General features: G+C 61.4%; 64 protein-coding genes and 1 tRNA gene (2 of these 65 only partly in view). 47 read left to right on the top strand and 18 right to left on the bottom strand.

The window, feature by feature from the left end; all coding sequences use genetic code 11:
* The 7 genes from IT775_RS06980 to IT775_RS06950 all read left to right on the top strand — a co-directional run.
* Positions 1-115, top strand: partial view of a hypothetical protein gene (locus IT775_RS06980; RefSeq protein ID WP_212700365.1) — the 3' portion only. The gene continues 239 nt to the left of window position 1, outside the view; the window shows 115 of its 354 coding nt (coding positions 240-354); the start codon falls outside the window, past its left edge; its stop codon occupies positions 113-115.
* A gap of 241 nt (positions 116-356) precedes the next feature.
* On the top strand, positions 357-1,199 hold the full coding sequence (rplB, locus tag IT775_RS06975) for a 50S ribosomal protein L2 (RefSeq protein WP_212700364.1): 843 nt from the start codon (positions 357-359) through the stop codon (positions 1,197-1,199).
* A 3-nt stretch (positions 1,200-1,202) separates the two neighbouring features.
* On the top strand, positions 1,203-1,481 hold the full coding sequence (gene rpsS, locus IT775_RS06970; RefSeq protein WP_212700363.1) for a 30S ribosomal protein S19: 279 nt from the start codon (positions 1,203-1,205) through the stop codon (positions 1,479-1,481).
* A gap of 3 nt (positions 1,482-1,484) precedes the next feature.
* Complete coding sequence (gene rplV / locus IT775_RS06965; protein ID WP_212700362.1) at positions 1,485-1,865, top strand: 50S ribosomal protein L22; 381 nt, start codon at positions 1,485-1,487, stop codon at positions 1,863-1,865.
* Positions 1,865-2,578, top strand: a complete 714-nt coding sequence (rpsC, locus tag IT775_RS06960; protein ID WP_212700361.1) for a 30S ribosomal protein S3 — start codon at positions 1,865-1,867, stop codon at positions 2,576-2,578. Before rplV ends, rpsC begins: the two co-directional genes overlap by 1 nt.
* A 13-nt stretch (positions 2,579-2,591) precedes the next feature.
* Positions 2,592-3,005: a 50S ribosomal protein L16 gene (gene rplP / locus IT775_RS06955; protein WP_212700360.1), complete on the top strand. Its 414-nt coding sequence runs from the start codon at positions 2,592-2,594 to the stop codon at positions 3,003-3,005.
* A 92-nt stretch (positions 3,006-3,097) separates the two neighbouring features.
* On the top strand, positions 3,098-3,652 hold the full coding sequence (locus IT775_RS06950; protein WP_212700359.1) for a hypothetical protein: 555 nt from the start codon (positions 3,098-3,100) through the stop codon (positions 3,650-3,652).
* 147 nt (positions 3,653-3,799) lie between these two features.
* Here the strand turns inward: IT775_RS06950 and IT775_RS06945 are convergent, their stop codons facing one another.
* Both IT775_RS06945 and IT775_RS06940 read right to left on the bottom strand, forming a co-directional pair.
* Positions 3,800-4,423, bottom strand: coding sequence for a 2OG-Fe(II) oxygenase family protein (locus IT775_RS06945; RefSeq protein ID WP_212700358.1), 624 nt, complete (start codon positions 4,421-4,423; stop codon positions 3,800-3,802).
* A 129-nt stretch (positions 4,424-4,552) separates the two neighbouring features.
* Positions 4,553-6,187 (bottom strand): methyl-accepting chemotaxis protein, encoded by a 1,635-nt coding sequence (locus tag IT775_RS06940; RefSeq protein WP_212700357.1) that lies wholly within the window; start codon positions 6,185-6,187, stop codon positions 4,553-4,555.
* A 716-nt stretch (positions 6,188-6,903) separates the two neighbouring features.
* On the opposite strand from IT775_RS06940, the gene rpmC reads away from it, so the two are divergent.
* The 11 genes from rpmC (at position 6,904) to rpmD (ending at position 11,188) form a co-directional block, all read left to right on the top strand.
* On the top strand, positions 6,904-7,104 hold the full coding sequence (gene rpmC / locus IT775_RS06935; protein ID WP_160975265.1) for a 50S ribosomal protein L29: 201 nt from the start codon (positions 6,904-6,906) through the stop codon (positions 7,102-7,104).
* A gap of 11 nt (positions 7,105-7,115) precedes the next feature.
* Entirely contained in the window at positions 7,116-7,346 is a 231-nt protein-coding gene (rpsQ, locus tag IT775_RS06930; protein WP_212700356.1) for a 30S ribosomal protein S17, read from the top strand.
* Between the two features lie 80 nt (positions 7,347-7,426).
* The gene (gene rplN, locus IT775_RS06925; RefSeq protein WP_009805806.1) at positions 7,427-7,795 is read left to right on the top strand and encodes a 50S ribosomal protein L14; all 369 of its coding nucleotides are present in this window, start codon (positions 7,427-7,429) and stop codon (positions 7,793-7,795) included.
* 1 nt (position 7,796) lies between these two features.
* Positions 7,797-8,108, top strand: a complete 312-nt coding sequence (gene rplX / locus IT775_RS06920; RefSeq protein WP_212700355.1) for a 50S ribosomal protein L24 — start codon at positions 7,797-7,799, stop codon at positions 8,106-8,108.
* On the top strand, positions 8,101-8,664 hold the full coding sequence (gene rplE, locus IT775_RS06915) for a 50S ribosomal protein L5 (RefSeq protein ID WP_212700354.1): 564 nt from the start codon (positions 8,101-8,103) through the stop codon (positions 8,662-8,664). The genes rplX and rplE overlap by 8 nt, the downstream gene beginning before the upstream one ends.
* A 17-nt stretch (positions 8,665-8,681) precedes the next feature.
* The gene (gene rpsN / locus IT775_RS06910) at positions 8,682-8,987 is read left to right on the top strand and encodes a 30S ribosomal protein S14 (RefSeq protein ID WP_212700353.1); all 306 of its coding nucleotides are present in this window, start codon (positions 8,682-8,684) and stop codon (positions 8,985-8,987) included.
* 13 nt (positions 8,988-9,000) lie between these two features.
* Entirely contained in the window at positions 9,001-9,393 is a 393-nt protein-coding gene (rpsH, locus tag IT775_RS06905) for a 30S ribosomal protein S8 (protein ID WP_212700352.1), read from the top strand.
* Positions 9,394-9,405: 12 nt separating this feature from the next.
* Positions 9,406-9,939: a 50S ribosomal protein L6 gene (gene rplF, locus IT775_RS06900; protein WP_212700351.1), complete on the top strand. Its 534-nt coding sequence runs from the start codon at positions 9,406-9,408 to the stop codon at positions 9,937-9,939.
* A gap of 11 nt (positions 9,940-9,950) precedes the next feature.
* Positions 9,951-10,310 carry a 50S ribosomal protein L18 gene (rplR, locus tag IT775_RS06895; protein ID WP_212700350.1) on the top strand — a complete coding sequence of 120 codons (360 nt, stop codon included), beginning with the start codon at positions 9,951-9,953 and terminating at the stop codon, positions 10,308-10,310.
* A 116-nt stretch (positions 10,311-10,426) separates the two neighbouring features.
* On the top strand, positions 10,427-10,987 hold the full coding sequence (gene rpsE, locus IT775_RS06890; protein WP_212700349.1) for a 30S ribosomal protein S5: 561 nt from the start codon (positions 10,427-10,429) through the stop codon (positions 10,985-10,987).
* A gap of 12 nt (positions 10,988-10,999) precedes the next feature.
* Entirely contained in the window at positions 11,000-11,188 is a 189-nt protein-coding gene (rpmD, locus tag IT775_RS06885) for a 50S ribosomal protein L30 (protein WP_212700348.1), read from the top strand.
* A gap of 132 nt (positions 11,189-11,320) precedes the next feature.
* Here rpmD and IT775_RS06880 read toward each other — a convergent pair whose 3' ends face one another.
* Positions 11,321-12,274 (bottom strand): glycosyl hydrolase, encoded by a 954-nt coding sequence (locus tag IT775_RS06880; protein ID WP_212700347.1) that lies wholly within the window; start codon positions 12,272-12,274, stop codon positions 11,321-11,323.
* 481 nt (positions 12,275-12,755) lie between these two features.
* Here IT775_RS06880 and IT775_RS06875 point away from each other — a divergent pair, with 481 nt between their 5' ends.
* The 18 genes from IT775_RS06875 to IT775_RS06790 all read left to right on the top strand — a co-directional run bounded on the left by IT775_RS06875 (position 12,756) and on the right by IT775_RS06790 (position 29,965).
* Complete coding sequence (locus tag IT775_RS06875) at positions 12,756-13,943, top strand: PAS domain-containing sensor histidine kinase (RefSeq protein WP_212700346.1); 1,188 nt, start codon at positions 12,756-12,758, stop codon at positions 13,941-13,943.
* Between the two features lie 180 nt (positions 13,944-14,123).
* Positions 14,124-14,582 carry a 50S ribosomal protein L15 gene (gene rplO, locus IT775_RS06870; protein WP_212700345.1) on the top strand — a complete coding sequence of 153 codons (459 nt, stop codon included), beginning with the start codon at positions 14,124-14,126 and terminating at the stop codon, positions 14,580-14,582.
* A gap of 122 nt (positions 14,583-14,704) precedes the next feature.
* Positions 14,705-16,066 (top strand): preprotein translocase subunit SecY, encoded by a 1,362-nt coding sequence (gene secY / locus IT775_RS06865; RefSeq protein WP_212700344.1) that lies wholly within the window; start codon positions 14,705-14,707, stop codon positions 16,064-16,066.
* Positions 16,063-16,707, top strand: a complete 645-nt coding sequence (locus IT775_RS06860) for an adenylate kinase (protein ID WP_212700343.1) — start codon at positions 16,063-16,065, stop codon at positions 16,705-16,707. The genes secY and IT775_RS06860 overlap by 4 nt, the downstream gene beginning before the upstream one ends.
* 299 nt (positions 16,708-17,006) lie before the next feature.
* On the top strand, positions 17,007-17,375 hold the full coding sequence (rpsM, locus tag IT775_RS06855; protein WP_212700342.1) for a 30S ribosomal protein S13: 369 nt from the start codon (positions 17,007-17,009) through the stop codon (positions 17,373-17,375).
* 15 nt (positions 17,376-17,390) lie between these two features.
* Positions 17,391-17,783: a 30S ribosomal protein S11 gene (gene rpsK / locus IT775_RS06850; RefSeq protein WP_136636924.1), complete on the top strand. Its 393-nt coding sequence runs from the start codon at positions 17,391-17,393 to the stop codon at positions 17,781-17,783.
* A 111-nt stretch (positions 17,784-17,894) separates the two neighbouring features.
* Complete coding sequence (locus tag IT775_RS06845; RefSeq protein ID WP_212700341.1) at positions 17,895-18,911, top strand: DNA-directed RNA polymerase subunit alpha; 1,017 nt, start codon at positions 17,895-17,897, stop codon at positions 18,909-18,911.
* A gap of 154 nt (positions 18,912-19,065) precedes the next feature.
* Entirely contained in the window at positions 19,066-19,488 is a 423-nt protein-coding gene (gene rplQ, locus IT775_RS06840) for a 50S ribosomal protein L17 (RefSeq protein ID WP_212700340.1), read from the top strand.
* Positions 19,489-19,642: 154 nt separating this feature from the next.
* Positions 19,643-21,022: a Do family serine endopeptidase gene (locus IT775_RS06835; RefSeq protein ID WP_212700339.1), complete on the top strand. Its 1,380-nt coding sequence runs from the start codon at positions 19,643-19,645 to the stop codon at positions 21,020-21,022.
* A 3-nt stretch (positions 21,023-21,025) separates the two neighbouring features.
* On the top strand, positions 21,026-22,339 hold the full coding sequence (locus IT775_RS06830) for a replication-associated recombination protein A (protein ID WP_212700338.1): 1,314 nt from the start codon (positions 21,026-21,028) through the stop codon (positions 22,337-22,339).
* Between the two features lie 80 nt (positions 22,340-22,419).
* Positions 22,420-22,797, top strand: a complete 378-nt coding sequence (gene crcB, locus IT775_RS06825; protein ID WP_212700337.1) for a fluoride efflux transporter CrcB — start codon at positions 22,420-22,422, stop codon at positions 22,795-22,797.
* On the top strand, positions 22,794-23,840 hold the full coding sequence (locus tag IT775_RS06820) for an RluA family pseudouridine synthase (protein ID WP_212700336.1): 1,047 nt from the start codon (positions 22,794-22,796) through the stop codon (positions 23,838-23,840). Before crcB ends, IT775_RS06820 begins: the two co-directional genes overlap by 4 nt.
* A complete protein-coding gene (locus IT775_RS06815; RefSeq protein ID WP_212700335.1) occupies positions 23,837-24,520 on the top strand; it encodes an HAD-IA family hydrolase in 684 nt (227 codons plus the stop codon). The genes IT775_RS06820 and IT775_RS06815 overlap by 4 nt, the downstream gene beginning before the upstream one ends.
* On the top strand, positions 24,517-25,233 hold the full coding sequence (locus IT775_RS06810) for an ATP12 family chaperone protein (protein WP_212700334.1): 717 nt from the start codon (positions 24,517-24,519) through the stop codon (positions 25,231-25,233). The genes IT775_RS06815 and IT775_RS06810 overlap by 4 nt, the downstream gene beginning before the upstream one ends.
* A 213-nt stretch (positions 25,234-25,446) precedes the next feature.
* On the top strand, positions 25,447-26,463 hold the full coding sequence (locus IT775_RS06805) for an amino acid ABC transporter substrate-binding protein (RefSeq protein ID WP_212700333.1): 1,017 nt from the start codon (positions 25,447-25,449) through the stop codon (positions 26,461-26,463).
* Between the two features lie 126 nt (positions 26,464-26,589).
* Positions 26,590-27,858, top strand: coding sequence for an amino acid ABC transporter permease (locus IT775_RS06800; protein ID WP_212700332.1), 1,269 nt, complete (start codon positions 26,590-26,592; stop codon positions 27,856-27,858).
* A gap of 1 nt (position 27,859) precedes the next feature.
* A complete protein-coding gene (locus IT775_RS06795) occupies positions 27,860-29,161 on the top strand; it encodes an amino acid ABC transporter permease (protein ID WP_212700331.1) in 1,302 nt (433 codons plus the stop codon).
* Between the two features lie 12 nt (positions 29,162-29,173).
* A complete protein-coding gene (locus IT775_RS06790; RefSeq protein WP_281414343.1) occupies positions 29,174-29,965 on the top strand; it encodes an amino acid ABC transporter ATP-binding protein in 792 nt (263 codons plus the stop codon).
* A gap of 77 nt (positions 29,966-30,042) precedes the next feature.
* On the opposite strand, the gene IT775_RS06785 is transcribed toward IT775_RS06790, so the two are convergent.
* A complete protein-coding gene (locus IT775_RS06785) occupies positions 30,043-30,537 on the bottom strand; it encodes a MarR family winged helix-turn-helix transcriptional regulator (RefSeq protein WP_212700330.1) in 495 nt (164 codons plus the stop codon).
* An 88-nt stretch (positions 30,538-30,625) separates the two neighbouring features.
* Between IT775_RS06785 and IT775_RS06780 the strand changes: the two genes are divergently transcribed.
* The gene (locus IT775_RS06780; RefSeq protein ID WP_212700329.1) at positions 30,626-31,513 is read left to right on the top strand and encodes a DMT family transporter; all 888 of its coding nucleotides are present in this window, start codon (positions 30,626-30,628) and stop codon (positions 31,511-31,513) included.
* Here the strand turns inward: IT775_RS06780 and IT775_RS06775 are convergent.
* Genes IT775_RS06775 through argB form a run of 4 tightly spaced genes read right to left on the bottom strand, consistent with a single transcriptional unit; the run spans position 31,488 to position 34,332 of the window.
* Positions 31,488-31,982 carry a SixA phosphatase family protein gene (locus tag IT775_RS06775; protein WP_212700328.1) on the bottom strand — a complete coding sequence of 165 codons (495 nt, stop codon included), beginning with the start codon at positions 31,980-31,982 and terminating at the stop codon, positions 31,488-31,490. The genes IT775_RS06780 and IT775_RS06775 overlap by 26 nt on opposite strands.
* Positions 31,979-32,617: a ferredoxin gene (locus IT775_RS06770; RefSeq protein ID WP_212700327.1), complete on the bottom strand. Its 639-nt coding sequence runs from the start codon at positions 32,615-32,617 to the stop codon at positions 31,979-31,981. Before IT775_RS06770 ends, IT775_RS06775 begins: the two co-directional genes overlap by 4 nt.
* A complete protein-coding gene (locus tag IT775_RS06765) occupies positions 32,614-33,408 on the bottom strand; it encodes a sterol desaturase family protein (protein WP_212700326.1) in 795 nt (264 codons plus the stop codon). The genes IT775_RS06770 and IT775_RS06765 overlap by 4 nt, the downstream gene beginning before the upstream one ends.
* Positions 33,409-33,468: 60 nt before the next feature.
* Positions 33,469-34,332, bottom strand: coding sequence for an acetylglutamate kinase (argB, locus tag IT775_RS06760; RefSeq protein ID WP_212700325.1), 864 nt, complete (start codon positions 34,330-34,332; stop codon positions 33,469-33,471).
* Between the two features lie 142 nt (positions 34,333-34,474).
* Here argB and IT775_RS06755 point away from each other — a divergent pair, with 142 nt between their 5' ends.
* Positions 34,475-35,209 carry an SDR family NAD(P)-dependent oxidoreductase gene (locus tag IT775_RS06755; RefSeq protein WP_212700324.1) on the top strand — a complete coding sequence of 245 codons (735 nt, stop codon included), beginning with the start codon at positions 34,475-34,477 and terminating at the stop codon, positions 35,207-35,209.
* 73 nt (positions 35,210-35,282) lie between these two features.
* Here IT775_RS06755 and yihA read toward each other — a convergent pair whose 3' ends face one another.
* The 5 genes from yihA to ttcA all read right to left on the bottom strand — a co-directional run bounded on the left by yihA (position 35,283) and on the right by ttcA (position 41,051).
* Positions 35,283-35,933: a ribosome biogenesis GTP-binding protein YihA/YsxC gene (yihA, locus tag IT775_RS06750; protein ID WP_212700323.1), complete on the bottom strand. Its 651-nt coding sequence runs from the start codon at positions 35,931-35,933 to the stop codon at positions 35,283-35,285.
* Positions 35,933-36,682: an MOSC domain-containing protein gene (locus IT775_RS06745; RefSeq protein ID WP_212700322.1), complete on the bottom strand. Its 750-nt coding sequence runs from the start codon at positions 36,680-36,682 to the stop codon at positions 35,933-35,935. Before IT775_RS06745 ends, yihA begins: the two co-directional genes overlap by 1 nt.
* The gene (gene yidC, locus IT775_RS06740) at positions 36,679-38,487 is read right to left on the bottom strand and encodes a membrane protein insertase YidC (RefSeq protein ID WP_212700321.1); all 1,809 of its coding nucleotides are present in this window, start codon (positions 38,485-38,487) and stop codon (positions 36,679-36,681) included. Before yidC ends, IT775_RS06745 begins: the two co-directional genes overlap by 4 nt.
* A 112-nt stretch (positions 38,488-38,599) precedes the next feature.
* Positions 38,600-40,120 carry a putative bifunctional diguanylate cyclase/phosphodiesterase gene (locus tag IT775_RS06735; RefSeq protein WP_212700320.1) on the bottom strand — a complete coding sequence of 507 codons (1,521 nt, stop codon included), beginning with the start codon at positions 40,118-40,120 and terminating at the stop codon, positions 38,600-38,602.
* Between the two features lie 61 nt (positions 40,121-40,181).
* Positions 40,182-41,051, bottom strand: a complete 870-nt coding sequence (gene ttcA, locus IT775_RS06730; protein ID WP_212700319.1) for a tRNA 2-thiocytidine(32) synthetase TtcA — start codon at positions 41,049-41,051, stop codon at positions 40,182-40,184.
* A 560-nt stretch (positions 41,052-41,611) separates the two neighbouring features.
* Between ttcA and IT775_RS06725 the strand changes: the two genes are divergently transcribed.
* Both IT775_RS06725 and IT775_RS06720 read left to right on the top strand, forming a co-directional pair.
* Entirely contained in the window at positions 41,612-42,229 is a 618-nt protein-coding gene (locus tag IT775_RS06725; protein WP_212700318.1) for a DUF2202 domain-containing protein, read from the top strand.
* A gap of 250 nt (positions 42,230-42,479) precedes the next feature.
* Positions 42,480-42,809, top strand: a complete 330-nt coding sequence (locus IT775_RS06720; protein WP_212700317.1) for a hypothetical protein — start codon at positions 42,480-42,482, stop codon at positions 42,807-42,809.
* A gap of 21 nt (positions 42,810-42,830) precedes the next feature.
* Here the strand turns inward: IT775_RS06720 and yidD are convergent, their stop codons facing one another.
* Genes yidD through rpmH form a run of 3 tightly spaced genes read right to left on the bottom strand, consistent with a single transcriptional unit; the run spans position 42,831 to position 43,667 of the window.
* Complete coding sequence (gene yidD / locus IT775_RS06715) at positions 42,831-43,094, bottom strand: membrane protein insertion efficiency factor YidD (RefSeq protein ID WP_212700316.1); 264 nt, start codon at positions 43,092-43,094, stop codon at positions 42,831-42,833.
* Positions 43,091-43,510, bottom strand: coding sequence for a ribonuclease P protein component (gene rnpA / locus IT775_RS06710; protein ID WP_212700315.1), 420 nt, complete (start codon positions 43,508-43,510; stop codon positions 43,091-43,093). Before rnpA ends, yidD begins: the two co-directional genes overlap by 4 nt.
* 22 nt (positions 43,511-43,532) lie before the next feature.
* Positions 43,533-43,667: a 50S ribosomal protein L34 gene (gene rpmH / locus IT775_RS06705; RefSeq protein WP_005980833.1), complete on the bottom strand. Its 135-nt coding sequence runs from the start codon at positions 43,665-43,667 to the stop codon at positions 43,533-43,535.
* Between the two features lie 289 nt (positions 43,668-43,956).
* On the opposite strand from rpmH, the gene IT775_RS06700 reads away from it, so the two are divergent.
* From IT775_RS06700 to IT775_RS06675, 6 genes are all read left to right on the top strand, one after another.
* Positions 43,957-44,691: a TVP38/TMEM64 family protein gene (locus IT775_RS06700; RefSeq protein WP_212700314.1), complete on the top strand. Its 735-nt coding sequence runs from the start codon at positions 43,957-43,959 to the stop codon at positions 44,689-44,691.
* Positions 44,691-46,106 (top strand): dihydrolipoyl dehydrogenase family protein, encoded by a 1,416-nt coding sequence (locus IT775_RS06695; RefSeq protein ID WP_212700313.1) that lies wholly within the window; start codon positions 44,691-44,693, stop codon positions 46,104-46,106. Before IT775_RS06700 ends, IT775_RS06695 begins: the two co-directional genes overlap by 1 nt.
* Positions 46,107-46,125: 19 nt before the next feature.
* A complete protein-coding gene (locus IT775_RS06690) occupies positions 46,126-47,562 on the top strand; it encodes a sensor histidine kinase (RefSeq protein WP_212700312.1) in 1,437 nt (478 codons plus the stop codon).
* Between the two features lie 94 nt (positions 47,563-47,656).
* Positions 47,657-47,733: transfer RNA gene (locus IT775_RS06685), tRNA-Arg, on the top strand.
* A 284-nt stretch (positions 47,734-48,017) separates the two neighbouring features.
* A complete protein-coding gene (locus tag IT775_RS06680) occupies positions 48,018-50,798 on the top strand; it encodes a PAS domain S-box protein (RefSeq protein ID WP_212700311.1) in 2,781 nt (926 codons plus the stop codon).
* A gap of 5 nt (positions 50,799-50,803) precedes the next feature.
* Complete coding sequence (locus tag IT775_RS06675; protein WP_212700310.1) at positions 50,804-51,181, top strand: response regulator; 378 nt, start codon at positions 50,804-50,806, stop codon at positions 51,179-51,181.
* Between the two features lie 10 nt (positions 51,182-51,191).
* On the opposite strand, the gene hemE is transcribed toward IT775_RS06675, so the two are convergent.
* On the bottom strand, positions 51,192-52,238 hold the full coding sequence (gene hemE, locus IT775_RS06670; RefSeq protein WP_212700309.1) for a uroporphyrinogen decarboxylase: 1,047 nt from the start codon (positions 52,236-52,238) through the stop codon (positions 51,192-51,194).
* 141 nt (positions 52,239-52,379) lie between these two features.
* Here hemE and hemC point away from each other — a divergent pair, with 141 nt between their 5' ends.
* Complete coding sequence (hemC, locus tag IT775_RS06665; RefSeq protein WP_212700308.1) at positions 52,380-53,336, top strand: hydroxymethylbilane synthase; 957 nt, start codon at positions 52,380-52,382, stop codon at positions 53,334-53,336.
* A gap of 137 nt (positions 53,337-53,473) precedes the next feature.
* Here hemC and IT775_RS06660 read toward each other — a convergent pair whose 3' ends face one another.
* Positions 53,474-53,971 carry the 3' portion of a LysR family transcriptional regulator gene (locus IT775_RS06660; protein WP_212700307.1) on the bottom strand. It continues 387 nt past the right edge of the window, so only the last 498 of its 885 coding nucleotides appear in the window; its start codon lies beyond the right edge, outside the window; it ends in the stop codon at positions 53,474-53,476.

Here is a 53,971-nt window from a genome sequence, read left to right as displayed (position 1 = left end):
ACTTGCTGAGATCGAGCTAAGTCGGGTGACGCTGGATCGCTATGAACGGTCTCTATCCAAGATTTCGCGGATCAAGTTGGCTGTTGCGCTGGACTTGGCGCGCGCCGGCTTCTGAGGGCGCAGTCGTTCCCCTTATTTCTTTGCCTTCGCTATAGACTCCCCCCAACAACCCTGCTACATCGCCCCAATCGCGTGGCCTCGGATTCGTTCCGGGGCCTGTTGATTTTGGAATCTGGGACCTTCGGGGCCCTCTTAAGTTGGCCACCCTAGTAGGGCGTTTCCTTCGGAAACAACCGGGCGGGGGGCTATAACCAGGGTAGGCGCAGGCTTGCCTCACAAAACGGAAGACAGAAAGCATGGCACTCAAGTCGTATAAACCGACGACGCCGGGCCAGCGTGGGCTGGTACTGATCGACCGTTCGGAGCTGTGGAAAGGGCGTCCGGTCAAATCCCTCACTGAGGGTCTGACCAAGAACGGCGGCCGTAACAACACCGGACGGATCACGATGCGCCGCAAGGGCGGCGGGGCAAAGCGCCTTTATCGTATCGTCGACTTCAAGCGTAAGAAATTCGATATCGCCGCCACCGTTGAGCGGATCGAATACGACCCCAACCGCACCGCGTTCATCGCGCTGATCAAATACGAAGACGGCGAGCAGGCCTATATCCTGGCCCCGCAGCGTCTGGCGATCGGCGACACCGTGATCGCGTCGGCAAAGGCCGACATCAAGCCGGGCAACACCATGCCGTTCTCGGGCATGCCGATCGGTACCATCGTTCACAACATCGAACTGAAGCCCGGCAAAGGCGGCCAGATCGCCCGCGCGGCAGGCACCTATGCCCAGTTCGTCGGTCGTGACGGCGGCTACGCCCAGATCCGCCTGAGCTCGGGCGAACTGCGCCTGGTGCGTCAGGAATGCCTGGCGACCGTCGGTGCCGTGTCGAACCCCGACAACAGCAACCAGAACTTCGGTAAAGCCGGCCGCATGCGCCACAAGGGCATCCGCCCGAGCGTCCGCGGTGTCGTCATGAACCCGATCGACCACCCCCATGGTGGTGGTGAGGGCCGGACTTCGGGTGGCCGTCACCCGGTTACCCCTTGGGGCAAGCCGACCAAGGGTAAGCGTACCCGTAACACCAACAAGGCGTCGCAGAAGCTGATCATCCGCTCGCGTCACGCCAAGAAGAAGGGCCGGTAAGACATGGCGCGTTCTGTATGGAAAGGCCCCTTCGTGGATGCTTACGTGCTTAAGAAAGCCGAAGCAGCCCGTGAATCGGGGCGCAATGAAGTCATCAAAATCTGGTCGCGTCGTTCGACGATCCTGCCCCAGTTCGTGGGTCTGACGTTCGCCGTCTACAACGGCCAGAAGCACATTCCGGTCAACGTGACCGAGGACATGATCGGCCAGAAGTTCGGTGAATATTCGCCGACCCGTACCTATTACGGGCATGCTGCCGACAAGAAAGCGAAAAGGAAGTAAGCCATGGGCAAGGCAAAGAACCCCCGCCGCGTGGCCGAAAACGAAGCAATGGCGAAAACGCGCATGCTTCGGACCAGCCCGCAGAAACTGAACCTGGTCGCCGCAATGATCCGCGGCAAGAAGGTTGACAAGGCTCTGAACGACCTGACCTTCTCGAAGAAGCGGATCGCGCAGGATGTCAAGAAGTGCCTGCAGTCGGCCATCGCCAACGCCGAGAACAACCATAACCTGGACGTCGACGAACTGGTCGTCGCCGAGGCTTATGTCGGTAAGAACCTGACCATGAAGCGCGGTCGCCCGCGGGCGCGTGGTCGTTTCGGCAAGATCATCAAGCCGTTCTCGGAGCTCACCATCAAGGTGCGTCAAGTTGAGGAGCAAGCCTAATGGGTCAGAAAGTCAATCCGATCGGCATGCGTCTTCAGGTCAACCGCACCTGGGACAGCCGCTGGTACGCCGATACCAAGGACTACGGTGATCTTCTGCTGGAAGACCTGAAAATCCGCGACTTCATCAAGGATGAATGCAAGCAGGCCGGCGTGGCCCGCGTGATCATCGAGCGTCCGCACAAGAAGTGCCGTGTGACCATTCACACCGCACGTCCGGGCGTGATCATCGGCAAAAAAGGCGCCGATATCGAAGTTCTGCGCAAGAAGCTGGCGAACATGACCGACAGCGAACTGCACCTGAACATCGTCGAAGTCCGCAAGCCGGAACTGGACGCTCAGCTGGTGGCGGAATCGATCGCCCAGCAGCTGGAACGCCGGGTTTCGTTCCGCCGCGCGATGAAGCGTTCGGTTCAGAACGCGATGCGCATGGGTGCCCTGGGCATCCGGGTGAACGTCGCCGGTCGTCTGGGCGGTGCCGAAATCGCACGTACCGAATGGTACCGCGAAGGCCGCGTGCCGCTGCACACCCTGCGTGCGGACATCGATTACGCCCACGCCGAAGCGTCGACGCCCTATGGCATCATCGGCATCAAAACCTGGATCTTCAAAGGCGAGATCATGGAACACGACCCGCAGGCTCGTGACCGTCGCGCCGCGGAGCTTCAGGATGGCCCTGCGCCCCGCGGTGCTGCGCCGCGCGGCCGTCGTTAAGGAGTCCTGAGATATGCTTCAGCCAAAGCGTACTAAATTCCGCAAGATGCACAAAGGCCGGATCCACGGCCTGGCAAAAGGCGGCAGCGACCTGAACTTCGGCACCTACGGCCTGAAGGCCGTGGAACCGGAGCGGATCACCGCCCGCCAGATCGAAGCCGCACGTCGTGCCATGACCCGTCACATGAAGCGTCAGGGCCGCGTCTGGATCCGCATCTTCCCCGACCTGCCGGTCACCGCGAAACCGATCGAGGTTCGTATGGGTAAAGGTAAAGGTTCGGTGGACCGCTGGACCGCCAAGGTCAAGCCGGGCCGGATCATGTTCGAGATCGACGGCGTCGACGAAGACATCGCCCGCGAGGCCCTGCGCCTGGCCGCGATGAAGCTTCCGATCAAGACCCGCGTCGTCGTTCGCGAAGACTGGTAAGGTGGTGCCGGGCGAGAGCCCGACCTACGAAAAAATCGAAACCCCCGCGCGAGAGATCGCGCGGGGGTTTTGTTTTGGTTACGGCTTATGCGATGAATGGCGTTATGAGATTCTTGTCATGGTTTAGAGCGGGCAGGTTGTCTGGCAGCGACCTCGTGGGGCAGATTGTCGAAATCAATCTTGGATCATTCTACTGCTATGGCATTTGCACCCATGACTTGGGCAAGCAAGGGCATGTCCTGCGGATGTTTGCCCGAAAGTTGGGCAAGCCGGCTGACGACATTAGCAAATTCAGCAGCGATGAGCCTGTTCGGATGGTAATCCATTTTCCGCTTAGATACGCGAAAGACGAACCTGAGATCAGATTGATCGGGAGGCGACGCCTGAGCCGTATTGAGGCAAAACTACCAAAATTTCGGAGTTTAGGGCTCGCTAGGCACGATGAAATGCCAAAGGGTTGGTGGATCATCGATGGGGATAAAGAGACTTGGGTAGATGCTCTGACACATGAAATGGCGGGATATTCCGACGATGGTTTCCCTAATTTAGAAGCAATAAAAGATCTCTATGATCGGGATCTTTTTCCGCACTCGCCGGAATTGCTTTGCCGGGGACCTCTGGCATTCCAAATGACCGAGAAACAATAATTCGCCAGTAAGCAAACCGTAGAGTGGGGTTTCACTTCACCACATCGGTCTAAATTACGCTGACGGGGATTGGTGAGCTGAAACCCCACCCTACTCAGATGTCAGCCGTTCCGTCCGGTTCCGATCCGGGGTGTGCCCCTCAGCGGTTCACTCGCCCCATTTGTAATTGAAGCTTACCGAAACCCGGTCTTCCTCGGCCATGTTCATCGGCACTTCGTGGCGCAGCCAGCTTTCCCACAACAATACGTCGCCCACGTCGGGCTTCATGTAGATGAAGGTCTGCAGATCGCGCCGCGCGTCCTTGCGGCGGGCGGGGGCGGCCATCATCCGGGCGGACCGCGGGTCTTCCAGCTTCAGCGCGCTGGTGCCCTGCGGCATCGACACGTAGGTGGTGCCGGAAATCACCGAATGCGGGTGCAGGTGCGAGCTATGGGTGCCACCTTCGGGCAGGATGTTGATCCACAGGTCTTCCAGCACCAGTTCCTTGTCGCCCAGGTCGAATTCCAGGTCGTTGGCGAAGGCTGCGACGTGCTGGTCCAGCGACTTGATGACGTCGCCGAAGATCGGGAAACGCCAGCCCAGATCGGTCAGCGACGCATAGGAGGTGTAGCCGGGATAACCGTTTTTCTCGCACCATTCCTGGCCGGCCTCGTCATCCTCGGCGATCGAGTAGCAGGAGGCTTCCAGTTCATCTGTATCGACGGCGGGCCCGAATTCATTCAGCCGGGCACGGTAAAGGCGGGTCACGAAGAGTGATTCAATCTCAGACATGGGGTTGTCATAGCGCAGGGCGTGGCGAAGGGGTAGGGGCCCCGTGACCGCGCCCGGAGGGACGGTAAACGAAACCCCCGCCGTCAGGAACGGCGGGGGCTTGCGTCATGCATTGCTTGCGCGGGGCGTTCAGGCGACGTTCTTCTTCGGCGCGGCGGTGAAATCGACATCGTCCACATCCGTGTCATCGGTCAGGTCGAGCTTTATCAGCTCGCTTCCTTGGCCGTCCGCGTCATCCGGCGCCTCGTTTGCGGCGGTGTCCGCCGCATCGTCGCCCTCGGCTTCGAGGGTGAATTCATCCATCGCCGCGCGCAGCGCCTGGGCCTGGGCCGCCAGTTCCTCGGCGGTGGCGGACATTTGCTCGGAAGCCGCGTTGTTGGCCTGGGTGATGCTGTCGAGTTCGGTGATCGCGCCGTTGATCTGGCCCATGCCGACCGAAATCTCGCCATTGGCCTTGGCGATGTTGCTGACCAGTTGCGCGGTGCGTTCGATCTTGGGCACCAGCCGGTCCAGCATCTCGACCGCCTTTTCGGCCACCGCGACCGTGTCCTTGGTCAGCGTCCCCATCTCGCTGGCGGCGTCCTGGCTGCGTTCGGCCAGTTTGCGCACCTCGCTCGCCACGACGCTGAAGCCGCGACCGTGTTCGCCGGCGCGGGCGGCCTCGACGGCGGCATTCAGGGCCAGCAGATCGGTCTGACGGGCGATTTCCTGGATGATCTGGATCCGGTCTACGATATTGGTGGTGTATTCCATCGCGCTCCTGACCGCATCGCCGCTGCTGCGGGCATCTTCGGCAGAGCTCAGCGCCATTTGCTCGGTTTCCTGCGTGGCGTCGGCATTCTGTTCCACATTGGCGGTCATTTCTTCGACCGAGCTCGAAGCGTCTTCGGTGGCCGAGGCCTGGTTGGCCGACGCTTCCTGCAGCTGTTCCGAGGTGCGCGCCATCTGTACGGCGCCGGCGGACACGTTGGCGGACCCGGCCGCGACCGAAGACACGATTTCACGCAGCCCACCTACCATTCGGTTCAGGTTGTCCAGAAGAACGCCGAACTCGCCTTTTTCCTTGTGATCCACCGTTTTGCTCAGATCTCCATTGGCGACATCGTGGCTCAGCGAAACGGCCAGCCGGAAGCCGCGCTTGAGTTTCCGATGGGTGGCCACAGCGCTCAGCAGGCTGATGAAGATCGCCGCACCGATCAGAACTGCGACAATGAACCAGGCCTGGTCGTAGATCTGTTCGGATTCTTCCAGCGCCTTTTCCATCTTCGAGGTCTGCGAAGACGCGATCGCGCCGGTGGCGACCGCCAACTCGGCTTGGATCATTGTCGCTTCCTGTAGCAGCGAAGATATCGTCAAGTCGCTGCCGCCGTAGGACACGACCTCCATCACCTTCTCGAAGGCGGTGAAGAGTTTGCTGTTCATCTGGGCATAGGTATTCAAGAACTCGACCATTTCTTCGTCCGCACCTTCCGATGCGTCGTTTGCAAGAAGGTCCTGCTGATAGCGCAGCATGTCCAGTTGATCCTTCATCGCTTTTCGTCTGCCGAAGTCCTTGATCAGCAGATAGTCGCGGATGGTGACCTGAGCGTCTTGTTGCAGCTTTGCCAGGGCATCGATGTTTCGCAGGGTGCCGACATTGCTGTCCACGATATGCTGACCGCGCTGCTTTACTTCGTGCAACTGGTAAAGCGCCATGGCGCCGATACCCACGAACATGGCGGACAACAGGAGAAAGGTTAGGGAAAGTCGTAATTTGAGCGTCATTTTCGGTGTTCTTCAGTTGTGTGGAAGGGGGGCATTCGGCGGGCGCACCACGGGGGGCTCCGAATGGTCCGATGGGAACGGAAAGCTGAGCGGTGTCACATATCGTTGCTATGCCTTTGAGTTCCGGTGAAAAGGTCTTCTTTGGGATACTGTTGAAGACGGCCGGGACGTCATGGGTTTTAACGGCAGTCCAGCCGCAAGAGCCCGTTTTTTAAGGGAAAAAGTGGTATCTAAAGGATGCCCGGGACGCGCATCTGTATAGGTGTTTCGCGGCGGTCCGCGCGGTGTTTCAAGTTGAAATGCCCCAATAGATTGTATTCAGATTCAAAGCCTATGGAAAGCAATGGGTTAAATGGGGGTCCGTCTTTGTGGCGCTCTCTTTAAAGACGATTTCCGATTCATTATGGTGTGTATCAAGAAGTATTATTCCCCGATTGGTCCGGGAAGTGCGGATCGGCCCCGGCAGGGGGACAGTCGCTGGCATGGGGCAGGCGGCCGGATCGGACGACCGGACGGATCTGGAACGGCGGTGCATCGGCTATCGCGCCTTCCAATCAATGAAATATGATAACTTTCGCTTGCCACCCAGGTGTCCGGCCTTTATAGAGCGGCATCTCGCGGATTCCGGGTGACCGGGATTCGCGCGTTTGTTTTTGAATCCACCGGACACAAGGTGACCTTCGGGGCCTTCTGGTGTAGTAGAAAAGGAAAAGGCGATGAACGCCAAAGAACTGAGTGAAAAGACACCGGACCAGCTCCGCGAGGAACTGGCTTCGCTGAAGAAAGAAGCGTTTAACCTGCGCTTTCAACAGGCCACCGGTCAGCTGGAAAACACCGCACGCATGCGTCAGGTCCGCCGTGACGCCGCCCGTGTCAAAACCGTGTTGAACCAAAAAGCCCAAGCGGCTGCTGAATAAGGACCTGTCTGATGCCCAAACGTATTCTTCAAGGCACCGTTACCTCGAACGCCAATGCTCAGACCGTGACCGTTCTGGTCGAGCGCCGCTTCACTCATCCGGTTCTGAAAAAGACCATTCGTAAGTCCAAGAAATACCGGGCTCACGACGAGAACAACCAATTCAACGTCGGCGATACCGTCCGTATCCAGGAATGTGCGCCGAAGTCGAAAACCAAGCGTTGGGAAGTGGTCGCCTCCTGAGGCGGCGACTTGCAAAGCTTTAATCGAAACCCTGGGGGAATGGGCAACTGCAAGCCCCCCCAAAGGTCGGGAGAAACCAAATGATCCAGATGCAGACCAATCTGGATGTTGCTGACAACTCCGGCGCTCGCCGAGTTCAGTGCATCAAGGTTCTGGGTGGCTCGCACCGTCGCTACGCGTCGGTCGGCGACATCATCGTGGTGTCGGTCAAAGAAGCCATCCCGCGCGGCCGCGTGAAAAAAGGTGACGTCCGCAAGGCCGTCGTCGTGCGCACCGCCAAAGAAGTTCGCCGCGAAGACGGCACTTCGATTCGTTTTGACCGCAACGCCGCCGTCATCCTGAATAACGCGGGCGAACCGGTCGGCACCCGTATCTTCGGACCGGTTGTTCGCGAACTTCGCGCGAAGAACTTCATGAAGATCATCTCGCTCGCCCCGGAGGTGCTGTAAGATGGCTGCCAAACTGAAAAAAGGCGACAAGGTCGTCGTTCTGGCCGGCAAGGACAAGGGCAAGGAAGGCGTGATCGCATCCGTTGACCCGAAAGCCGGCAAGGCCGTGGTCGAAGGCATCAACATGGCCATCCGCCACACCCGTCAGACCCAGACCAGCCAGGGCGGCCGCCTGCCCAAGGCGATGCCGATCGCTCTGTCGAACCTGGCATTCCTGGACGCAAACGGCAAAGCGACCCGCGTCGGCTTCCGCATGGAAGGTGACAAGAAGGTTCGTTTCGCCAAGACCACGGGGGACGTGATCGATGCTTGATACCGCAAATTACACCCCGCGTCTGAAGACGCTCTATGCCGACACCATCCGGGCCGCTCTGAAAGAAGAGTTCGGGTACAAGAACGACATGCAGATTCCGCGTCTGGACAAGATCGTCCTGAACATCGGCTGCGGCGCTGAAGCTGTCAAAGACAGCAAGAAAGCGAAGTCGGCGACCGAGGACCTGACGATGATCGCCGGCCAGAAGGCCGTGACCACCGTCGCCAAGAATTCGATCGCGGGTTTCCGCGTGCGTGAAGGTATGCCGATGGGTGCGAAAGTGACCCTGCGCGGCGACCGCATGTACGAATTCCTGGACCGTCTGATCACCATCGCAATGCCCCGTATCCGCGACTTCCGCGGCGTTTCGGGCAAGTCGTTCGATGGTCGTGGCAACTACGCCACCGGTCTGAAAGAGCACATCGTCTTCCCCGAGATCGATTTCGACAAGGTCGATGAAGTCTGGGGCATGGACATCGTGATTGCCACCACCGCGAACACCGACGCGGAAGCCAAGAGCCTGTTGAAGCACTTCAACATGCCCTTCAACAGCTGACGCGGGGAGATAGAGTAATGGCTAAGAAATCCATGGTCGAACGCGAGAACAAGCGTCAGAAGCTGGTGGCCCGTTATGCCGCCAAGCGCGCTGCTCTCAAAGAGATCATCAACGACAAAGAAAAGCCGATGGAAGAGCGTTTCCGCGCGTCCCTGAAGCTTGCTGAACTGCCGCGCAACAGCTCGGCTACCCGTCTGCACAACCGCTGTCAGCTGACCGGCCGTCCCCACGCTTACTACCGTAAGCTCAAGGTCAGCCGTATCATGCTGCGGGAACTGGGCTCGTTTGGCCAGATCCCCGGTCTGGTGAAATCCAGCTGGTAAGGGAGAGAGTGATATGAACGATCCTATCGGCGATATGCTCACCCGTATCCGCAACGCACAGATGCGCGGCAAGTCGACCGTGTCGACCCCGGCATCGAAACTGCGCGGCTGGGTTCTGGATGTACTGGCTGACGAAGGCTACATCCGCGGCTACGAAAAAGGCACCGATGTCAACGGTCACCCGACCCTTGAAATCAGCCTGAAATACTACGAAGGCACCCCTGTCATTCGCGAACTGAAGCGGGTTTCGAAGCCCGGTCGCCGCGTCTACATGGGCGTCAATGACATCCCCGTTGTCCGTCAGGGCCTGGGCGTGTCGATTGTCAGCACTCCGAAAGGTGTGATGTCGGACGCAAGCGCGCGCTCCAACAATGTTGGCGGCGAAGTGCTCTGCACCGTCTTCTAAGGAGGGTCTGCAATGTCTCGTATTGGTAAAAAGCCGGTCGAACTGCCCAGCGGCGTTTCCGCCTCTGTGTCGGGTCAGACCATCGAAGTGAAGGGTCCGAAAGCGACCCAGAGCTTCACCGCCACCGACGACGTCACCATCGCGGTCGAAGACAATGTCGTGACCGTGACCCCGCGTGGCAAGTCCAAGCGCGCCCGTCAGCAATGGGGCATGTCGCGCACCGTCGTGGCCAACATGGTCAAAGGTGTGACGGAAGGCTTCAAGAAAGAGCTGGAAATCAACGGTGTGGGTTACCGGGCTCAGATGGCAGGCAATGTCCTGAAGCTGAACCTCGGCTATTCGCACGAAGTCAACTTCGAGGTGCCGAACGGCGTGACCGTGACCTGCCCGAAGCAGACCGAAATCGTTGTCGAAGGCGATGATCCGCAGCTCGTCGGCCAGGTCGCGGCCAATATCCGCGAATGGCGTAAACCCGAGCCCTACAAGGGCAAAGGCATCAAGTACAAAGACGAGTATATCTTCCGCAAGGAAGGCAAGAAGAAGTAAGGACGAGCAAAATGGCAAACAGCAAACGGACCCTGTTCCTGAAGCGCCGTCTGCGCGTTCGGAACAAGCAGCGGAAAGTGAACGTCGGCAAGCTTCGCCTGTCGGTTCATCGCTCCAACAAGAACATCAGCGTGCAGCTGATCGACGACGTTCAAGGCGTCACCCTGGCATCGGCCTCCTCGCTGGAGAAAGATCTGGGCGTGGTTGGCAAGAACAACGTCGAAGCGGCTGCAAAGGTAGGCACGGCAATCGCCGAGCGCGCCAAGAAAGCCGGCGTCGAAGAATGCTACTTCGACCGTGGCGGCTTCCTGTTCCACGGCAAGGTGAAGGCTCTGGCCGACGCTGCGCGTGAAGGCGGGCTGAAGTTCTAAGCAACCCTGTGGGGGACGTTCGCGTCCCCCCGATGATCCGGGCCGGTGCAGTCCGCACGGGACACTGGGATCGAGTATAACGGCGCCGCAAGCGCCACCTTGAAAAGGAATGCCTAATGGCAGAACGTGATAACCGTCGGGGTCAGCGTCGCGACCGTGACGAAGCACCCGAATTCGCAGATCGCCTGGTTGCGATCAACCGTGTGTCGAAAACCGTGAAAGGTGGTAAGCGCTTCGGCTTTGCCGCTCTCGTGGTTGTTGGCGACCAGAAGGGCCGCGTCGGCTTCGGCAAGGGTAAAGCGAAAGAGGTCCCCGAGGCCATCCGCAAGGCCACCGAACAAGCCAAGCGCAACATGATCCGCGTCGCCCTGAAAGAAGGCCGCACACTGCACCATGACATGGAAGGCCGCCACGGCGCCGGCAAGGTCATCATGCGGACTGCGCCTGAAGGTACCGGGATCATCGCCGGTGGTCCGATGCGTGCCGTGTTTGAAATGCTGGGCATCAAGGACGTGGTGTCGAAGTCGGTCGGTTCGCAGAACCCCTATAACATGATCCGCGCCACGCTGGACGGCCTGAAGAAAGAGGCCAGCCCGCGTTCGGTCGCAGCCCGTCGCGGCAAGAAGGTGGCAGACATCCTCCGCAAGGATGAAGCCCCCGCCAAAGCGGAAGCGTAAGGAGAATTCGGCATGGCTAAAACCATCGTTGTCAAGCAGATCGGTTCGCCGATCCGTCGTCCCGCCGTTCAGCGTCAGACCCTGATCGGTCTGGGCCTGAACAAGATGCACAAGACCCGGGAACTCGAAGACACGCCGTCTGTTCGCGGCATGGTCAACAAGATACCGCACCTGGTCGAAATCATCGAAGAGCGCGACTAACGCGGACGCGACGCAGGGTTTAGACCCGGCGTAGAAATCAGAACGCCCCCGGTCAGCAATGGCCGGGGGCGTTTTCCGTTGGCTTGCAGCATCGCCGTCGAGGCGGGGGCTGTCCGGCAGGTCGGTCCGGAATTATCGCGACGACCTGAGATCGGGGGATTGACGGGCCTTGGCGCGGGGCAGGGCGGTTTGCGAGCTGTTGAAGCGGGTAACGGCCTGTTTCGTCGCCAAAGTCTGGGCGACGCTGGCGGCCTTGCGCGTGTCGACGCTTGACAGAACCTTGTCGAAAGCGATCCCCACAGGCGTGGGATTCATGTTGTTATCGACGAGGTTGATCCGCGGTGCGGCTCCGTTCCACGGGTAGGGATTGGCAGCGAACCAAGCGTGCCGTTCGACGAATGGCAGCTTATCCATCATGGTGATGGCCTCTCGGGCGAATTTCGCATTCTGTTCATAGGTGACGGCGCCGGGGCGGGACCAGTCGATCAAGGCGAATTCGGTGACCCAGATCGGGCGGTTGTATTCGCGGTGCACCGCCTGCAGCCATTTCCGGAAGGCGCTCACGCTGCCGTTTTCCGAATAGTAATGCACGGCCATGAAATCGACACGCAGACCGCGGCGCTGAACCTCGGTCATGAAGCGGCGCTGCCAGGACCCCTTGCCGAGCGTTTCGTCCTGCGTGGTGGCCGGACTGCCGAGCCGAAGTCCTTTTTGTTCGAGTTTGGGCCATAACACGATGGCCTGTTCGACCGAAAGGCCCGCCTGATGGCTGCCATTGTCGCGATCGGGTTCGTTGAAGCCCAGAAGCGCCTTTGGACGGCTGGAGGAGACGATGCTTTTGCTCACATCGCGCGCATTGTGGATCATCGGCACGAATTCGACGGTCCGGGATACACCGCCGCGATGCCACATCTGATCCGGACGCCAATTGTAATACCACTCGAGTCCGGGTCGGTTTTCGATCCATTCCAGCGTGGTTTTGCGGGAATTTTCCCAGGCGCCCACACCCGCCTTTTGCGCCAAGGCGGATTGCGCGAGGATCAGGGAGGCCAGCAGGAAGGCCAGGCTGCGTATCAGTGCGATCATACGTATCTCTCCCGTTTCGGGACGGACCTTTCATCTAAGAACGGTTGAGTACTGCAAGATTTGAGCAAGATTGAGGCGGAACCGTGGAAATCGGCAAAAAATCGCCTTTTGGTGGCGAAACACACGCTTGACGGGACTGCCTCAAACGAGCCGGAAGCGAAAATGGCGATGGTCGGAACTTTCATGTCGCCCAGGCAGACAACGATGGTTGGCAACTCATGATCGAAGCCGGATTGGTGCCGGCCTGACCACCGGCGAACGCGATCGATGCCATGTCAGGATCGTTTCGACGCAGACGGACACGCGTTGCCATATTAACTCACATCCCAAATACAGTTTTGAGAGCATGTAAAAACAGTGCCAGCTTTGGCGTTACAGTTGAGGCCGCTCAATTTTTCTAGGGATTTTGTTAATGTCGATGCGTTCGGAGAATACTGTGCAGCCCCCCTCTCACCGCCCGGGAGTGGCGGAAAACAGTGCGGTGAAATTCGATACCCTGGTGTTTTTGGCCGCGGAACAGTCGCCAAATGGCGTCATCATCATCGATACGGATGGTGTCGTCATCTGGGCAAACCAAACGCTTTGCAGCATCTTCGGCTACCAGCCCGAGGAGTTGACCGGCAAACGGTTGGAAATCCTTCTGCCCGAAAAACTGCGAGACCGTCATGTGCAACTGCGCCAAGGTTTCGAAGCTGCTCCGAAAAGCCGGCCGATGGGGGGCAACCAGGTTCTGTTCGGGCGGCATCGGGAAGGATATGATGTCCCGATCGAAATCGGGCTCAACATGATCGAGGCCGATGGCCGCGCCTACAGCATTGCCTTCGTTTCCGACATTACCGAGCGCCTTACGCAAAAAGACGAATTGCAAAAGCATCGCCGCAATCTGAAAGAGCTCGAAATCCAGCACCGCAACCTCGAAGGGCTGGTGCGGGAACGGACCGAGGATCTGCGGCTGGCGTTGCAGTCGACCCAATCCAATGTCCAGTTGCTCAACGACGTGTTGTCGACGCTCAGCCATGAAATCCGCACGCCGCTCAATACGATCATCGGCTATGCGGAACTGCTGGAACTGCTGGATGGCGATGAAAACGGGGCGTCCGGCCACAAGACCCGGGAATACGCCAAGTTCATCCTGGATGCGGGGATCAACCTGATCAGCCTGACCCAGAAGGCCACCAACATGACGATGGTGTCCACCGGCAAGGTTGCCTCGACAATCGAGCCCGTCCATCTTCTCGATGTGCTGGATTTGGCCCGGCAGCGTAACGAACGGCTCTATTCAGAACACTCGATCAAGTACAAGATCCAGGTTCCCGAAAACTTGACCTTGCGTGGCAACAGCGACCTTTTGATCCGGGCGTTGGCGCTGGTGTTCGAAAATGCCGCCAAATATGCCGGTACGGAATGCGAAGTGCGCGTTTCTGCCGAGATCAGCAATGGCGCATGCCGGATCCGGGTCGATGACAATGGTCCCGGGCTTGATGCGTCCGATCAGAACCGGGTCTTTGAACCGTTCGAGCGGCTGATGCACAAGCATGGCGAAATTTCCGGCGCCGGGTTGGGGCTGACCCTTGCGCGTGCCTATGTGGACGCGATGGGTGGCCGCATCGGGATGGAGAAATCGCCGGAGGGCGGGGCGCGGGTCTGGATCGAACTGCCGTCGCCCTGAAACCCGGCGGGACATAGGGATGGCCACCCCGCCGGGTGGTCGGTTCGCGCAGTCTTGCAATGCGATTGGCTTGGGTTTATACGCCCCCCGGTGGACTTTGAGCCACAGAATCAACAATCAAGAAAAGCCGCGTTTGGTCCTGTCACGCTTCGGGGGCCACATCCGGCAAGGAGAAGCGACATGAAATTGAATGAACTGCGCGACAATCCTGGCGCAACGCCGAAACGCACCCGTGTGGGCCGTGGTCCCGGTTCGGGCAAGGGTAAGATGGGCGGCCGTGGTATCAAAGGCCAGAAATCCCGTTCGGGCGTGGCCATCAACGGCTACGAAGGCGGCCAGATGCCGCTCTACCAGCGCCTTCCCAAGCGCGGCTTCAACGTTCCGAACCCGAAGAAATACGCTGTTGTGAACCTGGGCATCCTGGCCAAGTTCATCGACGCCGGCAAGATCGACGCCAAGGCACCGATCACCGAAGACGTGCTGGTCGAAAGCGGCCTGGTGCGCCGCAAGCTGGACGGCGTTCGCATCCTGGCCAAGGGCGATTTCAGCGCCAAGATCGACCTGGAAGTGACCGGCGCTTCGAAAGCAGCCATCGAAGTCGTCGAAAAAGCAGGCGGTTCGCTGAAGGTCAAAGCGTAAGCGACAGCTTAACGGGTTGTGAGCGGCGCCTTAGCCGCTTACATAGAACCCCAGTTTTCCTAAGAACGCCGCCTGAGCTGGAAAACGCTCTAGGCGGCGTTGTCATATAAGAGAGACCACGCATGGTATCTGCAGTCGAACAAATGGCAGCGAACACGAGCTGGGCCGCCCTTGGAAAGGCGACCGAGCTGCGCAGCCGGATCCTGTTCACCCTGGGCCTTCTGATCGTGTATCGCCTTGGCACCTTCATCCCGGTTCCCGGGATCGACGGCGCGGCGCTGCGCGACTTCATGGAAGGAGCGGCCGCCGGTCTGGGCGGCATCCTGTCGATGTTTACTGGCGGCGCGTTGGGCCGGATGGGCATTTTCGCCCTGGGCATCATGCCCTATATCTCGGCCTCGATCATCGTGCAGCTTCTGACCTCGATGGTGCCTTCGCTGGAGCAGCTGAAGAAGGAAGGCGAACAGGGCCGCAAGAAGATCAACCAATATACCCGTTACGGCACCGTGGCGCTGGCCACGCTGCAGGCCTACGGCCTTGCGGCCTCGCTGGAAGCGGGCGACCTGGTGACCGATCCGGGGCTGTTCTTCCGCGCATCCTGCGTCATCACCCTCGTTGGCGGCACCATGTTCCTGATGTGGCTGGGTGAACAGATCACCAATCGCGGCATCGGCAACGGTATTTCCCTGATCATCTTCGTCGGCATCATCGCCGAGGTTCCCGCCGCGCTGGCACAGTTCCTCAGCCAGGGCCGGTCCGGCGCGATCAGCCCGGCAGTGATCGTCGGCGTGCTTCTGATGGTGATTGCCACGATCGCCTTCGTGGTGTTTATGGAACGCGCCCTGCGCAAAATCCACATCCAGTACCCGCGCCGCCAGGTCGGGATGAAGGTCTATGACGGCGGCTCCAGCCACCTGCCGATCAAGGTCAACCCGGCCGGCGTGATCCCGGCGATCTTCGCCAGCTCGCTGCTGCTGCTGCCGACCACGATCAGCACCTTTTCGGGTCAGCAGACCGGTCCGATCATGTCGACCCTGCTGGCCTATTTCGGCCCCGGTCAGCCGCTTTACTTGGCCTTCTTCACCGGGATGATCGTGTTCTTCGCGTATTTCTACACGTTCAACGTGTCGTTCAAGCCCGATGACGTGGCCGACAACCTGAAAAACCAGAACGGTTTCGTTCCCGGTATCCGTCCGGGCAAGAAAACCGCCGAATACCTGGAATACGTGACCAACCGGATTCTGGTGCTGGGGTCACTCTATCTTGCGGCAGTTTGTCTCTTGCCCGAGATTTTGCGTAGCCAACTGGCGATCCCCTTCTATTTTGGCGGCACCTCGGTGCTGATCGTCGTGTCCGTGACCATGGATACGATCCAACAGGTGCAAAGCCACCTGCTGGCGCACCAGTACGAAGGGCTGATTGAAAAATCGCAGCTTCGCGGTAAAGGGAAGAAACGCGCAAGGAAGGGACCCGCACGTCGATGAATATTATTTTGCTTGGACCGCCCGGAGCGGGCAAAGGAACGCAAGCCCGCTATCTGGTGGATACCCGCAACATGATCCAGCTTTCGACCGGCGACATGCTGCGCGAAGCCAAGGACAGCGGCACCGAGATGGGCAAGATCGTGGCCGACGTGATGGCGCGCGGTGATCTGGTTACCGACGAGATCGTGATCGGCCTGATCCGCGAGAAGCTGGAAGGCGACAAGGCCGGCGGTTTCATCTTCGACGGCTTCCCCCGCACCCTGGCCCAGGCGGATGCCCTGGCCGAGCTGCTGGAGGAAAAGGGCGAGAAGCTTGATGCCGTTGTCGAGATGCAGGTGGACGATGCCGCGTTGGTGTCGCGCATCACCGGCCGCTCGACCTGCGGCGACTGCGGCGAGGTCTATCACGACGAGACCAAGCCCTGGCCGGCTGACGGCAAGTGCACCAATTGCGGCGGCACCACCCAGAAGCGCCGGGCGGACGACAACGAGGACAGCCTCAAGCAGCGCCTGATGGAATACTACAAGAAGACCTCCCCGCTGATCGGCTACTACTATGCCAAGGGTCAGCTGAGCTCGGTCGATGGCCTGGGCGAAATCGATGGCGTGCGCGCCGCGATCTCGGCGATCCTGGACGCCTGACCGGCCCGGGGCAGGGATTGGAAACGGCGGCACCTTTACGGGCGCCGCCGTTTCCCTTTTCAGGGGAAGCGCGGCGCGGAATTCCCGGCTGACTTCGCCGGACCCAATCCGCCCTTGACCTTGTGGAAAAATCCTCCTACCTACCGACATCTCTGTAAGAGAATCATTTTTGTAATACGGGTCGCACCCGTGTTAGAGATCACCTGGATCAGCTGCGGCCCGAAGCGGGATAGCTTCGGGCTTACGTTGTGAAAAAAGGTTCTGGAGTTACGGAACCGCAACGAAAAGGAAAGTTAGACGTGGCACGTATCGCCGGCGTAAACATCCCGACTGCAAAACGGGTCCCCATCGCCCTCACTTACATCACCGGTATTGGCCCCTCGTCGGCCAAGGCCATCTGCGAAGCCGTGAACATCGAATCGACGCGTCGTGTGAACGAACTGTCGGACGCCGAAGTTCTGGCCATCCGCGAACATATCGACGCCAACTACACCGTCGAAGGTGACCTGCGTCGTGAAGTTCAGATGAACATCAAGCGCCTGATGGACCTGGGCTGCTACCGCGGCCTGCGCCATCGTCGCAACCTCCCCGTACGCGGTCAGCGTACTCACACCAACGCTCGTACCCGCAAAGGCCCCGCAAAGGCCATCGCCGGTAAGAAGAAGTAAGGGAGGACAGCACCAATGGCACGTGATACCCGTCGTGGGGGCAAGAAAAAGGTCTCCAAGAACATCGCAGCTGGCGTCGCACATGTGAACTCCAGCTTCAACAACACCAAGATTCTGATCTCGGACGTGCAGGGCAACGCCATTTCGTGGTCGTCGGCCGGCACCATGGGCTTCAAGGGGTCGCGCAAATCGACTCCCTACGCGGCTCAGATGGCTGCGGAAGACGCAGGCAAGAAAGCACAGGAACACGGCGTTAAAACCCTGGAAGTCGAAGTTCAGGGCCCCGGTTCGGGCCGTGAATCGGCGCTGCGCGCGCTGGCCGCTGTCGGTTTCAACATCACCTCGATCCGTGATGTGACCCCGATCGCGCACAACGGCTGCCGCCCGCCGAAACGTCGCCGGGTCTAATAACATCTTTATCAGCTGGGGCTGTGCGACCGCACGGCCCCAGTCCGTCATTTTGAAACCTCGGGCGTCTTGGCCTTCGGACATGGGGACAAGACAGGAATGGAGGGACGCATGATCCACAAGAACTGGGCAGAATTGATCAAGCCGACTCAGCTTGACGTGAAGCCGGGCAATGACCCGAGCCGTCAGGCTGCGCTGGTTGCCGAACCGCTGGAACGCGGTTTCGGCCTGACGCTGGGCAACGCGCTGCGTCGCGTGCTGATGAGCTCGCTTCAGGGCGCCGCCATCACCAGCGTTCAGATCGACAACGTTCTGCACGAATTCTCCAGCGTTGCCGGTGTGCGTGAAGACGTGACCGACATCGTGCTGAACCTCAAGGGCGTGTCGCTACGGATGGAAGTCGAAGGGCCCAAGCGCCTGTCGATCAACGCCAAGGGGCCGGCCGTGGTCACCGCGGGCGACATCAGCGACAGCGCGGGCATCGAGATCCTGAACAAGGATCACGTGATCTGTCACCTCGACGAAGGTGCGGACCTGTACATGGAACTGACCGTCAACACCGGTAAGGGCTATGTCCCGGCTGACCGCAACAAGCCGGAAGACGCGCCCATCGGCCTGATGCCGATCGACGCGATCTATTCGCCGGTCAAGAAGGTCAGCTACGACGTGCAGCCGACCCGTGAAGGTCAGGTTCTGGACTATGACAAGCTGACCATGAAGATCGAAACCGACGGATCGGTCACCCCCGAGGACGCGATCGCCTTTGCGGCGCGCATCCTGCAGGATCAGCTGTCGATCTTCGTCAACTTCGAAGAACCCGAAGCGGCTGGCCGCGAGGCGGAAGACGACGGTCTGGAATTCAACCCGCTGCTGCTGAAGAAAGTGGACGAACTGGAACTGTCGGTCCGTTCGGCAAATTGCCTGAAGAACGACAACATCGTCTATATCGGCGACCTGATCCAGAAAACCGAAGCCGAGATGCTGCGCACCCCGAACTTCGGCCGCAAGTCGCTGAACGAGATCAAGGAAGTGCTGTCGGGCATGGGCCTGCATCTGGGCATGGATGTCGAGGACTGGCCGCCGGACAACATCGAAGATCTGGCGAAGAAGTTCGAAGACGCCTTCTGAGCGATCGAGAAACAAGAAGGGGCGGCGGCATCCGTCGCCCCGGACCGAACAAATGCCCGGAATGCCGGGGAAGAACTGGGCAACTGCCCCAAGGAGAGCCGGTGACACGCATCGCCGGTCAGACAAAGCAAAACGCGAATTTAGGAGATAGAAAATGCGTCACGCTCGTGGTTACCGCCGTCTGAACCGTACTCATGAACACCGCAAGGCCCTGTGGGCCAACATGGCCGGTTCGCTGATCGAACACGAACAGATCAAGACCACCCTGCCGAAAGCCAAGGAACTGCGTCCGATCGTTGAAAAACTGATCACGCTGGCCAAGCGCGGCGATCTGCACGCCCGCCGTCAGGCCGCTGCCCAGCTGAAGCAGGACCAGTATGTCGAGAAACTGTTCGACGTTCTGGGCCCGCGCTACAAGGAACGTCAGGGCGGTTACATCCGCGTCCTGAAGGCCGGCTTCCGCTATGGCGACATGGCGCCGATGGCGATCATCGAGTTCGTCGATCGTGACCCGGCCGCGAAGGGCGCCGCCGACAAGGCCCGCCTGGAAGCCGAAGAAGCGGCTACCGAAGAATAAGGTATCCGGTCATCGACCAGATCAGGCCCCGGTTCGAAAGAGCCGGGGCTTTTTCTTTGAGCGCGGCTCACACATACGTGCGGCTGCGGTTGAGCGCTTGCAATCCGGCGGCCTGCTTCGCATATCAGGAACACGTCAATTAAAGGCAGACCCGATGTTTCGCATTCTTACCACCGTTCTTCTGATTATTGCCGCCCCGCTGGCCGCGGAAACCCGCGTGCCGGAAAAACAGATGGAAATTCAGCTGGGCTTTGCGCCCTTGGTGAAGCAGGCCACCCCGGCGGTGGTCAATATCTACGCCAAGCGTATCGTGCAGGCGCGGCAAAGCCCGTTTCAGAACGATCCGTTCTTTCGCGGTCTGTTCCGCGATTTCGGCGAAGTCCGGCCGCAGGTGCAGAATTCGCTGGGGTCGGGGGTGATCCTGTCCGAAGACGGCTATGTCGTGTCGAATTACCACGTGGTGGGCGATGCGGCGGAAATCCGGGTGGTTCTGAACGACCGGCGTGAATTCGACGCCGAGGTGATGCTGGCCGACGAAGACAGCGACCTGGCGATCCTGAAGCTGGACGGAGCGGCCGACATGCCCTTCCTGAACCTGCGCGACAGCGACGGGGTCGAGGTGGGCGAATTGGTGCTGGCCATCGGCAACCCGTTCGGTGTTGGCCAGACCGTGTCCAGCGGCATCGTGTCGGGATTGGCGCGCTCGGGCACGGCGACGGGCAACGGGCGCGGTTATTTCATCCAGACCGACGCGCCGATCAACCCGGGCAATTCGGGCGGGGCGCTGATCGACGTCAACGGGCAACTGATCGGGGTCAATACCTCGATCCTGACCCGTTCGGGCGGGTCGAACGGGATCGGTTTCGCCATTCCGTCCAACCTCGTGGCGCAATTCGTGGCGCAGGCGCGGCAAGGGCACGAAAGATTTCAACGCCCCTGGGCGGGGATGAACGGGCAACCGGTGGATGCCGATATCGCCGCCAGCCTCGGGCTGGACCGTCCGGGCGGGATCGTTGTGTCGGGGCTGCAGAAGGTCAGCCCCTTCCTTGAAGCCGGGATCGAACCGGGCGACGTGATCGTCGCCGTCGACGGGCAGCCGGTGAACACCCCGGCCGAGATGATTTTCCGCATGTCCGTCGCGGGGCTTGGCGAAGAGGTAACGGTAACCGCAGTCCGGAACGGCAAGAGTTTCGATACCCCGGTGCGCCTGTTGGCCGCGCCGGAAAAACCGCAGCGCGACCGCCGCCAGATGGGCAAGAGCACCGCCTTGCCGGGGTTGCAGGTGGTGAATATCAATCCGGCGGTTCTGGCCGAATACGGTTTGCCGCTGGGCAGCACCGGCGTTGTGGTCGAGGACCCGGGACCGTTCGGCGGTCAGGTTGGGTTGCGCAAGGGTGATATCCTCCACGTGATCAACGGCGAAACGGTGGAAACCACCGATGACGTGCAACAGGTGCTGTCGGGCCGGGTGCGTGTTCTGGCTTTCGACGTGCAGCGCGGCTTGCAGCGGCTGGTGATCCGGTTCAGGCTGTAATCCATGCCCGACCTGTTCGATCCCAGCCCGGAAACGGAGAACCATCACGCCAGTGCGCATCGTCCGCTGGCAGATCGCTTGCGCCCGAAATCCCTGTCCGAGGTCATCGGCCAGGAACAGGTGCTGGGCGATGATGCGCCGTTGGGGGTGATGCTGCGCTCGGGCAGCCTGTCTTCGCTGATCTTCTGGGGGCCGCCGGGCGTGGGCAAGACCACCATCGCGCGGCTGCTGGCGGATGAAACCGATCTGCATTTCGTGCAGATCAGCGCGATCTTCACCGGCGTGCCGGACCTCAAGAAAGTGTTCGAAGCGGCGAGCCTGCGCCGCCAGACCGGGCAGGGAACGCTTCTGTTCGTCGATGAAATCCACCGCTTCAACAAGGCGCAGCAGGACAGTTTCCTGCCGCATATGGAAGACGGCACCATCCTTCTGGTCGGTGCGACGACGGAAAACCCCAGTTTCGAACTGAACGCCGCTGTGCTGAGCCGGTCGCAGGTCCTGGTGCTGGAACGGCTGTCGCTGGCCGATCTGGAACGGCTGGCGCAGCGGGCGGAAAAGGAACTTGGCCGGGCCCTGCCGCTTGACGGGCCGGCGCGCGAGGCGCTGCTGGAAATGGCCGATGGCGACGGGCGCGCGCTGCTGAACCTGATCGAACAGGTCGCGGCCTGGAAGGTCGACGGCAAGCTGACGGTCGATGCGCTGTCCAAGCGGCTGATGAAGCGGGCGGCGAAATACGACAAGTCGGGCGACGAGCATTACAACCTGATTTCGGCGCTGCACAAGTCGGTGCGCGGGTCGGATCCGGACGCGGCGCTGTACTGGTTCGCGCGGATGCTGGAAGGGGGAGAAGATCCCCGTTACCTCGCCCGCCGCATCGTGCGCATGGCGGTCGAAGACATCGGCCTGGCCGACCCGCAGGCGCAGCATCTGTGCCTGCAGGCCTGGGAAACCTATGAACGGCTGGGCAGCCCCGAGGGCGAACTGGCGCTGGCGCAGGCGGTGACCTACCTTGCCCTGGCGCCGAAAAGCAACGCGGTCTACACCGCCTACAAGGCGGCCCGCGCCGCCGCGCGCAAGACCGGTAGCGAACCGCCGCCGAAACACATCCTGAACGCACCGACGCAGATGATGAAGGATCAGGGCTATGGCGACGGCTATGCCTATGATCACGATGCCGAGGATGCGTTTTCGGGGCAGAATTATTTCCCCGAAACCATGCGCCGAGGCGCCTATTACCTGCCGGTGGAGCGCGGGTTCGAGCGCGAACTGAAAAAGCGTCTGGATTATTTCGAGAAACTCAGGGCGAAGCGGGGCTGATCGGGCGATGCGCCAAGGGCAGGGGCACCTTGCCCCCTTGTTTGCTTGACATTCCCACCCCCACGTCTCAGGAGAGGCGCATGTTGATCACGGCTTTGCAAGTTGCCCTCGGGGGCGCGATTGGCGCCTCGCTGCGCTATCTGTCCGGTGTCGCCATCTTCAAGATGATGGGGCCGGGGTTCCCGCTTGGCGTGTTGTTCGTCAATATCCTCGGATCGGGGATCATGGGGGCGTTCGTGGTCTATCTTGGCCAAAAGGGCATGAGCCATCTGAACCCGATCCTGATGACCGGGCTTCTGGGTGGCTTCACCACCTTTTCGGCCTTTTCGCTGGAAGCCTACACGCTTTACGAACGCGGCGCGGTGGGGCAGGCGGCAATCTATGTCGGGTTGTCGGTGGTGCTGTCTCTGACGGCATTGGTGGCAGGCATTCATTTGATGCGGTGGATATTGGCATGAGCGGTGTGCAAACGATCACGGTCGGACCGGATGACGGCGATCAGCGGCTGGACCGCTGGCTGAAGCGGATGTTCCCGCACCTGGCCCAGGGCCGGATCGAAAAGATGTGCCGCAAGGGCGAATTGCGCGTCGATGGCGGCCGGGTGAAGGCCTCGACCCGTCTTGAACCGGGCCAGCAGGTGCGCATCCCGCCCTTGCCGACCCCCGGCGAAGTCAAGAAGGCAGCACCGAAATCCAAGGTTTCGGACGCCGACGCGAAGATGATCCAGTCCTGCGTCATCTACCGCGACGACGATATCATCGCCCTGAACAAACCCGCCGGTTTGCCGACGCAGGGGGGCAGTAAGCAGACCCGCCATGTGGACGGCTTGGCCGAGGCGCTGAAATTCGGGTTTGAGGAAAAGCCGCGGCTTGTTCACCGGCTCGACAAGGATACCTCGGGCGTGTTGCTGCTGGCGCGGACCCGCACTGCGGCGCAGGCGCTGACGGCGGCGCTGAGGCACAAGCAGACGCGCAAGATCTACTGGGCGCTGGTCGCCGGCGTGCCGACGCCCTACCTGGGTGAAATCAAGTACGGGCTGGTCAAGGCGGCGGGGCACGGGGCCAAGGGCGAGGGCGAAAAGATGATCTGCGTGCATCCGCGCGACATCGACAAGACGCCCGGCGCGAAACGCGCCCATACGCTTTATGCCACGCTGTACCGGGTCGCCGGGCGGGCGTCCTGGGTGGCGATGGAACCGCTGACCGGACGCACCCACCAGCTGCGCGCGCATATGGCCGAAATCGGCCATCCGATCATCGGCGACGGCAAATATGGCGGATCGGGTCAGGAAAACCTGGGCGATGGCTGGGGCGCGCAGCTGGGCGGGGTGATCAGCAAGAAGCTGCACCTGCACGCGCGCAGCATGACCTTCCTGCATCCGGAGACGAAGAAATCGGTGACCATCACCGCACCGCTGCCCGAACATATGAAACACAGCTGGGACACGTTCGGCTGGACCGAGGACCTTGCTGCCGACGATCCGTTCGAGGAACTGCAGTGAGCGAATTGCGGCTGATCCTGTTCGATGTCGATGGCACGCTGGTCGACAGCCAGGGCGATATCATCGCCTCGATGACCCGCGCCTTCGAGGCCGAGGGACTAGATGCGCCGACGCGTGAAGCGATTCTCGGCATCGTTGGGCTGTCGCTGGAGGTGGCGATGCCGAAGCTCGCACCGGGGCTGGATACGCCCGCCCATGACCGCATGGTTGAGGCGTACAAGGCGGCCTATATGGAGCTGCGCGCGGCGCAGGGATCGCAGAAAAGTTCGCCGTTTTACCCGTATGCGCGCGACGTGCTGGACCAGTTGGCGGGGATCGATCACTACCTGCTGGGCGTGGCGACGGGGAAATCGCGTCGGGGCCTCGATGCGCTGCTGGCCGGTCACGGTATGACGGAAATGTTCCTGACCCAGCAGGTGTCGGATCATCACCCGTCCAAACCGCACCCCTCGATGGTGCTGACGGCGCTAGCGGAAACCGGGGTGGCGCCGGAAAACGCGGTGATAATCGGCGATACCAGTTTCGACATGCAGATGGCCCGCGCCGCCGGGGTGCGGGCATTGGGCGTCGGCTGGGGCTATCACCGGCCCGAGGACCTGGACCCGCATGCCGACGCGGTGATCCACGATTTCCGCGATCTGCCCGCAGCAATCGACCGAGTATGGGAGAGCGAAAGATGAGCATTCTCAAGGCAAAACGGTTCTGGAGCGAAGCAACGCCCGCCGAGGCCGAAACCGGCGGCTGGCTGGTCGAACTGGACGGGCGTCCCGTGCGGACCCCGGCCAAGACACTAATGGTTCTGCCGACACAGGGTCTGGCCCGCGAAGTCGCCGCCGAATGGAACGCCCAGGACGGCGAAATCGATCCGTCCAAGATGCCGTTCACCCGGACCTCGAATTCGGCGCTCGACAAGGTGGCGGTGCAGCATCGCGAGGTTGCCGACATGCTGGCGGAATACGGCGGGACCGATCTGCTGTGTTACCGCGCGACGTCGCCACAGGAACTGATCACACGGCAGAAAGAAGCGTGGGATCCGGTTTTGGACTGGGCCGCAAAAAGTATCGGGGCCCGGCTGCAGGTCGGCGCCGGGGTGATGCATGTTGCCCAAAGCGATACGGCCCTCACCGTGATGCGGGATATTGTGCGGAACATGGATGATTTCCGGCTGGCGGCATTCCACGATCTGGTCGGCATTTCCGGGTCGTTGATCCTGGCCTTCGCGGCGGCGCGCGACTATTGCGATATCGACCGGATTTGGCAGCTTTCCCGGATAGATGAGGATTGGCAGGCGGAACAGTGGGGCATCGACGAAGAGGCCGAGGAGCAAGCCGAATTCAAGCGCGGCGAATTCCTGCACGCCAAGCGGTACTTCGATTTCTGCGCGGAAACGTGATCCGCCCTTTTTGCCATCAAAGGGGGTCTTCTTTACCTTAGGGAAGCCCTTCTTACCCTTCGCTTTTCTTGATCTGTGACTTGACCTTTCGCGATGAATTCGCCCAAAGTTTTGTCATTGCCGGGGGCCACCCCCGTCATTTTCGTTCACGATCTCTTCAAGGGATCGGAAAAAACGCCCAGTCACAGGGTGGAAAATCAGGAAGAGGTAAACATGAAAAAATCCGTATTTCTTGGCGCGCTGACCGTTGCCGGGCTGGCAGCTGGTGCCGCGGCAGCCGGGACGCTCGACGATGTGAAGGCTCGTGGCAAGCTTAACTGCGGTGTGACCACGGGTCTCGTCGGTTTCGCTGCGCCTGACGCGAATGGCCACTGGGATGGCTTCGACGTCGGCGTCTGCCGGGCTGTTGCCGCTGCGGTTCTGGGCGACCCGGAAGCCGTTGAATTCGTTCCGACCACCGGTAAGACACGTTTCACCGCCCTGGCTTCTGGCGAAGTGGACATGCTGGCCCGGAACACCACCTGGACCTTTTCGCGCGATGTCGACCTGAAGTTCGAATTCGTCGGTGTGAACTACTACGACGGTCAGGGCTTCATGGTCCCCAAGGAACTGGGAGTTTCGTCTGCCAAGGAACTGGACGGCGCTACCGTTTGCATCCAGACCGGTACCACGACCGAGCTGAACCTGGCGGATTTCTTCCGCGCGAACAATATCAGCTACGAGCCGGTTCCGATCGAAACCAACGCCGAAGCGCAGCAGCAGTTCCTAGCTGGTGCCTGCGACGTGTACACCACCGATGCCTCCGGTCTGGCCGCGACCCGCGCCACCTTCGAGAACCCGGGCAACTATGTGGTGCTGCCCGAAATCATTTCGAAAGAGCCGCTGGGCCCGCTGGTCCGTCACGGCGACAACGAATGGGGCGACGTTGTGCGCTGGACCTTGAACGCGCTGATCGCGGGTGAAGAGCTGGGCATCACTTCGGCCAATATCGAAGAGCTGTCGAAGGGTACCAACAACCCGGAAATCAACCGTATGCTGGGGACCGAAGGTACCTTGGGCGAAATGCTGGGTCTGGACAAGGACTGGGCCAAGAACGCGATCGTTGCGGGCGGCAACTACGGCGAACTGTTCGAAAAGAACATTGGCGAATCCACCCCGATCGGCCTTGCGCGCGGTCTGAACGCGCAGTGGACCGAAGGTGGCCTGCTCTACGCACCGCCGTTCCGTTAATCCACGACACCCGAAGGGCGCGGCACAAGCTGCGCCCTTCGACCATGAATATAGTCTGAAAAGATCGACCACCGGCCCCAGAGGCCACGAAAAAGAATAAGGTCGAATAGACGGGGAACATCCCAGATGACAACACTCACCGACCCTCCCAAGGAGTCGTTCCGGCTATCTATGCTGATTTACGACACCCGGTACCGGTCGATGACCATTCAGGTCGTCGCCATGATCGGGTTCATGATTCTGATCGGCTGGCTGATTAGCAATACCGCACAGAACTTGCAGGACCTGGGTAAGGAACCCAGTTTCCGCTTTCTCAGCGAACCCGCGGGGTATGACATCAACCAGCGGCTGATCGATTACGACAACCAGAACACCCATTTGCGCGCCGCTGTCATCGGCTTGCTAAACACGTTGCTCGTGGCGGTAATGGGGTGTGTCACGGCGACCATTCTGGGCGTGATCATAGGCGTTCTGCGACTGTCCAAGAACTGGCTGATCGCCAAGCTGATGACGATCTATGTGGAAACTTTCCGCAACGTGCCGGTTCTGTTGTGGATCGTGTTTGCGATGGCGGTCCTGATCGAAACCTTGCCGGCGCCAAGGGACTTCCGGGGCGATAACCCCGAAGCGACGATGAAGGTGCTCGATACCGTCGCGGTCACCAATCGCGGTGTCTACGTGCCCGAGCCGCTGTTTTCCAACAGCCTGGGCGATGTTCACTTGTTCGGCGCTTCAAGTTTCCGCTTCGATATCTCGCTGGACCTGATCGCGTTCCTGGTCGCGCTTGGTCTGGGGCTGTTCGTGCGGCACAAGATCAAGACCCGCGCCAACCGCATCCAGGAAGCCACCGGCGTTCGTCCGACCACCTGGTACCTGAGCCTGGCCGTTGTCGCGCTGCCGGTTCTGGCTGTGTTCGTCGCCCTGGGTTTCCACCTGGGTTACCCGGAACTGAAAGGCTTCAACTTCCGGGGCGGTATCCACATGCGCAATTCGCTGATCGCGCTGTGGCTGGCATTGTCGCTTTATACCGCCGCCTTCATCGCGGAAAACGTGCGCGCCGGCATCCTGGCCATTTCCAAGGGCCAAACCGAAGCCGCCGCCGCGCTTGGGCTGCGCCCCAAACGGATCATGAGCCTGGTGATCCTGCCGCAGGCATTGCGGGTCATCATCCCGCCGCTAATTTCGCAGTACCTTAACCTGACCAAGAACTCGTCGCTGGCCATCGCCGTGGGTTACATGGACCTGACGGGGACCCTGATGGGCATCACCCTGAACCAGACCGGTCGCGAGCTGGAAACGGTTCTGCTGGGCATGCTGATTTACCTGGCGATCAGCCTGGGCATCTCGGTGGTGATGAACTGGTACAACAATCGTGTAAAACTGGTGGAGCGGTAAGATGAGCGATATTTCCTTTGTCCGCACTGAAATGCTGCCCCAGCAGGAGCCGCCGGCAAGTTCCGTCGGCGTCATCGGCTGGATGCGCGAAAACCTGTTCTCGGGTTGGCTCAATTCGGTCCTGACCGTGATTTCGGGCCTGTTCATCTTCTCCGTCGTCGGGTCGCTGCTGGGCTGGGCCTGGTCGCCCACCTGGAGCGCGACGTCGCTGAACGAATGCCGTGAAATCGCGACCGGGCTGGGCCATGAAGGGCATGGCGCCTGCTGGGGCGTGATCCGCGACCGCTGGGTGCAGTTGCTGTTCGGCTTCTACCCGCCGGAATCCTACTGGCGGCCGATCCTGGCCTTCATCCTGCTGGCCGTGGCGCTGGCGCCGGTGCTGTTTTCCGACAAGGTTCCCGGCAAGCTGATCTATCTGACCGCGGCCTATCCTTTCATCATGCCGTTCCTGCTGTGGGGCGGCACGATCTGGGGGGCGCTTTCGGCGGCAGCCGGTTTCGTCATCGGTTATTTCGTCTACAAGGCGGTGGAGAAGGCCGCAGGCAGCCTTGCGGCCGTGATTTCGGCGGTGGTTGCCGCGGTGATCTGGTGGCTGTTCCTGGCCGCGCCCGTCACGGGGGGGCTGACGGCGATCCTTCCGATCGGTGTCGAACCGGTCGATAGCCGGAACTTCGGCGGCATGATGCTGTCGATCACCATCGGCGTCGTCGCCATCGCCTGTTCGCTGCCCATCGGTATCGTCCTGGCCCTGGGGCGGCAATCGGACCTGTTGATCGTGAAATCGCTTTGCGTGGGATTCATCGAATTCATCCGGGGCGTGCCGCTGATCACGTTGTTGTTCGTGGCCTCGACGCTGTTGAACATCTTCATGCCGCCGGGCACGAATTTCGACATCATCATGCGGGTGATCATCATGGCGACGCTGTTCGCATCGGCTTACATGGCCGAGGTGATCCGCGGCGGTCTGGCGGCGCTGCCGAAGGGGCAGTACGAAGGCGCCGACAGTCTGGGGCTGAACTACTGGCAGTCACAGCGGCTGATCATCATGCCGCAGGCGCTGAAGATTTCGATCCCCGGTATCGTGTCCACCTTCATCGGCCTATTCAAGGACACCACGCTGGTGTCGGTGATCGGGCTGCTGGACCCGCTGGGGCTCAGCAATGCCATCCGTGCGGATTCGGATTGGAACGGGATCGTGTGGGAACTCTACGGTTTCATCGCGTTGATGTTCTTCGTCTTCTGTTTCTCCATGTCCCGCTACTCCATGTATCTCGAGCGCAAGCTCAGAACCGACCATCATTAAGGAGATCACGCTATGTCTGATCTTGCGATTGAACGCGACATCGACCGTTCGAAGATGAAAGTCTCGGATGAGATCGCCATCGAAATCAACAACATGAACAAGTGGTACGGTTCTTTTCACGTGCTGCGCGACATCAACCTCACGGTGAACCAGGGCGAACGGATCGTCATTGCCGGCCCGTCCGGGTCGGGCAAATCGACCCTGATCCGCTGTATCAACCGGCTTGAGGAACACCAGCAGGGCCGTATCGTGGTGGACGGGACCGAACTGACCTCGGATCTGAAGAATATCGACAAGATCCGGTCCGAGGTCGGGATGTGTTTCCAGCACTTCAATCTGTTCCCGCACCTGACCATCCTGGAAAACTGCACGCTGGCACCGATCTGGGTGCGCAAGACGCCCCGGAAAGAGGCGATCGAGACGGCGATGCATTTCCTTGAAAAGGTCAAGATTCCCGAACAGGCCGACAAGTATCCCGGCCAGTTGTCGGGCGGTCAGCAGCAGCGGGTGGCGATTGCGCGGTCGCTGTGCATGAAGCCGCGGATCATGCTGTTCGACGAACCGACCTCGGCGCTGGACCCCGAGATGATCAAGGAAGTGCTCGACACCATGATCGAGCTGGCCGAGGAAGGCATGACCATGCTTTGCGTGACCCACGAAATGGGTTTCGCGCGGCAGGTGGCCAACCGGGTGATCTTCATGGACCAGGGCCAGATCGTGGAACAGAACGAACCGGAAGAGTTCTTCAACAACCCGCAAAGCGAGCGGACCAAGCTGTTCCTGAGCCAAATCCTGGGACACTGAGTTTCGAAAAACCGGGGGCGCCCGTCGCCCCTTCAGGGCGCGCTTCGCTGAGGCGCGCCTCTTTCTTTGGCCGGGCCTCAGTCCTCGGGGGGCTCGAAACCGGCAAGCCATTTGCTCAGCAGCCGGTCCAGCTCCACCTGTTCCGCCTCGCTCAGCGTCCCGGCCAGCCGGTGCTGATTGGCGACGTGTTCGGTGACGCAATCCTCGATCAGTGCCAGCCCCTGTTCGGTCAGCTGCACCGTCACGCTGCGCGCGTCCTGTTCCGAGCGGACGCGCTTGACCAACCCCTTGGCTTCCAGCCGGTCGAGCCGGTTGGTCATCGTGCCCGAGGTCACCATCGTCCAATCCATCAATTGCGACGGCGTCAGCGCGTAGGGCGCGCCCGAGCGGCGCAGGGTGGCCAGCACGTCGAAGCTGGCCGCGTTCAGCCCGTGGGCCGTGAAAACCCGGTCCATCCCCTGCCCGAGGTGAGAGCCGAGCCGCTTGATTCGCCCCAGCAATCCCATTGGGCGCAGTTGCAGATCGGGGCGTTCGGCCCGCCACTGGGCCAGAATTTTGTCGACGTGATCCATGGTTAGCAGTTTTCCCGGAATTTATCTTGACGTCAAGTCTTCTCGAAATATCTTGATCTCAAGATAAAATGGACAAGGAGACATGTAGATGTCACGGCAAACAGATCTGGCCCTGACCGGCCTTGCGCCCCTGATCTGGGGCAGCAGCTATATCGTAACCACCGAACTTCTTCCCGATGGCTTTCCCCTGACCGTCGCCATGCTGCGCGCGCTGCTGGCGGGGCTGATCCTGCTGGCGCTGGTGCGGCACCTGCCGGGGCGGGACTGGCTGGGGCGCCTGTTGGTGCTGGGGGCGCTGAATTTCTCGATTTTTTGGGCGGCGCTGTTCGCGGCGGCCTACCTGTTGCCGGGCGGCGTCGCTGCCACGCTGGGCGCGGTGCAGCCGCTGATCGTGCTGGGTCTGGCGCATCTGCTGCTGGGCAGCCAAATCCCAGGAATGGCGGTCTGGTCGGCGATCAGCGGGATGCTGGGCGTGGCGCTGCTGATTCTCGGGCCCGATGCGCAGCTTGATCCCTTCGGCGTGATCGCGGCACTGATCGGGGCGGCATCGATGGCGGCGGGCGTGGTGCTGACCCGCAAATGGCAGCCGCCTGTTCCCCCGGTCACCTTTGCCGCCTGGCAGCTGACCGCCGGCGGGTTGTTGCTGCTGCCGCTGGCGCTGTGGCTGGAACCGGGATTTCCGCGTCCCGACCTGAACGCCGCCATCGGCATCGGCTGGCTCAGCATGATCGGCGCGGCGGCGACCTATTACCTGTGGTTCCGCGGAATTGCCAAGCTGGGCCCGGCGGCGATCACCGGCCTTGGCTTCCTCAGCCCGCTGAGCGCCGTCCTGCTGGGCTGGCTGGTTCTGGGGGAGGCGATGTCGGCGCTGCAGATGCTGGGCGCGGGCATCGTGTTGCTGAGCGTCTGGGCCGGGCAGCGGGCGCAGCGGGTGCTGGCTATGCGTACCGCTAGCCCAGCCGCCGCGGCACGATGAAATCGCGGACCTGCCCATCGCCGAACAGGGCGTCTTGCCAACCGGCGATGGGCAGGTCGAACACCGTGGTGGCGCAGGTCGGGTAGCGGTCGAAATCGGGATCGTCCGGCGCCTTGGCCGCCAGCGAGGCGGCGAATTCCGCGATACCGGGATTGTGCCCCACCATCAGCAGGGTCTTGGCGTTGCCGCCCTGCCTCAGCACCTGCATCATGTCCATCGGCGAGGCGTGGTAAAGCGCCCGCAGGAACCGGGTGTCGGCGCTGATTCCCAGCCGGTCGCAGGTTTCCACCGTCCGGGCGGCGTCGGAGCTGAGCACCAGGTCGGGCAGGTATCCGTTGTCGCGCAGCCAGTCGCCCATCGCCTTGGCCGCGTCGCGGCCGCGCGTGTTCAGCCGGCGGGCGTGATCGGTGAGCGACGGGTCGTCCCAGTCGGATTTCGCGTGGCGCATCAGGATCAGCCGCAGGGTCACAGGAAGGCCCTCATGTGAAAGGCGGATTGGTCCTTTAGCCTGCCATAGCTCTGGCTGACCGGGCAAGCGCAGCGCACCAGGCAGCCGCCGATCAAACAGTCGCGCCCCGCATCGGTTTGCAGGAAGGATTTGCAGGCGGGCACGTCATAGCCTTCCCCGCTCATTGCATCGGCGGGGCAGGCGGACAGGCAGGGCATGTCCGTGCAGTTGTCGCAGGGCGACGCGGCGGGGACGGGCGGCAGGTCCAACCGTTCGGCCAGCCCGATCGCGCCGCGATAGGAGGCGAACAGACCCGCCGTGTCATGCACCAGCAGCCGTACCGGCGATTGCCAGGCCCGGCCGCTGTCCAGCGCCCAGCGGAAGAAGGGATGATATGGCGGCCCGTCGGAGGGGAAGAAGGCTCGCCCTCCGATTTCCCCGGCCAGCGCGCCGATCACCCGGGCCGACCAGCGGTCCAGCGCGTCGGGGGCCCCGTCGCGGTATTCAGGGCTGCCGGTGAACGTTGCCCAGAACCCCGGTTCGCGCGGTCCCAGCAGGATCAGCGTTCCGACCCCATCCAGATCGGCCGGGTGAAGGGCGCCAAAAATGCTCAACGCCACGTCGTTGGCGCGGGTTTCGATCCCGGACAGCGTCATTTGCGGAAAAACGGCAGGCTCAGCGCCCAGCCCAGTTTGCTGGGCCGGTCATCCTGCCATTGCAACCCGATGGTCATGCCATCGTGCCCCGCCTGCGGCTGCGCCACGTAGGTACGGAAAATCCGGTCCCAGATCGACAGGGCGAAGCCGTAATTGCTGTCATGTTCCGCGCGGTGGATCGAATGGTGTACCCGGTGCATGTCCGGCGTCACCAGCGCCAGCCGCACGAGCGCGTCCAGCCCCAGCGGCAGGCGGATATTGGCGTGGTTGAACAAGGCGGTGCCGTTGAGGATGATTTCGAACAGGATCACCGCCAGCGCCGAGGGGCCAAGCAGGTAGACCAGCCCGATCTTCAGCAGAATGGAAAAGGCGATTTCCACCGGGTGGAAGCGGATCGCCGTGGTCACGTCGATATCGCGGTCGGCATGGTGCACCCGGTGGAACCGCCACAGAAGCGGGATCTTGTGGGTGATCAGGTGCTGGAACCAGATCGCGAAATCGAGGATCAGGATTGCCAGAACGGCCTCTGTCCAACCGGGCAGGCCGATCCGGTTGAACAATCCCCAGCCCATCTGGCCCGCATCCATCGCCGCGCCCACAGCCAACAGCGGCAGCGCCAATGCCAGTACGCGCAGCGTGACCGTGTCGATGATCTGCATCACCCAGTTGGTCAGCCAGCGGGTCGTCCTGGGCTGGGTCCGTTTTCTTCGCGGGGCCAGTGTTTCCAGGCCTGCGAAAATCGCGAACAGGCCCAGAAAAACGGTGAGTCTGATGATTGCTTCATTTTCCATGCGCCCACTCTAAGCCCTTTGCCGGAGCTGACAAGAGACGCATTCGCGAAAATGCATGTATTAGCGGCGGATCAGCGACCCGGCCCCGTGTTCGGTGTAAAGCTCCAGCAGCGTCGCATTGGGGGCTCTGCCGTCGAGGATCACCACCCCGCGCACACCTTTTTCGATCGCGTCCAGCGCGGTTTCGGTTTTCGGGATCATGCCGCCGGCGATGGTGCCGTCCTCGATGAGATCGCGCACCTGTTGGGAGGTCAGCTCGGTCAGGACCTCGCCTTCCTTGTTCTTCACTCCGGGCACGTCGGTCAGCAGCAACAGGCGGTCGGCCTTCAGCGCCCCGGCGATTGCGCCAGCGGCGGTGTCGCCGTTGACGTTGAAGGTTTCGTTGTCGTTCGTCCCGGTGCCGACCGGGGCGATCACCGGGATGATCCCGGCGGTGTAAAGGTCGCGGATCACCTGCACGTTCATTTCCACCGGCTTGCCGACAAACCCCAGTTCGGGGTCGTCCGCTTCGCAGACCATCAGGTCGTCATCCTTGCCGCTGATGCCGACGGCGCGGCCGCCCTGATCGTTGATCGCCTGCACGATACGCTTGTTCACCAGCCCGGCTAGAACCATTTCTACCACTTCGACCGTGGCCTTGTCGGTCACCCGCTTGCCGCGCACCCACTCGCTTTCGATGCCGAGTTTCTTCAGCATGTCGTTGATCATCGGGCCGCCGCCATGGACCACAACCGGGTTCACGCCGACCTGTCGCATCAGAACCATGTCGCGGGCGAATTCCGCCATCGCCTCGTCATCGCCCATCGCGTTGCCGCCGAATTTGACAACGACGACCGCGCCGGTAAAGCGCTGAAGGTAGGGAAGGGCCTCGGACAGGGTCCGGGCGGTGGCGATCCAGTCGCGATTCATGTTCTGCTTTCTCATACCATCAATCCTTAAACGGGACCTGTGTTACCGGCTTCGCGACGGCCTGCCAAGAGCGCGTTGCACATGGTCGCGCCACATGGCCCGTTGATCTTACACCGGGCGGTGCTAGGGTCTGCGTGAATACTACGGGCTAGATTTGATGACGACACGACAGAAAACGCTTCTGCTGACCGGGGCCAGCCGCGGTATTGGCCATGCCACCGTCCGGCGCTTCAACCGCGAGGGATGGCGCGTCATCACCTGTTCGCGCGCGCCTTTCCCCAAGGAATGTCCCTGGGGCGGTGGCGAGGAAAACCACGTGCAGATCGACCTGTCCGATCCCAGCGACACGATTAAAAAGGTCGAGGTCATCCGCGACCGGCTGGACGGCAAGCTGGATGCGCTGGTCAACAATGCCGGGATTTCGCCGAAAGGGCCGGAAGGCGCGCGGTTGAACACGATCGACACCGACCTGAAAACCTGGGGCCACGTGTTCCATGTGAATTTTTTCGCGTCGGTGGTTCTGGCGCGCGGACTGCGCGAAGAACTGGCGGCGGCCAAGGGCGCGGTGGTCAACGTGACCTCGATCGCGGGCTACCGGGTGCATCCCTTCGCGGGAGCCGCCTATGCCACGTCGAAGGCGGCGCTGGCGGCCCTGACGCGGGAAATGGCGCATGATTTCGGGCCGATGGGGGTGCGGGTCAACGCCATCGCCCCGGGCGAGATCGAAACCGATATCCTGTCACCGGGCACCGACAAGATGATCGCGGACATCCCGCTGCGCCGGTTGGGCATGACCGAGGAAGTGGCCAACACGATCTATTTCCTGTGCACCGACGCGTCGTCCTACATCTCGGGGACCGAGATCGAGGTGAATGGCGGTCAGCACGTCTGAGCGCGGCGGCCCGGAACAAGGCCGAATGCCGTCGGGCCAGCGCCTGACCGTCCCGGCTTCGCTGCTTATATCGTCAGATCAGCGACGCGATGGTGGCGCGCAGGGTGGCGATGCCGTCGCCCTTTTCGCTCGACGTCAGGATCAGTTCGGGGAAGGCGGCGGGGTGTTTCGACAGCTTTTCCCGCACCTGTTTCAGAACCGCTTCGCGGTCCTTGGCCTTGACCTTGTCCGCCTTGGTCAGAACGCATTGGAAGGTCACGGCGGAACTGTCCAAGAGCGACATGATTTCCTCGTCCACCTTCTTGATGCCGTGGCGCGCATCGACGAGAACGAAGGCGCGACGCAGGTTCTGCCGGCCCGACAGGTATTGCTTCAGCAGCCGTTGCCACTTTTCCACCACCGCCAGCGGCGCGTTGGCAAAACCATAGCCGGGCAGGTCGACCAGGTAATGGTCTTCGCCCACGGTGAAGAAATTGATTTCCTGGGTGCGCCCCGGCGTGTTGGAAGCGCGCGCCAGACCCTTGCGCCCGGTCAGCGCGTTGATCAGGCTCGACTTGCCGACATTCGACCGGCCCGCGAAGCAGACTTCGATCCGGTCCGACGGCGGCAGGCCGGACATGGCGACCACGCCCTTGAGGAAATCGGTCTGCCCGGCAAAGAGCTTGCGGCCCTTTTCGGTGGTGATTTCGTCGGGTTCTTCGACAAGCGGGAAGGGCAATTGCATCAGAGGATCTCAACCTTATCGTTGACCGCTACCATGCCCGATTTGACGACGCGGGCATAGACGCCGAAATCCTGATGACCAAATGCGGCGTTCAGCGCGCCGAGCGTGTCGGCATCGGATTGGCCGGTTTCGGGATTTACGGTGGTGGCGACGCAGCGGGTGATGCGGGTTTCGACCCGCAATTCGGCAGCGCCGACGCGAATGGTTTTGCCGATCAGGCCGTATTCCTCGAACGCGGGCCAGCCGTCGACCCAAAGGTTGCCGCGGAAACGGTGGATCGACAGGTCCCGCCCCATGCGCTGGCCGAGGTCTTTCAGCGAATTGAGGTTCAGCACCGAAACATAAGGATCTGGCACATCGGTCAATGCCTGGTCTTTCAGCCTGACCACCTGGGCGGGGGCGGGGCGGTTTTCCGGCCAGAACGGGCGCAGCCAGTCGATCAGCGCGGCGCCGTCACTGGCTGGTCGTACCGTGATGTCATGCGTTTCGGGATGGGACAGGGTGACGGTTTCCGATGCTTCATTCAGCCGCGCTCTGACCGCCATCAGCGGATGCCCCGCCGCGCCGCGGACGAAGTTTTGCTTGCCCATCCATTCGGTCGGCTGCCCGTCGAACCTGGCCGCATCATGCGCTACCGCCCAATGCCGGTCGAAAGGCAGAACGCGCCCCTCCGAGAGGGGCGCGCTTTGCAGGTCCTCGTATCCAACCGACTTGATCGGATGGCGGACGATATGGGCCAGACGGCTCATTTATTTTCCGGTTTCTTGCGCGCGAGGCTCGACTTGATGTTGCCGAACACGTCCGGTTTGTAGCCGTGGAGGCGCATGATCGAATATTGCTGGATGAAGGTGATCGTGTTGTTGGTGATCCAGTAGAGAACCAGCCCACTGGCGAAGTTGCCCAGCATGAACATGAACACCCATGGCATCCATGCAAAGATCATCTTCTGCGCCGGATCGGTGGGTGCCGGATTCAGTTTCTGCTGCAGCCACATCGAGATGCCCAGCAGGATCGGCAGAATCCCCAGCGAAATGATCGCAATGAACGAATCCTGCGCCGGCGCGGCGAAAGGCAGCAGGCCGAACAGGTTCAGAATCGAACTGGGATCGGGGGAGCTGAGGTCGTTAATCCAGCCGATCCAGGGCTGGTGGCGCAGTTCCAGCGTGACGAAGATCACCTTGTAGAGCGAGAAGAAGATCGGAATCTGGATCAGGATCGGCAGACAGCCCGAGGCGGGGTTCACCTTTTCCTTCTTGTACAGTTCCATCATGCCCTGCTGTACCTTCTGGCGGTCGTCGCCGGCGGCTTTCTTCAGTTCTTCCATCTTAGGCTGCAATTCCTTCATCTTCGCCATCGAAGCGTAGGATTTGTAGGCCAGCGGGAAGACGATCGCCTTGATCACGATGGTCAGGCCGATGATCGACCACCCCATGTTGCCGATCAGCCCGTGCAGCGTGTGCAGCAGCCAGAAGATCGGCTTGGTCAGGAAGAAGAACCAGCCCCAGTCGATCGAATCGATGAAGCCCGGCACACCCTTGTCGTTCTGGTAGTGGCGGATGGTTTCCCATTCCTTGGCGCCGGCGAAGAGACTCATGTCGGCCTCGACGGTTTGGCCGGGGGCAAGCGTCTTGGTCTGCAGCACGGCCTCGGTCTGGTACAGGTCGCGCGCCTCATCGTATTTCGATGCCGATTTGAACGGCCCCGCAGCGGGGATCAGCGTCGCCATCCAGTAGTGGTCGGTGAACCCGATCCAGCCGGCTTCGGTCACCTGGGCGACCTCGGCGCGGGCGCCTTCGCGCGGATCGAAATCGAAATCGGCGGCGTCCTTGTAGCTGGTTTCGGTCAACTCGCCATCGGCCATGCCGACCAGGCCTTCATGCAGGATGAAGAATTTCTTGGCATTGGCGGGTTCGCCATGCCGCGCGATCATGCCGTAGGGGGCGAGGGTCACGGTCGCGTCGCCATTGTTCTGCACCGTCTGGTGGACCGAGAACATGTAATCTTCGTCTACCGACATTTCGCGGCGGAAGGTCAGGCCAGCGCCATTGTCCCAGACCAGCGTGACGGGGGTTTGCGGCGTCAGCGTGTCACCGCTTTCCACCGACCAGACCGTGTTGGCGCCGGGCACCTGATCCAGGCTCAGCCCGGTTCCGGGAGCCCAGCCGAACAGGGCGTAATAGGGATTGTCGCTGCCCAGCGGCGACAACATCGTCACGATGTCGGAACCTTCATCGATCGTTTCGCGGTAATCCTTCAGCCTCAGTTCGTCGACGCGGCCACCTTTCAGCGAAATCGACCCGGCCAGGCGCGGCGTGTCGATGGTCAGGCGCGGCGCGTCGGTGTCCGCTTCTTCGACCACGGCTGTGGTCGCGGTGCTGGCGGCCGGTGCGGTGGCGGTCGGTGCGGTGCCCGGTTCGGCCACTTGCTCGGTCACGGCAACTGCGTTGGGATCGGTCGGGGCCTGTTCCTTCGGCGGGAACAGAAGGAACCATACCAGGATGACGGCAAAGCTGAGCGCGGTTGCCAGGATGAGGTTTTTGTTCTGATCGTCCATCGGGGGTGCGTGCCTGTCCTTGGAATTCTTCGGTGCCGGTTCAACAGAGTGCGGCCCCAAAGGTCAAGCGGATTCACCCGATATGGCTTCATATGCGGTGTTTCGCTGGGGTTCAGCCGATACGACGTTCGATCCGGGGAGTTTTTTGACGCTTGGCGTCATTGGCGCGAATCCAATCCAGGGTCTGTTCGAACGGCATCGGCCGGGCGATGCCGAAGCCCTGGACATGGTGACAGCCAAGCTGCGCCAGCATGGCGTGTTCGCCAGTGGATTCGACCCCTTCGGCCAAGGTGTCGAGCTTCAGGTGTTCCGCCAAAGCCAGGATCGCCACCACGATGCGTTGCTGTTCGCGGTCGCTGTCCACCTTCATGACGAAAGAACGGTCGATCTTGATGCGCTTGACGGCGAAGCGGCGCAGCGAGGCGATGGAGGCATGCCCGGTGCCGAAATCATCAAGGTCGATGCTGCAGCCCATCTGCGACAGCGCGTTGATATTTCGCGCAATCATGTCGCTGGGGGCGGCGGACACGACGGTTTCCAGAACCTCGATCGCCAACCGTTCCGGCGGCAGGTTCAGCCGGTCGAGTTCCCAGCCGATACGGTCGGCGAGTTTGGGATTGCGCAACTCGTCCGAGGCGAAATTGACCCCGATCTGCGGCACGTTGAACCCGGCCTCGTCCCATCGGCTGAGCGCCAGCAGTGATCGCGTCAGCATGACCTCGCCCAGCCGTTCCATCATTCCGTGATGTTTCAGCAGTGGCAGGAATTCGGACGGCGGCACCATGCCGCGGCGCGGATGGGTCCAGCGGGCCAGGGCCTCGAAGCCGGTGACTTCGCCGGTATCGGTGGAGATCTGCGGCTGGAACCACGGTTGGAACGCACCCGTTTCCAACCCCTCTTCGGCGTCGCGGGCCAGTTCGCTGCGGCTGATATGCGCCGCTTTCATGCCGGCGGAATAGGCCCGGATGGCAGACGGACCATTGAGCAGCGCTTCATCCAAAGCCGCTTCTGCGGCGTTGAGAAGCGTTTCGGCGTCGGGTTTGTTGATTTGCCGATCCAGCACGAAACCGACCGCGCAGGACACGTAGACATTGCTGGCATCCACCGCGATCGGTTCTTCCACCGCGCGTTGCAGCCGGCGCGCCAGTTGGATCGCCGTTTCAAGGCTGAAATGGCGCACCGGCGCCAGGACCACGGCAAATTCGCCACCAGGCCGCTGCAGCACGTAATCGCCCGGACGCAGCGCCGATCCGATCCGGCCGACCTGCCGTTCGCAGATCTGCTGCGCGACGCCCTGCCCGTGATGGTCGAGCAACTTGTCGAAATCGTCGAGCGCCAGCAGGAAACAGGCCATCCGCTGGTCTTTGCTCTGTGCCTCGGCCAGGTTTTCGCGCAGCAGGTCGGGCAGGCGCGGCGCGGCGTCGCCGGGGCGATAGCTGATTGTCTGGCTGAAGCCGCCGGCAAGGGCATACAGCACCGGCAGGCCCAGCGACACGGCCAGAAGCCAGCCTTCACCGCCGAACCAGAAGGCGCCCAGAACCACGGCGGGCAGGAATGCAAGGATATGCGGACCGGTCAGCGCGGCGCGCAATTTGCGACGCAGCCCTTCGAATGCTGGCGGTATGTCTTGCATGACGGAATGCCCTTTCTCGCATTGGCTGCGAGAAGGTTAGGCAATAATTCTCAAGAGCGAATTAACGCAGTTTCGGAACCTCGTCCGAAATCTGGTCAATTTTATCCGTTCCCAGTGTCAGCCCGGCGAAATCGAACAGTTTCGGGTCCAGCATGTGCGACGGCCTGATATTCATCAGTGCCCGGAACATTACCTGGCGGCGGCCCGGGCTGTTCTTTTCCCATTGATCGAGGATCTGCTTGACCTGCTGGCGCTGCAATCCGTCCTGCGAACCGCACAGGTCACAGGGGATGATCGGGTAATTCATCGCACGCGCGAACTTTTCGCAATCGGCCTCGGCCACGTGGGCCAGCGGGCGATAGACGAACAGGTCACCTTCTTCGTTCACCAGCTTCGGCGGCATCGTCGCCAGCCGCCCGCCGTGAAACAGATTCATGAAGAACGTTTCAAGGATGTCGTCGCGGTGATGCCCCAGCACCACGGCGCTGCAGCCTTCCTCGCGGGCAATCCGGTACAGGTTGCCGCGCCGCAGCCGCGAACAGAGCGCGCAATAGGTCCGGCCCGCCGGGACCTTGTCCATAACAACGCTGTAGGTGTCCTGGTATTCGATCCGGTGCGGCACCTGCATCTTTTGCAGGAACTCCGGCAGCACGGTGGCCGGGAACCCCGGCTGCCCCTGGTCGAGGTTGCAGGCCAGCAGTTCCACCGGCAGCAGCCCGCGCCATTTCAATTCGTGCAGCACCGCCAACAGCGTATAGCTGTCCTTGCCGCCCGACAGGCAGACCAGCCATTTGGCGCCCTTTTCGATCATCCCGTATTGTTCGATCGCCTCGCGCGTATAGCGCACGATCCGCTTGCGGAGTTTTTTGAACTCCGTGGACTGCGGCGCGCCGTGGAACAGCGGGTGGATTTCGTCTGCATCATCAAGCATAGCGCGCCAAATAGGGCATTGCAGGCTTCCGGGCAAGCAAACATAGGCAGGGGTGGTCACCAATGTCTCTGGTCCGGCGTCAGACCCAGATCGCGGCGCAGGTGATCATTGAGCTCGGACGGGTATAAGCGCCGGGGGCGACGTTTGTTCGACACTGTGAAAAGGGCGCGAAGCACGGACCAACGGCCGTGCCGTTCCACCAACTTTCCGATGCTCGAAATCAGGTCGTGATGCGGGGCGCCTGCGGTGACATCTTGCGACATTCGGTGATCCTCCTCTACTGAGTCGCAGGCATCGTAAAAGTTCAAGTATGCTTTAGCTCAAGCCCCGGTCCCGAGAATTTTCAGGCCGGGCCGGGGGCATGCGCCTTGGCTGTAGGCATGGACATGAACCGGCCATCGCCCCGTCCTGAACGGCTTGGGCGCAGGCGAGGATCCGCTGATCAAATGGATGGAATTTCCAGGCTGCCATCAGCGGACTTGCAACCCCAGCGAGTTATATATATCAAAAACAGAATATTTGTGGATGAGTGAAGCGCGCACCTGAAAACGAGGAAGGCAATGTACCAGTATCAATACAGCAAGGAATTTGCAGGCAGTGCAGGCAGGCAGGGCGAATCGAGTTCCGAAAGCGTCACCGTTGCGGAAAATGGCGGGACGACGGTTGAACAGCTTTTCGCCGGCAAAAAGGGCGGAACAGGTTTCTGGACCGGCGATACGGACGCGCAGACCGTTACAATCACCTATAGCGACGAAGCTATCAGCGAACTGCTGTTCATGATCGAAGAGGAAAAGCTCGCCGGGGATATCTACGAGGCGTTTTACGACCTCTACGGGATGAAAATCTTCGCAAATGTCGCGGCATCCGAAAGCCAGCATTTCGATGCGCTGGTTGACCTGGCCGAAAGCATCGGTCTGGACGTGGACGAATTCATCTACGAACCCAGCGGCACCTTCGTCGACGAAGAGCTTCAGCAGCTTTACGATACGCTTATCGCGCAAGGCAGCGTGTCGGCGACCGATGCGCTCGAGGTTGGCGTCGCGATCGAGGAAAAGGACATGATCGATATCGCCGAGGCCGCCGATGCGGTCGAGGGCACGGCGCTTGCCTCGATCTACGAAAACCTGTTGGCGGGGTCCGCCAATCATCTCGAAGCGTTCCAGGACGTGCTTCTCTAGGCCTGAGCATGATGCAGCCCGGAGCGAAGGCCGGCCGGAATGCCGGCCTTCTTCTCCCGGCGACAGGAGGCATGGGGCTTGCGCCTTCGGGCAGCGGGCCGGGGTCATGCCCGGAACCAAGCCGTCTGCCGGGGCGCCAACCCAATTGTGCGTGGATTGACATTCCTCAACCTACGCGCGCAAGATTTCCGTTAAAGTATCGTCAGAGATGCGGCCCGATGGTTGGACCGTGATTGATGAGGGTACGTGAATGGCATCCGTTTCAAGCTTTTCGTTTGACTTGGAGGCGCAGGGGCACAAGGCAAAGCTGCATATCAAGATCGGGGCCGCGCCGGGCATCGAGGAATGGCGCTGCCATCCGACCGATTTTCTGGGGGCGGCCAAGGGAACGGTGGCCTGGCGCAAGAACGAAATCGGGCTGTTTTCCGCTTCCGGCAATCTGGAAGGGGCGTTCACCTATGGTGTTCTGGTTATTCCGCAGATCGGCCTCGACAATGTGGCGGTCGGGATGGTCGGGGATGCGCGGTTCGAAAACTGGGGACCCGGCAAATGGGTTCTGAAGAACAAGTGGGTGTCCTGACGGCCGCGGCTTCGCCGATGGTCAGGTCTGATTCCGGTTGGATTTTGCGTCGTGTTCCGGGTCGCTGCCCGGCACCGGGTCATAGCCGTCACTGCCCAGCGGATGACAACGCCCGATGCGGCGGATCGTCAGCCAGCTGCCCTTGATCGCGCCATGCCTTTCCAGCGCCTCAAGCGCATAGGCGCTGCAGGTCGGCTGAAAGCGGCAGCCATGGCCCACCCAAGGCGAAAACAGCAGCCTGTAGGCCCGGACGGGCAGGGCGGCGATATGGGCAAGCGGTGTCATTTGCGATCCTGGTGCAGCTTTTTCAGCGCATAGATAAGATCGGTCTTGAGCTGTTCAAAGGGGCGCGACGCCGTGACCTCGGCCCGGCCGATGAGGACGTAATCCCAGCCGTCGCGGCCATGTTCGGGCAAAACCTGCCGCGCCACTTCGCGCAGCCGCCGCTTGGCCCGGTTGCGGGCCACCGCGTTACCGACCTTCTTGGAACAGGTAAAGCCGACGCGGATGCCCTGCGCCGGCTCGTCGGGTCCGCGTTTGCGCCCCTGCACCATCATGCCGGCGGTGCCCTGCCGGCGGGCGCGGGCGGCGCGCAGGAAATCGGGGCGCTTTTGAATGACGGACAGGCAAACAGAAACCGCCGGGGGGGTGATCCCCGTGGCGGCGCTATCGCCATTCACAGGGGCCTCCGGCGGTGTCATCTGTCCGAAAAGTGGCTGAGGCTTACGCGCTCAGCGACTTGCGGCCACGCGCGCGACGCGCGTTCAGGATTTTGCGGCCTGCTTTGGTGGCCATACGCGCACGGAAGCCGTGGCGGCGCTTGCGAACCAGGTTCGAGGGCTGGTAGGTGCGTTTCATCGCTCCGTCTCCAATTCAATTGGGGCCTGACAAGCGGATTCGCCGGCCCGTGGTATCCGAAGCCCGTCCTATAGGGGGGAGTTCCCGGCAAGTCAAATGCCTGATCGCGCTTTTGCAACAAAAAATCGGGGCAAAACGGGCGGAGCATGGGGCAATTGTTACAAAATCCGGATTTGAGACGAAAAACTCACGTTTTTGGCTATCCCGGATCAAGCCGATGTGAAACCCCTGTCCAACCGGCCGTGAAATGCGCATCTTTGCGACGAAACATTAAAAAGCGCATCGCCACATGACAACCGGTCCCCAAAAACCTTCCCGCCGACATCCCGCTCACTACGTCCCGATGATTCTGATTGCCGTCGTGGCGGTGCTGGGGGTGGTGTTCCTGCGCGACTACCTCAGTTTCGAGGCGCTGCGCGAAAACCGGCAGGAATTGCTGGCTTTCCGCGATCAGAACTACCTTGTGAGCGTGCTGGTCTTTATGGCGGCATATATCGTGATCGTGGCGTTTTCTCTGCCCGGGTCTGCGGTGTCGACGCTGACCGGCGGATTCCTGTTCGGCACCTTTCCCGGCGCCCTGTTCAACGTCACCGCCGCCACGATCGGCGCAGTGGCGATTTTCCTCGCTGCGCGCTGGGGAATGGGCGCGCGGCTGGCCGACCGGATGGAAGAAGGCACCGGCACCATCAAGCGCATCAAGGACGGGATCGACGAAAACCAGTGGTCGATGCTTTTCATCATCCGGCTGGTTCCGGCGGTGCCGTTTTTCGTCGCCAACCTGATTCCGGCGATGGTCGGCGTGCCGTTGTCGCGATTCGTCGTCTCGACCTTCTTCGGCATCATCCCGGCCGGCGTGGTGTTCACCTCGGTCGGTGCCGGGCTGGGCGAGGTGTTCGAGAGGGGCGAGAGCCCCGATCTGGGCATCATCTTCGAACCCGCCATCCTGTTGCCGCTGCTGGGGCTGTGCGCCTTGGCGCTGCTGCCGGTCATGATCAAGGCCCTACGCGGCCGGAAAGGAATTTGATGCAACGTATCAAGACCGACCTGCTGGTCATCGGGGCCGGGTCCGGCGGCCTGTCGGTGGCGGCGGGCGCGGTGCAGATGGGCGCCGACGTGACGCTGCTGGAAGGGCACAGGATGGGAGGCGATTGCCTCAACTACGGCTGCGTGCCCTCCAAGGCCTTGCTGGCCGCCGGTCACGCCGCCCACGCGATGGGGTCGGGGGCGGCGATGGGAATCGCCCCGGTGGCGCCCGAGATTGATTACGCGGCGGCCAAGGATCACGTGATGCGGGTGATCGACCAGATCGCACCGGTCGACAGCCAGGAACGGTTCGAAGGTCTGGGCGTGCGGGTGATCCGCGACTATGGCCGTTTCACCGGGCTGCGCACGGTGCAGGCCGGGGATACCGAAATCACCGCCCGCCGCATCGTCATCGCGACCGGGTCGTCGCCCCTGGTCCCGCCGATTCCAGGGCTGGACACGGTGCCTTATCTGACCAACGAAACCCTGTTCGATCTGCGCGAAAAGCCCGACCACCTGCTGATCATCGGCGGCGGACCGATCGGGTTGGAAATGGCGCAGGCGCATCGTCGGCTGGGCTGTAAGGTGACGGTGATCGAAGCGATGAAGGCACTGGGCAAGGACGATCCCGAACTGGCCGCTATCGCGCTGGGCGCCCTTCGCGCCGAAGGGGTCGAGATCGTCGAAGATACCCCGGCCGAAAAGATCATCGGTGAGGCCGGTCAGATCACGGTGGAAACGCCGAAGGGCGCGTTCACCGGGACCCACCTTCTGGTCGCGGTCGGGCGCAAGCCGAACATCGACCGGCTGGACCTGGAAAAGGCCGGGATCGCCGCCGGCCGCGCGGGTGTCACGGTCGACGACCGGCTGCGGACCAGCGACAAGAAGGTTTATGCCATCGGCGATGTGGCGGGCGGGATGCAGTTCACCCATGTCGCGGGCTATCACGCCGGGCTGATCATCAGGCAGGCGCTTTTGGGTCTGCCCGCACGGGTGAGCACCGCCCATATCCCCTGGGCCACCTATACCGATCCGGAACTGGCCCAGGTCGGGCTGAGCGAGGCGCAGGCGCGAGACAAATACGGCGACCGGTTGGAGGTCGCCCGGTTCGAATATGCCCATAATGACCGCGCGATCGCCACGGGACGGACCAAGGGATTGATCAAGGTGATGGTGGTCAAGGGACGGCCCGTCGGGGCCTCCATCGTTGGTCATCAGGCCGGGGAACTGATCGCTACGTGGTCGCTTGCAATCGCCAATGGCATGAAAATGGCGGGGATTTCCGCGATGATTGCGCCATACCCGACCATTGCAGAGCTTAACAAGCGTGCTGCGGGTGCCTATTTCTCTCCCAAACTGTTTGATAACCTTACAGTCAAACGGGTCGTGCGGCTGGTGCAGAAGCTGCTGCCGTGACCCGCATGACGGAGCGCTTATGCTGAATACGCTATCAGGCCGATTTCTTGTCCTGACCATCATCTTCGTGATGCTGGCCGAGGTGCTGATCTTCGTGCCTTCGATCGCGCGGTTCCGCGAAGATTACCTGTTGTCGCGGCTTGAACGGGCGCAGATCGCGTCGCTGGCCCTGCTGGCCGATGACATGATTTCACCCGACCTCGAAGAGGAACTGCTGCGCAACGCCGAGGTGTTCAACGTCGTGCTGCGTCGAGACGAGGCGCGGCAGTTGATCCTGTCGGCGCCGATGCCGCGATCGATCGGCGCGACCTACGATTTGCGCGACGCGCCCGCCTTCACCCTGATCCGCGACGCGATGATGCGGTTGCTGAACCCTGAGCCGCAGATCATCCGGGTCATCGGCGACCCGGTGCGCGAGGCCGGGATGCTGATCGAGATTACCATGGAAACCGGCGGGTTGCGCGATGCGATGATCGATTACGGGTTGCGCATCCTGGCCTTGTCGGCGCTGATTTCGGTCGTCACCGCGATGTTGCTGTTCCTGGCGGTGCGGGTGTTCCTGGTCAAGCCGATCAAGGAGGTGGTGCAGCAGATGAAAACCTATGCCGCCGATCCCGAAGATACACGTCGCATCATCCAGCCACGATCCAGCCTGCGCGAATTGCGCCAAGCCGAGGAGGCGCTGGCCCTGATGGAAACCCAGCTGACCGGTGCGTTGAAGCAGAAGCAACGGCTGGCGCAACTGGGCGGCGCGGTGGCCAAGGTCAGCCACGATTTGCGCAACATGCTGACCAGCGCGCAGCTTTTCACCGACCGGATCGAAATGTCCGAGGACCCCGGCGTGAAGCGGTTGGCGCCGAAGCTGGTGAATTCGATCACCCGGGCGGTGCACCTGTGCGAATCGACCCTGGCCTTCGGCAAGGCCGAGGAACCCGCGCCACGGCTGGAACGTGTCTGCCTGGCGGATATCGTCAGCGACGTGATCGACAGCGAAAGGCTGTCTGTGGGCGATCACGACCTGTCCTTTGCCGAGGACATCCCGGCCGACCTGTACCTGCGCGCTGATGCCGAACAACTGTACCGGGTGATCTTCAACCTGGTGCGCAATGCGCGGCAGGCGATCATCCGTTCCGGCGACCCCGGCGAAATCAGTGTCGCGGCGCGCGACGAGGAGGAGAAGTGGACCATCCTAGTGGCCGATACCGGCCCGGGTCTGCCGCCCAAGGCGCAGGAATTCCTGTTCACCCCGTTCCAGGGCGGCGTCAGCAAGGGCGGCACAGGGCTGGGGTTGGTCATCGCCCAGGAACTTGTGCGTGGCCATGGCGGCCAGTTGCGGCTGCTTGAAACCGGACCTGCCGGAACGGTTTTCGAAATCTGCCTGCCTAAGGGCGATTTCGGTGAAGCTGACGGGAACGGACACAGGACCGGGGCCGTCGCGGCCGATCCGGAAGGCTGAATGCTTCGGAATTCCAAGTAATTTCGATGCTTCGTCAATTTCTTCAAATTTGCCCTTGCAAAGCCCGGCGGCAAGGTCTAAATCCCGCCTCCACGGACCGATAGCTCAGCTGGATAGAGTACTTGACTACGAATCAAGGGGTCGGGGGTTCGAATCCTCCTCGGTCCGCCACTAAAAACCCGCCGCAAGGCGGGTTTTTTGTTTTTGGTTCAGTATTTTGATGCAAGGCAGCCCGGCTGCAAGCATGATGCGCAGGGCTTTCCTGCCCAGTATCGTTGCTGCTCCTCTCGTTGGGGCCGCCATGCAGGTCCCACGCGGTTCAGCGGCTTCGGCGGGCAGGTTCCGACCCGGTCGGGCGGGCGCTTGCAACGCCGCCAAAGAACCGCCATGGTCCAATCCATATACAAGCTATCAAGCGGTGAGACTTGAACGAACCGGAAAGTGATCAGCAGAAAATGACGGACGCGCAATTTCGCCGCGGCCTGTTCATCATCACGGCATTGGCGCTTGTCCTGCCGCCGGGGATCGGCTTTGTGGTGTTGGCTTTTGTCGGATTTTATCCATTCCCCGAAATCCTTCAGGTCTTTCTAAGCTGGAACGCCCTGTATGCCGCGCTGTGCATGGTCGCCGCCTTCTGGTCGATCGGACGGTACGCGGAATTCGTTATCTCCAGCGCCAATTCGACATTTTCCGAACGGGCGCTTTGGTATCTGAAGATCACGCCCTGGATACTGTTTGTCATCCTCGCTTTCTATTTCATCGGCGGAGTGCTGACGGCACATGCTTCCATGCAGGCCCTGGGGCATGGCGACTATTCGATGGCGCAGCATGCGTTCGGCCTGTTTGCCGCAATCCCGGCCCTGATGATCACTGCGCTGCCGCTGTTTTTCATGCTGACGGATCATCTCGGCCGATACCTTGCCCCGCGCGGTGTCCCGGCCGTGGTCGCGCCGATGTGGCTGCGGCTGACGGTGCTTGGCCTGTTTACGCCGGTGATGATCGGTACCTTGCTGATCACGTACTACTATGACCGCACCGGGGTCTTCACGGACGATACCCTTGCCGTGTGGCTGATTCTGATCGCCGCTGCCGGGGCGGGAACCTTCCTGGCGTGGCGCAGTTTCAGGCGCAGCCTTGAATCGGTGAAAAACTTCCTGAACGCCACCGGGGGCGCACAGGCCCCACCGGAGGACAAGTTCTTGCCGGTCCCGGCGTCGCTCGATGAAATCGGCGAAGTGATATCCCGTTGGCGGGAACGGGTTGTTCGGAACCGGAAGGCGGAAACCGAACTGCGGGAAAATACCGCCCGTCTCGTCAACGCGCAGCGGATCGCGAAAATCGGCGATTTCAGCTGGGACATCCGGACCAACGCGGTGCAGCGGTCGGAAAATGTCTATCGCATCTGGGGCAGGACACCCGAACAATTCGCATCCAGCAAGGAAGCCTTTTTGGATACCGTCCACCCGGATGACCGGGCTGTCGTGTCCGATGTCCTGCGCGGCGCTTCCGAGGGAAGGCCTTACAGCATCGATTACCGCATCACGCTGCCTTCGGGCGAATTGCGATACATCCACGAAGAAACCGAACTGGCCTATGATGCTGCAGGCCGACCGGCCACGCTTTGGGGGACGGTTCAGGACATCACGCAACGCCGTGTCGTGGAAAACGAAGTGCGGCAGTTGAACGAAACGCTCGAAAGCCGGGTGGCGCGGCGCACGCAGGAGCTTGAGAAAGCCAAGAGGCGGGCCGAGGAATACCTGAACATCGCGGGCGCGATCATCGTGGCGCTCGGAAGGCGGGGCGAAATCACCTTGATCAACGATAGTGGCTGCCGGCTGATCGGTTACGAACGCGAGGAACTCATCGGCAAAGACTGGTTCGACACCTGCCTCCCCCCCGAGGACCGAGATGAGGTGCGCAAGGTGTTCTCTGCAATCGTCGAAGGGAATGGGGGGGGGCTGTCTCAGTACACCAACGCGGTGATGACCAAGGACGGAAGCCGGCGCATGGTGGCATGGCATAACTCACTGATCGAGGAAGACGGGTGCATCCAGGGATGTCTGAGTTCGGGCGAGGATGTGACCGAACGCTTGAAAACCGAACAGGCCTTGCGGCGCAGCGAACGCGAGGCCCGGCTGGTGTCGGATTCGCTGCCGGTGGGTTTGACCTATAATTCGAAGGACCTCCAGTACCGCCGGGTCAACCCGACCTATGCAAAGTGGTTCGGGAAAACGCCGGAGGAAATTCGGGGGGCATTTGTCAAGGATATCATCGATGAACAGGGGCTGCCGTTCATCTACGACCGAATCCGCACGGTGCTGACCGGCCAAACCGTCGAGTTCGAGCGCACGGTCCCGGTTTCGAACGGTACGGTCGAACTGAGCACCACCATGGTGCCGTACATCAGGGAAAACGGGGAAATCGACGGCTTCTTCTCGATCGTTACGGACATTACCGAAAGGAAACGTACCGAAGCCCAGTTCCGCAATGTCCAGAAGATGGAAGCGCTGGGCAACCTGGCAGGCGGCGTGGCGCACAACCTGAACAATCTGTTGGTGCCGATCGTGGGGCTCAGCGGTGTCAGCGCAGATGATCTGCCGGAGGGCAGCGAACAGCGCGAAGTCATGGAGCGCATTCACCGGGCAAGCGAAAGAGCGCGGGACATCGTGGCGCGCATTCTGGCGTTCAGTCGGCAGGACAAGCCCGCATTCGAGACGTTCGAACTCAAAGGCCTGATCCGGGATGCCCTGGCGCTCGCGTCGTCGAGCCTGCAATCCAATATCGCGCTGTCCGTCGACATGACCGATCGCGACACTGTCGTCGACGCGGACAAGGTGCAGATCGAAACCCTGTTTCTGAACATCTTCAACAATGCGGCCGCGGCGATTGGTGCCGTGGAAGGCGGCAAGATCGAGGTCAGCCTGCGGCGCGAAGACCTTGGACCGCGCAGGCGGGAGTTGATCGACCCTCAATTGCGCACGGGGTCATACGCGACACTTGTCGTTCAGGATAACGGGCCGGGAATGGACGACCATGTAAAGGCGCATATCTTCGATCCGTTCTTCACCACGAAGAAAGTCGGCGAAGGCACCGGTTTGGGGCTGTCCATGGCGCATGGCATCATCCGTGAACACGAAGGTGCCATCACCGTTGACAGCGAACCGGGGCAGGGCACCCGGTTCTCCATCTACTTGCCGCTGCCGGACCCCCGAAACACCCCTGTCGAAATGGAGTAATGAACATGGCCCGTATCCTGGTGATCGACGATGAAGACGACGTCTGCTTCACGGTTTCGCACATGCTTGAACGGCATGACCATGATGTTGTCGTTGCCCGAAACGGCGGGGAAGGGATCGCGAAACAACGCGCGACGCCGTTCGATGTCGTCATCACCGATCTGGTGATGCCGGACAAGGAAGGGATCGAAACAATCCGCGAGATCGTGCAGGAGTTTCCGGATCTGCCGATCGTCGCCATGTCGGGCGGCGGCCGCAACGCCACGACGAGCTATCTTGACGTCGCGGGGTTCATGGGGGCCGCGGCCACCCTGCCCAAACCGTTTCTCGAAGCCGACCTGCTGGCGGCGGTCGAAACCGCGATCCGGGCCAAAGCGTCCTGACCGGCGCGGCTCAGCCGCCGCGCACGGTGTCGATCATCAGTTGCACGTTGTCGGGATCGGCATCCGGCGTGATCCCGTGCCCCAGGTTGAAGATATGCGGCCCCTTGGAAAACGCCTTCACGATGCGGCGGGTCTCATTGATCAGGTCCTGCCCGCCGGTGACCATGTGGCGCGACGCCAAGTTGCCCTGCACGCATCCATCGACCTGCACGTGTTGGGCGGCCCATTCGGCGCTGACGCTGTCATCGACGGCGACGCAATCGGCGCCGGTCGCCTTGGCGAACCCGATATACTTGTCGCCCGCTTCGCGCGGGAAGGCGATGACGGGGATGCCCGGGTGCCGCGCCTTCAGTTCGGTGATGATTTTCTTTGCCGGTGCCAGCGCGTAGCGGTCGAAATCCTCGCCTTTCAGCGAACCGGCCCAGCTGTCGAACAGCTTGACCACCTCGGCGCCGGCCTCGATCTGTTTCGACAGGTATTCGATCGTGCCCTCGGTCAGCAGATCGATGATGCCTTCGAACACTGCGCGGTTTTCCGCCTTCAGCGCGCGCGCCGGACCCTGATCCTTGGTGCCGCGTCCGGCGATCATGTAGGTCGCCACGGTCCAGGGTGCGCCAGCGAAACCGATCAGGGCGGTTTCCTTGGGCAGTTCGCGCGACAGGATGCGCACGGTTTCATAGACAGGGTTCAGAACCTCGTGGATCGCGTCCTTGTCCTTCAGCGCCTTGAATTCGTCTTCGGTCGTCACGGTGGACAGGCGCGGCCCTTCGCCGGTGACGAACCACAGGTCGGCGCCAAGCGCCTGCGGCAGCAGCAGGATGTCGGCGAACAGGATCGCCGCGTCGAAGCCGTAGCGGCGGATCGGCTGCAGCGTCACCTCGGCGGCCAGGTCGCTGTTGTAGCACAGCGACAGGAAATCCCCGGCCTGCGCCCGCGTCGCGCGGTATTCGGGCAGGTAACGGCCCGCTTGGCGCATCATCCAGATCGGCGGGGTGGGCAGGGTTTCGCCCGCAAGGGCGCGGAGGATCAGTTTCTGCTCAGTCTTCTGCTCGGGCATCGGGTTTCCTTTCGCTTGACAGGGTTGGTCCCCTTCTGGGCCCCGGATGTCAAGCGCTGAGGCGCAAGCGGAACCAAAGGCCGCAGGGCAGGGCTCTCATGGGCGCTTGTTTCCGGCCCGCGCCGCGTCTAATCAGGGGGCATGACTTTGACCCTTCCCACCCCCGCTTCGCCGCTGAAGATCGGCACCCGTGGTTCCCCGCTCGCGCTGGCGCAGGCCCATGAAACCCGGTCGCGACTCGCGTCTGCTTTCGACTTGCCCGAAGAGGCGTTCGAGATCGTGGTGATCAAGACCACAGGCGACAACCGCGCGCTGATCGCGGCGGACAAGCCGTTGAAGGAAATCGGCGGCAAGGGGTTGTTCACCAAGGAAATCGAAGAGGTGATGATCTCGGGCGCCATTGACATCGCGGTGCATTCGATGAAGGACATGCCGGTGGCGCAGCCCGCGGGCCTGTGTCTGGATTGCTACCTGCCGCGCGAGGATGTGCGCGACGCTTTCGTGTCGCTGAAATACAAGACGCTGCAGGACCTGCCCGAGGGCGCTTTGCTCGGCTCGTCGTCGCTGCGCCGCCGGGCGCAGTTGCTGCACCGGTTCCCGCATCTGAACGTGGCCGAATTCCGCGGCAACGTGCAGACCCGGATGCAGAAGCTCGAAGACGGGGTGGCCGACGCGACCTTCCTCGCCATGGCGGGGCTGAACCGGCTGGGTATGGCCGACGTGGCGCGGTCCGCGATCGATCCCGATGACATGCTGCCGGCGGTGGCGCAAGGCGCGATCGGCATCGAACGGCGTTCGGACGACAGCCGCGCGGGCGACATGCTGGCGGCGATCCACGACGGCGAGACCGCGCAGCGGCTGGCGGCGGAACGGGCGTTCCTGGCGGCGCTGGACGGGTCCTGCGAAACCCCGATTGCCGGGCTGGCGGAACTGTCGGGCGGCACTTTGCGCCTGCGCGGCGAGGTGCTGCGCCCCGACGGGTCCGAGGTGATCGCAGAGGATCGCAGCTGCGCCATCGAGGACGGGGCGGAACTGGGCCGTCAGATGGCCAAGGATATGCTTGCCAAGGCGGGGCCGGATTTCTTCAGCTGGCGGTGAGGGGGCTCGGCTTCAAGCCTTCTTTAACAGCGTATAGTGTGGTTGCCCATGTCAGCTTTGGCTTTGCCGATGACGAGGCAACCGGAGACACCGTGCCATCCGTCGGGCTTGGCGCAAAATCGACGCCCCGCTTTTCGTCATGGCAAGATGGATGATTGCTTCCGAAGCAGCCCTGCCAAGGACGGGTGAGGGAACTTTCGCGGCAGTGTCACAGCGAAAAATGGTTCAGAGATGCCCAAGTCAAACGTCGCAGTTGCAAGAGCTCCGGTTGCTATTTCATCAGCGACCACGACAGATGGAGCAATCGCCAGCCCGACGCCTTCCCGGGCCAGCAACCGCACCATAGCCATATCGTCGACACTTGCCGCGATGCGGGGCTGTATGCCCAGATTAGCCGCGAGGTTTTCGAAGCCGGTGCGGATCACACTTTCTGTCGGTAAGATCACGGGTTCATTCTGAAGCAGCTCTGCAAGCGTGGCGTGATCAAGGCGTTCCTGCTTGCCATGAATGCGGACGGGTTGTTCCGCGATCCGCTGTGCCGCAAAACGTGACGCAGATTCGCCATGAGGAACCTGCGTGGTAAGGACAACGTCGAGCGCCAAAGTTTCAAGATCGTTTAGCAGAATCTGGGTATT

The sequence above is a fragment of the Thalassovita aquimarina genome, assembly GCF_018219815.1.
Taxonomy (GTDB): Bacteria; Pseudomonadota; Alphaproteobacteria; order Rhodobacterales; family Rhodobacteraceae; genus Thalassobius; species Thalassobius aquimarinus.
This window is presented reverse-complemented; position numbering and strand designations above follow the sequence as displayed.

What these genes read in the sequence shown, in the direction of transcription:
- rplB (WP_212700364.1), top strand. Translation starts at nt 357, where the DNA reads ATGGCACTCAAGTCGTATAAACCGACGACGCCGGGCCAGCGTGGGCTG.
- rpsS (WP_212700363.1), top strand. Translation starts at nt 1,203, where the DNA reads ATGGCGCGTTCTGTATGGAAAGGCCCCTTCGTGGATGCTTACGTGCTT.
- rplV (WP_212700362.1), top strand. Translation starts at nt 1,485, where the DNA reads ATGGGCAAGGCAAAGAACCCCCGCCGCGTGGCCGAAAACGAAGCAATG.
- rpsC (WP_212700361.1), top strand. Translation starts at nt 1,865, where the DNA reads ATGGGTCAGAAAGTCAATCCGATCGGCATGCGTCTTCAGGTCAACCGC.
- rplP (WP_212700360.1), top strand. Translation starts at nt 2,592, where the DNA reads ATGCTTCAGCCAAAGCGTACTAAATTCCGCAAGATGCACAAAGGCCGG.
- IT775_RS06950 (WP_212700359.1), top strand. Translation starts at nt 3,098, where the DNA reads ATGAATGGCGTTATGAGATTCTTGTCATGGTTTAGAGCGGGCAGGTTG.
- IT775_RS06945 (WP_212700358.1), bottom strand. Translation starts at nt 4,423, where the DNA reads ATGTCTGAGATTGAATCACTCTTCGTGACCCGCCTTTACCGTGCCCGG.
- IT775_RS06940 (WP_212700357.1), bottom strand. Translation starts at nt 6,187, where the DNA reads ATGACGCTCAAATTACGACTTTCCCTAACCTTTCTCCTGTTGTCCGCC.
- rpmC (WP_160975265.1), top strand. Translation starts at nt 6,904, where the DNA reads ATGAACGCCAAAGAACTGAGTGAAAAGACACCGGACCAGCTCCGCGAG.
- rpsQ (WP_212700356.1), top strand. Translation starts at nt 7,116, where the DNA reads ATGCCCAAACGTATTCTTCAAGGCACCGTTACCTCGAACGCCAATGCT.
- rplN (WP_009805806.1), top strand. Translation starts at nt 7,427, where the DNA reads ATGATCCAGATGCAGACCAATCTGGATGTTGCTGACAACTCCGGCGCT.
- rplX (WP_212700355.1), top strand. Translation starts at nt 7,797, where the DNA reads ATGGCTGCCAAACTGAAAAAAGGCGACAAGGTCGTCGTTCTGGCCGGC.
- rplE (WP_212700354.1), top strand. Translation starts at nt 8,101, where the DNA reads ATGCTTGATACCGCAAATTACACCCCGCGTCTGAAGACGCTCTATGCC.
- rpsN (WP_212700353.1), top strand. Translation starts at nt 8,682, where the DNA reads ATGGCTAAGAAATCCATGGTCGAACGCGAGAACAAGCGTCAGAAGCTG.
- rpsH (WP_212700352.1), top strand. Translation starts at nt 9,001, where the DNA reads ATGAACGATCCTATCGGCGATATGCTCACCCGTATCCGCAACGCACAG.
- rplF (WP_212700351.1), top strand. Translation starts at nt 9,406, where the DNA reads ATGTCTCGTATTGGTAAAAAGCCGGTCGAACTGCCCAGCGGCGTTTCC.
- rplR (WP_212700350.1), top strand. Translation starts at nt 9,951, where the DNA reads ATGGCAAACAGCAAACGGACCCTGTTCCTGAAGCGCCGTCTGCGCGTT.
- rpsE (WP_212700349.1), top strand. Translation starts at nt 10,427, where the DNA reads ATGGCAGAACGTGATAACCGTCGGGGTCAGCGTCGCGACCGTGACGAA.
- rpmD (WP_212700348.1), top strand. Translation starts at nt 11,000, where the DNA reads ATGGCTAAAACCATCGTTGTCAAGCAGATCGGTTCGCCGATCCGTCGT.
- IT775_RS06880 (WP_212700347.1), bottom strand. Translation starts at nt 12,274, where the DNA reads ATGATCGCACTGATACGCAGCCTGGCCTTCCTGCTGGCCTCCCTGATC.
- rplO (WP_212700345.1), top strand. Translation starts at nt 14,124, where the DNA reads ATGAAATTGAATGAACTGCGCGACAATCCTGGCGCAACGCCGAAACGC.
- secY (WP_212700344.1), top strand. Translation starts at nt 14,705, where the DNA reads ATGGTATCTGCAGTCGAACAAATGGCAGCGAACACGAGCTGGGCCGCC.
- IT775_RS06860 (WP_212700343.1), top strand. Translation starts at nt 16,063, where the DNA reads ATGAATATTATTTTGCTTGGACCGCCCGGAGCGGGCAAAGGAACGCAA.
- rpsK (WP_136636924.1), top strand. Translation starts at nt 17,391, where the DNA reads ATGGCACGTGATACCCGTCGTGGGGGCAAGAAAAAGGTCTCCAAGAAC.
- IT775_RS06845 (WP_212700341.1), top strand. Translation starts at nt 17,895, where the DNA reads ATGATCCACAAGAACTGGGCAGAATTGATCAAGCCGACTCAGCTTGAC.
- rplQ (WP_212700340.1), top strand. Translation starts at nt 19,066, where the DNA reads ATGCGTCACGCTCGTGGTTACCGCCGTCTGAACCGTACTCATGAACAC.
- IT775_RS06835 (WP_212700339.1), top strand. Translation starts at nt 19,643, where the DNA reads ATGTTTCGCATTCTTACCACCGTTCTTCTGATTATTGCCGCCCCGCTG.
- IT775_RS06830 (WP_212700338.1), top strand. Translation starts at nt 21,026, where the DNA reads ATGCCCGACCTGTTCGATCCCAGCCCGGAAACGGAGAACCATCACGCC.
- crcB (WP_212700337.1), top strand. Translation starts at nt 22,420, where the DNA reads ATGTTGATCACGGCTTTGCAAGTTGCCCTCGGGGGCGCGATTGGCGCC.
- IT775_RS06820 (WP_212700336.1), top strand. Translation starts at nt 22,794, where the DNA reads ATGAGCGGTGTGCAAACGATCACGGTCGGACCGGATGACGGCGATCAG.
- IT775_RS06810 (WP_212700334.1), top strand. Translation starts at nt 24,517, where the DNA reads ATGAGCATTCTCAAGGCAAAACGGTTCTGGAGCGAAGCAACGCCCGCC.
- IT775_RS06805 (WP_212700333.1), top strand. Translation starts at nt 25,447, where the DNA reads ATGAAAAAATCCGTATTTCTTGGCGCGCTGACCGTTGCCGGGCTGGCA.
- IT775_RS06800 (WP_212700332.1), top strand. Translation starts at nt 26,590, where the DNA reads ATGACAACACTCACCGACCCTCCCAAGGAGTCGTTCCGGCTATCTATG.
- IT775_RS06795 (WP_212700331.1), top strand. Translation starts at nt 27,860, where the DNA reads ATGAGCGATATTTCCTTTGTCCGCACTGAAATGCTGCCCCAGCAGGAG.
- IT775_RS06790 (WP_281414343.1), top strand. Translation starts at nt 29,174, where the DNA reads ATGTCTGATCTTGCGATTGAACGCGACATCGACCGTTCGAAGATGAAA.
- IT775_RS06785 (WP_212700330.1), bottom strand. Translation starts at nt 30,537, where the DNA reads ATGGATCACGTCGACAAAATTCTGGCCCAGTGGCGGGCCGAACGCCCC.
- IT775_RS06780 (WP_212700329.1), top strand. Translation starts at nt 30,626, where the DNA reads ATGTCACGGCAAACAGATCTGGCCCTGACCGGCCTTGCGCCCCTGATC.
- IT775_RS06770 (WP_212700327.1), bottom strand. Translation starts at nt 32,617, where the DNA reads ATGACGCTGTCCGGGATCGAAACCCGCGCCAACGACGTGGCGTTGAGC.
- IT775_RS06765 (WP_212700326.1), bottom strand. Translation starts at nt 33,408, where the DNA reads ATGGAAAATGAAGCAATCATCAGACTCACCGTTTTTCTGGGCCTGTTC.
- argB (WP_212700325.1), bottom strand. Translation starts at nt 34,332, where the DNA reads ATGAGAAAGCAGAACATGAATCGCGACTGGATCGCCACCGCCCGGACC.
- IT775_RS06755 (WP_212700324.1), top strand. Translation starts at nt 34,475, where the DNA reads ATGACGACACGACAGAAAACGCTTCTGCTGACCGGGGCCAGCCGCGGT.
- yihA (WP_212700323.1), bottom strand. Translation starts at nt 35,933, where the DNA reads ATGCAATTGCCCTTCCCGCTTGTCGAAGAACCCGACGAAATCACCACC.
- IT775_RS06745 (WP_212700322.1), bottom strand. Translation starts at nt 36,682, where the DNA reads ATGAGCCGTCTGGCCCATATCGTCCGCCATCCGATCAAGTCGGTTGGA.
- yidC (WP_212700321.1), bottom strand. Translation starts at nt 38,487, where the DNA reads ATGGACGATCAGAACAAAAACCTCATCCTGGCAACCGCGCTCAGCTTT.
- IT775_RS06735 (WP_212700320.1), bottom strand. Translation starts at nt 40,120, where the DNA reads ATGCAAGACATACCGCCAGCATTCGAAGGGCTGCGTCGCAAATTGCGC.
- ttcA (WP_212700319.1), bottom strand. Translation starts at nt 41,051, where the DNA reads ATGCTTGATGATGCAGACGAAATCCACCCGCTGTTCCACGGCGCGCCG.
- IT775_RS06725 (WP_212700318.1), top strand. Translation starts at nt 41,612, where the DNA reads ATGTACCAGTATCAATACAGCAAGGAATTTGCAGGCAGTGCAGGCAGG.
- IT775_RS06720 (WP_212700317.1), top strand. Translation starts at nt 42,480, where the DNA reads ATGGCATCCGTTTCAAGCTTTTCGTTTGACTTGGAGGCGCAGGGGCAC.
- yidD (WP_212700316.1), bottom strand. Translation starts at nt 43,094, where the DNA reads ATGACACCGCTTGCCCATATCGCCGCCCTGCCCGTCCGGGCCTACAGG.
- rnpA (WP_212700315.1), bottom strand. Translation starts at nt 43,510, where the DNA reads ATGACACCGCCGGAGGCCCCTGTGAATGGCGATAGCGCCGCCACGGGG.
- rpmH (WP_005980833.1), bottom strand. Translation starts at nt 43,667, where the DNA reads ATGAAACGCACCTACCAGCCCTCGAACCTGGTTCGCAAGCGCCGCCAC.
- IT775_RS06700 (WP_212700314.1), top strand. Translation starts at nt 43,957, where the DNA reads ATGACAACCGGTCCCCAAAAACCTTCCCGCCGACATCCCGCTCACTAC.
- IT775_RS06695 (WP_212700313.1), top strand. Translation starts at nt 44,691, where the DNA reads ATGCAACGTATCAAGACCGACCTGCTGGTCATCGGGGCCGGGTCCGGC.
- IT775_RS06690 (WP_212700312.1), top strand. Translation starts at nt 46,126, where the DNA reads ATGCTGAATACGCTATCAGGCCGATTTCTTGTCCTGACCATCATCTTC.
- IT775_RS06680 (WP_212700311.1), top strand. Translation starts at nt 48,018, where the DNA reads ATGACGGACGCGCAATTTCGCCGCGGCCTGTTCATCATCACGGCATTG.
- IT775_RS06675 (WP_212700310.1), top strand. Translation starts at nt 50,804, where the DNA reads ATGGCCCGTATCCTGGTGATCGACGATGAAGACGACGTCTGCTTCACG.
- hemE (WP_212700309.1), bottom strand. Translation starts at nt 52,238, where the DNA reads ATGCCCGAGCAGAAGACTGAGCAGAAACTGATCCTCCGCGCCCTTGCG.
- hemC (WP_212700308.1), top strand. Translation starts at nt 52,380, where the DNA reads ATGACTTTGACCCTTCCCACCCCCGCTTCGCCGCTGAAGATCGGCACC.